The organism is Sphingomonas psychrolutea (assembly GCF_014636175.1).
In the GTDB taxonomy this organism is placed as follows: domain Bacteria; phylum Pseudomonadota; class Alphaproteobacteria; order Sphingomonadales; family Sphingomonadaceae; genus Sphingomonas; species Sphingomonas psychrolutea.
On the sequence record NZ_BMDW01000005.1, the window covers coordinates 1 to 57,671 of the forward strand.

Consider the following 57,671-nt stretch of genomic DNA (forward strand, 5'->3'; position numbering starts at 1 on the left):
GAATAGGCTCGCACCGTATCCTCCCTGCTCAGCCCGCAGAGTGAATCACAAACGCAGCCCAATGGGAATCCTCACGATTCAAGACGGGCGAGTCAGACTCTAGGGACCAGCCTCCCCCGCTTTATCCACCCCGGCGAAGGCCGGGGCCCAGTTACAGAGGTCGTGGTGATGGAGCGCAGCGCTCCTTCCGCTTCGTCGCGCGACTGGACCCCGGCCTTCGCCGGGGAAGCGATATGGGGTTTCACCGATACTCCGGCTTATCGAACCACGGCGCGAAGGTATCCCACGCGTCGGCGACCGAATCGGGAAACACCGCCGCACGCTTCTCCAGGAACGCGGTGACGCCCTCCTTGGCATCGGCGCTCGCCCCCCGCGCCCAGATCGCGCGGCTCTCGATTTTGTGCGCGTCCATCGGGTGCGGCGCGCCCAACCCGGCATAGAGCATCTTGCGCATCAGCGCGATCGACACCGGTGCGCCCTCTGCGGTCAACCGTAGCGCCAGCGCGCGCGCCGCCGGGAGCAGATCGTCGGGGGCATGCACGCTCCGCACCAGCCCGCCACGCAGCGCCTCGGCCGCATCGAACACCGCGCCCGAATAGCAATATTCCAGCGCTTGCCCGATCCCGACGAGGCGCGGCAGGAACCAGCTCGAACACGCCTCGGGCACGATCCCGCGCCGCGCAAAGACAAAGCCGAAGCGCGCGGCGTCGCTCGCCAGGCGGAAGTCCATCGGCAGCGTCATCGTCGCACCAACGCCGACCGCCGCGCCGTTGATCGCCCCGATCACGGGCTTTTTCGAGGCGAAGATGCGCAAGCTCAGCAACCCGCCGCCATCGCGCACCGCGGGATGCGCATAATCGACGCTACCATCGGCGCGCACCGGCGATTCGGCGCCATTCCACCCGCCGCTCGCGTCATAATCGAAGGTCGCCGCTCCGCCCGACAGATCGGCCCCGGCGCAGAAACCACGTCCCGCGCCCGTGACGATCACCGCGCGCACGCCGTCATCGGCGTCGGTGGCATCGAACGCCGCGATCAGATCGGCGAGCATCGCGGCGTTGAACGCGTTGAGCTTGTCAGGCCGATCGAGCGTGATCGTCGCGATCTGGTCCGCAATGTCGAGCCGGATCGTGGTGAAAGCTGGCGTCACGCCGGGCACTTTGCGCCGCTATCGACCCATGCCTTGGTCAGCGCGCCGAACTGCGCCTGCGTGCCGGGTGCTGGCGTGCGGCCAAGCCCGGGGTGCCAGCCCCAGCCGACCAGCGCATCCTTGCCATTATGGTCGACGAGGTCAGCGAGCGACTTGCCGCCGTTGCGCGCGCGGTCCTTGATTTGCACGCAAATCGCGCCGAGCGACTTGCCCTCCCACGCCATCGACAGCGGGGCGAGCTGCCATTCCGGTGCGCCGGGCATGCTGCCGGTACCATTGGCAAAAGTGACGTTGGCAGTGCCGTGACAGGTCGCGCATTCGAGGCCCGCCGCACCATGCCCATTGGCACCGCGGATCACCGGCGGATTGTGCGGCAGCATCGCTTCGCCCTGATTGGGCCGGTCGCTGCGCGGGTGACAATTGAGGCAGCGTGGCGACTGGATCACTTTGCCCATCTCCCCGAACAACGCGACCGAGCGCTTCGCCGGATCGGCGATCGACGCGAACGCAGTCGGATCCTTGAGCGGGGTGGGCGCGGGCAGGACGGAGCGTGCGAGCAGCACGGTCGGCAGGATCGCCGTCGCAATCACCAAAGCAATCGTATTGCCGCGCATCATGCATTCTCCGAATGGGCGAAGGGCAGTCGCGTGACGACTTTGCCGGTCAGCTTGCGCCACGCATTGGCGACGGCGGGGGCGATCGGCGGCAAGCCGGGTTCGCCGATCCCGGTCGGGTTCGCGGTCGAGTTGATGATCGCGACCTCGACCTCGGGCATCTCCGCCATGCGGAGCGAGCGGTAGGTGTCGAAATTCGACTGTTGCACCACCCCCCCCTCGCCCAGCGTGATTTCGGCATAGAGCGCATGCCCGAGGCCAAAGCCGACCCCGCCCTCGATCTGCGCGCGGATCACGTTCGGGTTGATCGGCACGCCGCAATCGACTGCCGCCCACACCTTGTGGACGCGCGGCAGCTTGTCGGCGCCGACCGAGACTTCGGCGATCTGTGCGACGTACGACCCGAAGCTCTTGTGGAACGCGACACCGCGGGCGCGACCGGACTTGGCGGACAACCCGCCCGCCACTTCGGCAACGCGCTTCAGCACCGCCTTCGCGCGATCATCCTTCATCAGCGCGATCCGGCCCATGATCGGATCCTGCTTGCCGAGCTCGAACAGGCGATCGAGGAACGTCTCCATCACATAGGCCGTGTGGGTGTTGCCGACCGAGCGCCACCACAACGTCGGTACGCCATTTTTCAGTTCGTTCGCGCCGACACGCAACGCCGGAAAGGCGTAGGCGCTGCCGGTCAGCCCCTCGACCATCGCTTCGTCGAACTTGGCGCTGGGGTTGAAGAAGCCGGTGCCGCGCATGAACGACTGCCCGGCGACGACCGCGTCGAGCCCGACGATCTGGCCCTTGGCATCGACCCCGCCCTTGATCGTGTGGACGATCAGCGGGCGATAGCGTCCGCCGCGAATGTCATTCTCGCGCGTCCAGACATGCTTGACCGCGGTGGTGCCGCCAAACGCCTTGGTCGCCATCGCCGCCTCGACGGCATTGCCCATGTCGGGCGTCGCGCGCCGACCGAAGCTGCCACCGGCATATTGTTCGTGCAGCGTCATGCCAGCGAACGGCACGCCGAGCACCTTCGAGACTGCCGTGGTATCGCCGACCTGGAACTGGCTGCCCGCGTAGAAATCCGCGCCGCCGTCCTTCGGTTCGATCACTGCGTCCATCGTTTCCATCGGCGCATGCGCCAGGAACGGGAAGACATAGGTCGCCTCGATCCGCTTGGCGGCACTGGCGAGCGCTGTGGCGACATTGCCCTCGGCTTCGCACTCGACACCGGGCGTGGCGGCGGCGGCGATGTACTGCTTGATCATCGTGTCGGTCGAGCGCGTCTCGGCCTTGGACAAATCCCAATCGACTTTCAGCGCGGCGCGGCCCTTCATCGCCGCGAACGTGTCCTTGGCATAGACGACGACGCCCTGCGGGATCGTCTTGACCGCGACCACGCCGGGAATGGCGAGTGCGGCCGCATCATCGACCGATTTGACCGTCCCGCCAAAGGCTGGCGCATGTTCGATTACGCTCACGACCATGCCGGGCCGCTGCACGTCCATCGTGAATTGCGCGCTGCCATTGGTCTTGACCAGGCTGTCGAGCTTGGGTGTGTCGCGCCCGATCAGCGTCCATTGCGCCGGTGTCTTGAGCGTCGGCTTTTCGGGGATCGGCATCGTCGCGGCGGTCGCGGCGAGGTCTCCGAAGGTCGCGGTCTTCGCGCCATGGCTAACGACGCCCTTGGCGACCGTCACCTCGGCCGCCGGAACACCCCAGGTCCTGGCGGCAGCAGCAACGAGCATCGCGCGCGCCGAAGCCCCGGCATTACGCATCTGCATCCAGCTATTGGCCATCGCGGTCGATCCGCCGGTGCCCATCGTGCCGAAGGCGAGATTCTTGTAAAGTGGGTCGTTCGCGGGCGCGAAAGCGATTCGCATCTGGCCCCAATCGGCGTCGAGTTCGTCGGCGACGATCGTCGACAGGCCAGTCGCCGGACCTTGGCCGAATTCGACATGCTTGATGATAACGGTGACGGTGTTGTCGCCGGCGATCCGCACAAAGGCGTTGGGCGCGAACGGTGTCGCTTCTCCGGCAGGTGCCGCCTTCGCCGCCGCTTTGCCCATCGGCAAAGCCAGACCGATAACGAGGCCCGAACCAGCGAGGAAATCGCGGCGACTCGCCACGGGGATTTTGGTGGGGGCGTTCATGCTGCCGTCTCCACATGTTTGGCGGCGTCTTTAATCGCCTGACGGATGCGGACATACGTCGCGCAGCGGCAAATATTGCCCGCCATGCCGTGGTCAATATCGGCGTCGGTCGGGTTGGGTTTCGCCGCAAGCAGCCCGATCGCCGACATCACTTGCCCCGACTGGCAGAAGCCGCATTGCGGCACGTCGATTGCAACCCAGGCGGCCTTGACCGCTTCGGCGGTCTTGCCGGTGGCGCCCTCGATCGTCGTGACGCTGCGCCCGGCAACGCTCGCGATCGGCGTCACGCAGGACCGGCGATTCTTGCCGTCGAGGTGCACCGTGCACGCGCCGCATTGCGCGATTCCGCAGCCATATTTGGTGCCGGTGAGTTGGAGGTGATCTCGCAACACCCACAGAAGCGGCGTGTCGGGGTCTCCGTCGAACCGGGCGGCAGCCCCGTTGAGCGTAAATTCGGTCGCCATCGCGCGTCTCCTAGATATGCCCGGATACCGTGGACAGGGGCGTGCGCGCAACCGAAAGGTAGTGTATTGCAACGGATATAGCGAGCGTAACCGGATTTTAGGGGGCGGCGGGGCACACAGGACGCGTCATACTTCAGTCAGGCCCTTCGTCCGCATGCGTTATCCCTTGATTGCTCCCAATCCGCCGCGCCTCAGCGAACACGTCGCGGCGCTGCGCCGCGTCGAGGCATCAGGGGTGTTCAGCAACAACGGCCCCGAGGTGCGCGCGTTCGAAGCGGAGGCGACCGCGCAGCTGTTTGGCGGGCAGGGCGCGTGTCTCGCGGTCGGCAATGCGACGCTCGGGCTGATGATCGCGATCCGCGAGGCAGCGGGCGAGCATGTCGCGGGCCGCTTCGCGCTGATGCCCGCGCTCACCTTCGCCGCCACCGCGCAAGCGGCCTTGTGGGCGGGTCTCACCCCATTGATCTGCGACATCGACCCGGCCGACTGGACCGCAAGCGGCGCGGCCGAGGAACGGCTGCTGCGCGACTATGGCGATCGCGTCGCCGTGATACTGCCCTACGCGACCTTCGGCACCGCAATCGACCTCGACCGCTACGCCTGGCTGCAACGCGAACACGGCGTCGGCGTGGTGATCGACGCCGCCGCCTCGCTCGGGACACTCGACGAGGGCGGCGCTGGCTTCGGCACCGGTGCGCCGTTCGCCACCGTCTATTCGATGCACGCCACCAAGACCTTCGCGGTCGCCGAGGGCGGGCTGATCCATTCGGGCGACACCCGGCTGATCGATCGGCTGCGCGCGATGACCAATTTCGGGTTCGAAGCCGGACGCAGCGCCACGCTCCCCGGCATCAACGCCAAATTGCCCGAAGTGATCGCCGTGATGGCGCGCGCGAAACTCGCCGAGATCGATGCGGTATGCGATCATCGCGCCGCGCTCGAAGCGGCGTACCGCGCGCAATTGGAGGCCGTTTCGTTTCAGGCCGGACAGGGCCAACGCCGCGCGAGCCAGTTCATGCCCATATTATTGCCCGAAGGCCTCGCACACCGCCGCGACGCGATCGGTGCGGCGCTTGCGGCCGAGGGAATCGGATCGGGCCGCTATTTCAGCCCGCATCTGGGGGAGCAGCCGCTGTTCCGCCGCACCGCGACGATCCTGCCCACCCCGGTCGCCGATGCGGTCGCGGGGCGATCGCTTTCGCTGCCGATTACCGATGCGATGACGGTGGCCGATGTCACGGTGATCGCCACCGCATTCAACCGCATCCTCGCCGCCGAAGCCCGCGTCCCTGCGCGAGCGCGGACGAATCCGATCGCCTCGCTGCTGATCGTCGGCGGAGGCCCGGCTGGCACCGCGATGCTCACCGCCGCGAGCAAGCGTGGCCGGTTGGCCGAGCTCGCCGCCTCCGGCATCGTCATCGCTGAGCGCGACGATGCGCTCGGCGAGGGCCGGATCGGGCGCTATGCGATCACCTCGGATTCGACCGCCGAGACCTTCCTGAGTGCGGTGAAGGACAATCCCCACCCCGAACTCGCCGCGCTGGTCGATCATCCGGCAGGCCGCGCGGTCGGGCAGTATGTCGGTGCGCTCGGCGTGCCGTTGGTCGAGGCGGGGCCGTTTGTGCGTGCGACCGGCGAGCGCTTGCACGCGCTCGTCCGCCAGCATGGCGGCACGGTGCTGACCGGGCATGAGGTCCTCCACACCACCCGCACGACCGGCGGGCTCTGGTCGAGCCGCTTGCGCCGCCGTGCCGACGGCCAGGAATTCGACCAGCTTTCCAGCGCCGTGCTGGTCGCGACCGGGGGGCACCAACCGCTCGACCGGCTCGCCGCGCAGCGCGTCGGGGGTGTATCGCTGGTGCAGGAGGTCGGTGACCGGCTGATGCAATCGGACGAAGCACTAGCACTCGGCGGACCACAAAAGATCGTCGATTTGCTGTCAACCAAGCGCAACCCGAAGATCGTCGTGATCGGTGGATCGACCAGCGCGATCGCGACGATCGTGTTGCTGCTCAAAACACAGGCGATCCCGCTGGGTGCAGGCGCAATCACGCTGCTGCATCGCCGTCCGCTGCGGCCCTTTTACCCGACGCCCGAGGCGGCACTGGCCGAGGGTTTCACCGATTTCGGACCCGACGACATCTGCCCGGTCAGCGGCTTTGTCTATCGCCTGGCCGGCTTCCGGCTTGAAGCGCGCGATCTCGTGCTGCGCCAGCTCCGCGTCGATGGCCGCGTGCCCGATCCGCGCCTCACCGTGCATCAAGTGAGCGGGGACGACGATGCCATCGCCCGCGCGCACCTGGCTGGGGCCGACCTCGTCATTGCGGCATTGGGTTATCGCCCGCGCGCCCTCGCAATCCACGACAGCGACGGCCGCAATGTCGCGCTGGCCGCCCATCATGGCGCAGCGATGGTCGACCGCCATTGCCGCATTCTGGACGCCAGCGGCACGGCGATCCCCGGCCTGTACGGCATCGGCCTTGCCGCTGGGTTCGTGCCGTGGGGCAAGCTTGGCGGCGAGGCGAGCTTCTCGGGTCAGGCCAATGGCCTGTGGCAATGGCAGAACGATGTCGGCGCGATGATCGTCGACCAGGTGCTGGGCGACGCGGCGCGCGCCGTCGCATGAGTGCCCCCCAGACCCCCACGATCAGCGTGCTGATGGCGACCTATAATGGCGCGAGCCTCGTCGGCGAGACGATCGCGTCGTTGCAAGCACAAACCTTTACCGACTTCGAACTGATCGTGGTCGACGATTGCTCGACCGACGACACCGTCGCGGTGATCGAGGCGTTTGCCGATCCACGGATCCGCCTGATCCGCTCGCCGGTCAATCGGCGCGTCGTGCTGACCCGCAACGCCGCCTTTGCCGCGGCGCGCGGGCGCTACATCGCCGCGCTCGATCATGACGATCTGTGCCATCCCGATCGTTTCGCCCGCCAAGTCGCCTATCTCGACGCGCATGCCGAGATCGTGCTCGTCGGCACCGCCGCCAATGTGTTGTCGGACGGGACGATTCTCCCCTCCTCGCTCGCCCCGCTGTCCACGCCCGCTTTGATCGAATGGCTGCTGCGAATCGAAAATCCGTTGGTCTGGTCCTCGGTGATGCTGCGCGCCGATGCCGCGCGACGGCTCGATCCGTTCCAGCGGCCAGACCTCGTCTATGCCGAGGATTTCGACCTGTATCACCGCATCAGCGCTTCTGGCGGGATTGCGCGGCTCGACGACGAACTCATGACGTATCGCCGTCACGGCGGCGGTGCCTCGCAGACGCAGGCCGAGGCGATGCGCGGGCGCGCCGCAGACGTGCTCGCGGGGGTCTATGCCCCGCTGTTCGGCGATGCCGCCGCCGACACCGCGCGCCTGATCGTCACCCATGTGATGAGCCAGCAGCCCGTGCCCGACCGCGCGACGCTGGCGGCGGTCGGCGATGCGCTCGTCCGGCTGCAAGACGATTTTCTGGCGCAGCACAGCCCCGATTCTGAAAGCCGCAGCCTGATCCGCTGGGAAACCGCGCGGCGCTGGGCGCGGATCGGGCGGGCGGGTCTGCGTACCGGTGCCTTGAAGCTCGGCGACGCGACGTCGGTGCGGCCCGCGCATCTCGGGCTGGGCTATGCCGGCATCGAGGAACTCATCCTGTCGCGCCTCGTCGGCAGCGTACGCGTGGCGCAGCGCCGCCTGGCAAAGCGCGACGCCGCCTGAGCGGCACATAGACAGCGCCCCTTCGGCAGCGGTACAGCCTGCCCATTCATCATGATCCGGGGCTGATCCTTTGACCTATCCGCAGCGTAGCATCGGCCCGTTCACCGTTTCGGCGATTGGCTTGGGATGCATGAACCTCAACCATGCGTACGGCACCCCGCCCGACACCGCGACCGCGCTCGCATTGCTCAACACCGCGCTCGATCTCGGCTGCAGCTTGCTCGATACCGCCGCGCTGTATGGCAGCGGCAATAATGAACGGCTGCTCGCGCAGGGCGTGATGCACCGCCGCGCCGAGTTTACGCTCTCGAGCAAATGCGTGCTCGACATGATCGACGGCAAGCGCGGCCTCGACGGATCGCCCGCCGCCATCGCCAAGACGGTGGAGGGTTCGCTGTCGCGGCTCGGCACCGATCATATCGACCTGGTCTATCTCCACCGGCTCGACAAGCGCGTCGCGATCGAGGAGTCGGTCGGCGCGCTGGTGCGGCTGAAAGAGGCGGGCAAGATCGGCGCGATCGGCCTGTCCGAAATGTCGGCCGCGACGATCCGCCGCGCGCACGCGGTGCATCCGATCGCCGCGGTGCAAACCGAATATTCGCCCGCGGTGCGTAACCCCGAAGTCGCCGTGCTGGCGGCGTGCAACGAACTCGGCATCGGCTTCGTCGCGTTCTCGCCGGTGGCGCGCGGGCTGCTGGCCGGGGCGGTACGCGACGATACGTATGAGGCGGGCGATATCCGCGCGATGATGCCGCGCTTCGTCGCGCCGTTTCTGTCGCGCAACCTCGAAATCGTCGCGCGCTTCGAACGCATTGCGGCGGACGCCGGATTGACCCCGGCGCAATTGTCGCTTGGCTGGGTGCTGGCGCAGGGCGAGACGATCGTACCGATCCCGGGAACGCGCAGCATCGCGCATTTGACCGAGAATATGGCCGCCGCAACCAAGCCGCTGGGCAGCGACGTGCTCGCCGCTGTCGACGCGCTGTTCCCGCCCAACGCGCTCGACGGCGCGCGCTATCCGGCGATGATGCAGGCACAGATCGACACCGAGCTGTTAGCGGGCGAAACGCTCGCTTGAGAGGAAACACCGTGCGCGAGATCAATTTCGACGGCCTTGTCGGCCCGAGCCACAATTATGCCGGGCTGTCGTTCGGCAACCTCGCCGCGACCAGCAATGCCGGGTCGGTCTCGGCCCCGCGCGCGGCCGCGTTGCAGGGCATCGCCAAAATGCGGCGGATGCTCGACCTCGGCCTGTCGCAAGGGCTGCTGGTGCCGCACGACCGCCCCGCCGCGGCATGGCTGCGCGAACTGGGCTTTCCGGGCGACGACGATGCCGTGCTCGCCGCTGCCTGGGCGCAGGACCCCATTTTGCTCGGCAATGTCTGTTCGGCCTCGGCGATGTGGGCCGCCAATGCCGCGACCGTCTCGCCCGCGCCCGATTCTGGCGACGGTCGCTGCCACCTGTCGGTCGCGAACCTGTCGACGATGCTGCACCGGAGCATCGAACATCCACAGATCGCGCGGCAGTTACGTCTGGCCTTTGGCGATGCCGCGCATTTCACGGTGCACGATGCCCTGCCCGCCGCGCTAGGCGACGAAGGCGCTGCCAACCATATGCGCCTGACCAGACAGCACGGCGCGCGCGGGATCGAGCTGTTCGTCTATGGCGAGCGCAGCGCGGCAGGTTTTCCGGCGCGCCAGAACCGCACCGCCAGCGCCGCCGTCGTCCGGCGCCATGGGCTCGATCCCGCCGACGTGCTGCTCGTCCAGCAAAGCGTCGCGGCGATCGCGGCGGGGGCGTTCCACAATGATGTCGTCGCGGTTGCCAACGAAACCGTTTTGTTCGCACACGAACAGGCGTTCGAGGATCCGGCGGCGGTCCTCGCCTTTATCCGCGCGCGCCTGCCCGAAGCGGTGATCGTCGAAGTCCCGGCGGCGCGCGTATCGCTGGAAGCCGCGATCAAGTCATACCTGTTCAATTCGCAACTGGTGACCTTGCCCGACGGCACGATGGCGCTGATCGTACCGAGCGAATGCCAGGAGACCCCTGAGGTCTGGGCATGGCTGCAGGAATTGCTCGCAGGCAACGGGCCGATCCGCCGCGTCGAAGTGCTGACCTTGCGCGAATCGATGCGCAACGGCGGCGGTCCGGCGTGCTTGCGGCTGCGGGTAGTGGTGGACGAGGCCGCGCACGCCGCGATCGACCCGCGCTTCCTGCTCGATCCGGCACGGTGCGATCTGCTCGCGGCGCTGGTCGAACGGCATTGGCCCGAGACGATCGCGCCCGCCGATCTCGGCAATCCCGCTTTGTGGCAGCAATGCCGCACCGCGCGCGCCGCGTTGCTCGATACGCTCGGGTTTGCGCCCGGCGAGGTGTGAGCTTTATGCGGTCAGCGCATCAGTCCGGCTGAGCGCAGCGCCGCTTCGATCGTCGCCTGGACTGTCGTAATCGGCGAGGAAGGCGGCGAGGCAGGCGGGGCAGAGGATCGCGCCCGCTCCACGCCCTCCAGCAACCCCCAGCCATGCGCGATCTGCCAAGTCGACGAAATGCCGACATCGAGCATATGCGGCATCGCGCAGCCGCACGCGGTTTCGCCGTGTGTGGCGACCGGCGTGCCATGCCCCATGCCCGCAATGCGGTGCTCCTCGATCAGCACCGTGCCATCGGGCGCATGCCATGCACGCGTGCGCAGCTTCCCGCTGACCGTCTCCATATCGGGTGCGGCTTGGGCACCGTGGAGCGCGCGCCACTGCCCTACGATACGATCAGCGTTAACCGCATTGACGGTATGATCGGACTCGCCCTGCCAGACGCTCACGCTCGGCCAGGGACCACGATGCGGCGATGCCGCGCGCACCGCCGCCGCATAGGCCGCGTCATCGCCATGCCCCTGCCCACGCATCCGATCGAGCGCCTGCGCCATCGTGGCCGCCGCACCGTACGGCAGCCCGGCGATGATCGCGCCGCCGCGAAACAGCTCGGGATAGGTCGCGAGCATCACCGACGTCATCGCGCCGCCCGCCGATAGCCCAGTGACAAAGACCCGCGCCGGATCGATCGGAAAGCGTGCCAGCATCGCTGCGATCATGTGGCGGATCGATGCCGCCTCACCGGCATCGCGACGCGTGTCGCCGGGAACGAACCAGTTGAAGCACCCGTTCGGATTGTTCGCGCGCGCCTGTTCGGCGAACAGCACAGCGAAGCCGAACCGCGCGGCAAGGTCGGACCAGCCCGACCCCCGATCGTAGGATGCCGCATCCTGCGTACAGCCATGCAGGACCACGACCAATGGCATCGCATCGGCGCCTTCGGTAACATGGTACCAGCCGCTTAACCCGCCCGGATTCGCGCCGAAGTCGCCGAGCGCGCGCAAATGGCGGTGCTCGGTGCCGCTCACACCAGCCAACCCGGGCACTCTGGCGCGCGCGAGACGCTCGATCGTATCGTTGATGGATCGCATATGAAGACTCCGACAGCGGCAATTTCTATGCTGCACCGCAACATGTGACACCGTGCGACCGCGGTTTCAAGCGGTCGCCAGACATTTACCAGCCACACGCTTTTCGCAGCGTCTATCCCTGCGCATCCAGATCAACGGCGGTTTCGCGCGGCCAAAATCGCAGCGCGCGACACGTCACGACAAACCCGCGTACGTCCTTCGGCTTAGCCAATTGTACGAAGCCCGCGTCCGTTTCCGGAATGCGTGCCGCGTCGAACAAGGCGGCTGCACTGGCCGAAAAGCCGATATATTTGCAATGCGCGAAGGCGTCGGCGCAGAAATCCTTTGCCGCCGCGTCCTTTGCCAGCAACGCCGCGCCTGCCGCCGATGGCAGCACCGCCACCGCGTCGTACAGCACCGATGGCCCGCCATCGATCTTCTGCTTCGCGGCGACCGCCGTCCCGTTATCAAGCGTCACGCCGCCGATCTTCGGCGCAACGACCTCCCATACCGCACCTTCGGCCTCCAATGCATCGATGAGCGCATCGAACAGCGTTGCATTGGAGCCGTCGGTCAGCACGATCCCCATCTTGCGGCCCTTGAAATCCTTGGGACCGTTGGCGAGGATGCTGAGTTTGTCCGACGTCGGCAAATCGATCGTCGGTTTGGCTGCCACCGCCGCCTCCGGCAGCGCCATGCCGAGCCCGTCGGCCACCGTCGCCGCCAGATCGGCGTCAATGTTGAGCAAATGCGACACCGCACGCGCGCGGATGTCGACGCGCGTCACCTTCGACAGCTCGAACGTCAGCGCATCGCCGATATGCTTCTGCTCGATCGGCTGCTGGCTGCGCAGGAACTGCCGTGCCTGGCTATAATGGTCCGAGAAGCTCTCGGAGCGGACGCGCTGCTTGGGGCCGTCGAACCCCGCTGCGAAGCTCGTCGTGCCGCGCGCCGGATTTTCGCGCGGGCCGGCCTCGGCGCCCCAGCTATTGGGCTCGTAATTCACGCGACCCTTGGGGTTGGTCATCGCCATGTGACCATCCTGCTGGAAGTTCATGACGGGGCAGCGCGGCGCATTGACCGGGATATGCGTGAAGTTCGGCCCGCCAAGCCGCTTCAACTGCGTATCGAGATACGAGAAATTGCGCCCGTGCAGCAGCGGATCGTCGCTGAAATCGATCCCTGGCGGCATGTTCGACGTGCAGAACGCGACCTGTTCGGTGCTCGCGAAGAAGTTCTCGACGTTGCGGTTTAGCGTGAGGTTGCCGATGATCCGCACCGGGATCAGCTCTTCGGGAATCAGCTTGGTCGAATCGAGATGGTCGAACGGCAGCTTGGCGGCGTCTTCTTCCGAGAAAAGCTGCACGCCCAGATCCCACACCGGGAAATCGCCCGATTCGATCGCGTCCCACATGTCGCGGCGATGAAAATCAGGATCGGCACCGTTGATCTTGACCGCCTCGTTCCACAGCACCGATTGCAAGCCCTGGCGCGGCTTCCAGTGGAACTTCACAAAGGTCGAGTTACCGTCCTGATCGAGCAGACGGAAACTGTGGATGCCGAACCCCTCCATCGTCCGCAGCGAGCGCGGGATGGTCCGGTCGGACATCTGCCACATCACCATATGCCACGCCTCGGGCATCAGGCTAGCGAAATCCCAGAAATTGTCGTGCGCGCTTTGCGCCTGCGGGAAGGCGCGGTCGGGCTCTTCCTTTACCGCGTGGATCAGGTCGGGGAATTTGATCGCGTCCTGGATGAAGAACACGGGAATGTTGTTGCCGACGAGGTCCCAATTGCCTTCGCGCGTGTACATCTTCACCGCGAACCCGCGCACGTCGCGCGCCAGATCGGGGGAACCCTTGCTGCCCGCAACGGTCGAGAAACGAACAAAGGCCTCGGTCTGCTGCCCGACCTCGCCCAGCACATTGGCGCGGCAGATGTCGGAGAGGCTGTCGGTCAGTTCGAACACGCCGTGCGCGCCGTAACCGCGCGCATGGACGACGCGCTCGGGGATGCGCTCATGGTCGAAGTGAAAGATCTTTTCGCGCAGCTGGAAATCTTCGAGCAGCGTCGGACCGCGCGGGCCTGCCCGCAGACTGTTTTGCGCGTCGCCGACCGGGATGCCCTGCTGGCTGGTAAGCGTCATCGTCGCATCGGATGTCGTCTGGTGCGTCTCGCCGCCTTGCCCCTGCGCTTCAGCATAAGAGGTCGGCGCGTCTGCACCGGCTGGGGCCCGCGGGGCCTTCTTGACGCTCTCGCCCTTGCGTTTACCCGTGTCGCCCTTGGCGGTGCTGCGTGCCATTGATCCATCCTCCGCCGCGGCGCGCGGCAGCATCCCAAACGCGCGGACCGAAAAAAGGGACCGGCGAAATCGTCTAGATTTGGATCAACCATCGACGCCGCGCTCAGCGCGCTTCGAGCACCGCCCGGATCTTTGCGGCAAGCGCCTCCAGGCTGAACGGTTTGCCGATCAAATCGACCCCCTCGTCGAGCTTGCCGTTATGGACGACGGCGTTGCGGGTATAGCCGGTGGTGAACAAAATCTTCAGCGCCGGCCGCAACGCCCGCGACGCCTCCGCAAGCTTTGCCCCGTTCATCTCGGGCATCACGACATCGGTGAACATCAGCACGATCTCGGGATGCTCTTCCAGCAGCCGCAGCGCTTTGGCGGCGCAATCCGCTTCCAGCACATGATAGCCAAGCTCGGTCAGCGCATCGACGCTGAACTGGCGGACGCCGGGTTCGTCCTCGACGACCAGGATGACCTCGCGATCGTCGCCACGCGGCATTTCCGGCACTTCAGCGGCAGCCGGGTCGGCCTGCGCTGCGCCGCGCAGCCGCGGCAGATAGAGCTTGATCGTAGTGCCGAGCCCTTGCTCGGTGTAGATCTTTACATGCCCGCCCGATTGCTTGATGAAGCTGTAGACCTGGCTCAGACCCAGCCCCGTCCCCTTACCCACCGGCTTGGTGGTGAAGAACGGATCAAACGCCTTTTCGACCACTTCCGGGGGCATCCCGCTTCCCGTATCGGTCACCGCAATCAGGACATATTGGCCTGCGCTGATGCCAAGATTGGCAGCGGCGTAGCGTTCATCGAGATGCGCGTTCTGCGTTTCGATCGTCAAATGCCCGCCATCGGGCATCGCATCGCGCGCGTTGACCGCGAGGTTGAGCAGGATGTTCTCGAGCTGATTGGGGTCGGCATGCGTGCGCCACAGCCCGCCTGCCAACACGGTTTCAAGCTGGACATCGGCACCGAGCGAATGCCGCAGCAGATCCGACATGCCGGACACGAGTTTGTTGGCGTCGATCGCCTCGGGTTGCAGCGGTTGCTGGCGCGAAAAGGCGAGCAGGCGCTGCGTCAGCAACGCCGCGCGGCGGGCGGCGTCGGTCGCCGCGTCAATATAGCGTTGCGCGCGCGCATCCCCGTCCGCCAAGCGCCGACCCAGCAATTCGAGCGACCCCATCACGACCGCCAGCATATTGTTGAAATCGTGCGCGATGCCGCCAGTCAACTGCCCGACGGCTTCCATCTTCTGGCTCTGTCGCAAGGCCTCTTGCGCCCTGGCAAGATCGGCCGCCGCGGCCTTTTCGGCGGTCACGTCGCGTCCGGTCGCATAGATCAAACCATCCTCTGCGGTCGCGACCCAGGACAACCAGCGGACGCTCCCATCGCTGTGACGGTAGCGATTCTCGAAACCTTGCAAGGCCTGCTCGGCGAGATGGTGTAAGGCGCTGCGCGTGCCTTGTGTGTCATCGGGCATGACAAAGTCGAACAGCGACCGGCCCAGCCACTCCTCCGGTGCCCAGCCGAGGATCGTCGTAACCGATGGGCTGACGGCGCGAAACACCCCGTCGCCGTCGACGATGACGATCAGATCCTGCGAATTGCGCCACACCCGGTCGCGATCGGCGGTGCGGCGCGCGACCTCCTGCTCAAGCGTCGCATTGAGCTTGACCAGCGCTGCGGCCGATGACTTTTGCTCCTCAATGTCGGTGTTGGTGCCAATCCAGCGCGCGATGATGCCCTCGCCGTTCCAGATCGGCAAAGCCCGCGCGATGTGCCAGCGATACCCCCCGTCCGCGCGGCGCAGGCGGAATTCGGTATCGTAATGCTCCCCGGATGCCAGCGACGCACGCCACCGTTCGGTTGCACGCGCGGCATCGTCGGGATGGACCATCGCCGCCCAGCCATCGCCGTGAAGCGCCCCTTCGGCGAACCCGCTATAATCATAGACGCGCTGATTGAACCAATCGAGCAAGCCATCGGGTTGCGCCGCCCAGACTTGGTTGGGCATCGCCTGGGCGAAGGTGCGGAACTCGGCCTCGCTCGCCGCCAGCGCCGCTTCGGCCTTGTGCTGCGCGGTGACATCGGTGTTGGTGCCAAACCACCGCACGACCCGATCGTGCTGATCCTTGAGCGGCGTGATCCGGGTTAAAAAGGGACGGAAAACGCCATCCGCGCCCTTCAGCGGGAAGGTCATTTCAAACGCTTCCCCGGTCGCGATCGAGGCGGTCCAGCGCTCCATTACCGTCGGCAGGATGGCAGGGTCGTGGACCACTTGCCAACCCCAGCCCGACATCGCCTCGGGCGTGCTGCCACAATAATCGTGCCAGCGCCGGTTGTACCAGCCGATCGCACCAGCGCCGTCCGCGATCCAGCACAACGCCGGCAGATTTTCGGCAAGCAAGCGCAGCTCGGGCTCGTCGGGCTGCGCCGCCACCACTGCCGCCAGCGCAAGTTCGGTCGGCGCAACGTGGCGCCAATATGAATCCGCAAAGTCTACGCCGACCAAATCCCCAAATGGCAACGTCTCACTCCATTTCCCGAAGGCGTGTCGCTGGCCCGAGGATTTACATGGAGTGGCGGCCAACGCAATCCGCGCGAACGGCATTCAAAGCTTTGCAGAGGCTGGCCTGTATCAAGCGCGCACGCGGTCGGTCGCGCGGACATGCTTGCCATAGACGAATTCGAACAAAGGCGTCGCCATCACCGTGGTAACGATCGCCATCAGCACGAGCATCGCGAACAGCGTCGGCCCGATAATCCCTTTTTGCAGCCCGATATTGATGATGATCAGCTCCATCAGCCCGCGCGAATTCATCAGCGCCCCAATGCCGAGCGCAGTGCGATTATCCTCCCCCGACAGCCGCGCCGCGAGATAGCAAGCGCCGCCCTTGGCGAGGATCGAGGCGAGCAGGATCAGCAGCGCGGCCAGCAACAGTGGCGCTGAATTGACCATATCCAGCCGGGTGTTGAGCCCCGAATAGGTGAAGAACATCGGCAGCAGCAGGACCACCGCGAGCGGTTCGACCGTGCGTTTGATCTCGCTGCTGAGCAGCCCGCGCGGCATCGCGACGCCCATGATGAAACCGCCGAAGATCGCGTGGATGCCGACCGCGTCCATCAGAAATGCCGATGTGCAGAACGCCGCAAGCACGACCGCGAGCGCGAAATGGCTCATGCTGCCCTCACGCTCGACCCGGCGCCCGAGCGGTGCAAGCAAGCGCGGCGCGAACAGCAGCACCAGCGCCGCCCACACTATCCCGCCCCCGATCGCCAGAATCGCAACGCCCGCGCCGCCGCCGAACGTCGCCAGCACGACCGCGAGCACGCACCACGACACCGCGTCGTCGAACGCGCCCGCGGTCAGCGCCAGCGTGCCGAGCGCACTGTCGCCAAGCCCGCGCTCGGTGATGATTCGCGCCAGCATCGGAAATGCGGTCAGCGCGATGCAGGCACCGAGGAAGAGCGTGGCGTTTGCCTGAGTGATGCCGGGCGCGAACAGTCCGGGGACTCCGAGCAACAGCGGCGTGATCAGCACCGCGATCCCGAACGGTGCGGCGATGCCTGCGAACGATACCGCTGAGGCGCTCTTCGCCTTGGCGCGGAAATGGTCGAGCCGCAGCGTCGTGCCGACGAGGAACATGTAGAGACCGACCCCAAGCTGCGACCCGGCATAGAGCACGTTACGGGTTTCCTTGGGGAAGATCGCGCCCTGCAGATCGGGGAAGAACAGCCCGAGCAAGGACGGGCCGAGCACCACGCCCGCGATCATTTCCCCGACGACTTGCGGCTGACCCAGAAAGCGTTTGCCGAGCCATCCGACGATCCGGCACGCAATCAGAATAACGGCGAGTTGCAGAAAGAAGTGGATGCTGACATCGCCGGGGGAATAGGTCGTGGCGGTGGCGGGTACCGCTGGGCCGTGCGCGTTGAGCACCCCGCCCGCCGTCTTGCCCAAACTGTCGATCCAGCCGTGCATCCTACCTCTGCCCCATGCGACCAATGTGGAGGTCCGCTTTATGCGCATAAGGCGGCTGGCCTGCTACCGATAACCGAAACGGTGCATCGCGCTTTCATGATCGGCCGCGCGCGCGGCATCACGCATCATCCGGGATATCGTGCCGGTGCTGGCTTTGAAGTGTATCATCGCCCTCAACGGCGTTACTTCGGTCACAGAATTGAGCGGTCGGGACAAAGCACATGCCTACCCCATCTATCGGCGAAACTCGCCCCCTCGGCTTCAACCGCGCGCCGCGAAGCGGGATGTTGGGCCGCGGGCAATTTCTCGCAATCTCATCGAACACGACTTTGATTTCAATTATCAGCACCAACTGCGATGGCAACGGGGCGAGCACCTTCGCGCTCGCAAACGTGCAGTGGGGCATCGCCGTCGGGATGGAGACCGGCGCCGATCTGTTGATCTTTGTAATCGGTGGGGAGGCAGGCGTGCCCGCGCAACGCCACGCGCCCTACGCCAGGTTGAACGGGGGCATCGCTGACGAGTGCCGCGTACCGGGAGCAGGGAATAGCCACGCGCCTCCCCATAGCCATGCGATCCTTGCGGTAAATTCCTGCATTTGGGCGGTACGAACCTTCATGGCGCGCAACTGATATGGCGGCACTGACGATCCGGCCCGAGGTGGCGGAAGACGATCCATTCCTTCGGCGTTTGACGATCGAGGGACGCTGGGCCGAATTCGCGCCGCTGCCGCTCGCCGACGCACACAAGCGCATGCTGCTCGAACAGCAAGATCAGGCGCGGCGGCACCATTACCGCACCTTTTACGCCGGGGCCGATTTCAGTGTGCTCGAATTGGACGGGGTGGCCGTAGGTCGCCTGTGCCTGTTACGCGGCCCGCACGACCATAAGCTTGTCGATATCGCGTTACTGCCCGAACAGTGCGGCAGCGGGCTTGGCGGCACGTTGCTGGATTCGATCCTGGCCGAGGCCGCGACGCTCGGTCGCAGTGTTTCACTACGCGTCGAACATACCAACCCGGCGCGACGACTGTACGAGCGCAAGGGGTTTCGCGAGACCGAACGTAGCGAGATCGACGCGGAAATGGAGTGGCACGCTCCCTTGAACAGCGCCTCATAGTGAAACGCGCGCTCAGGGGGACGCGCGATCGGGGACAGGCCGATCTCAAACGGTTCGCGCGCGGGATGCGCGATCTCGATCAGATGGGCGATTACGCAATCGGGGCACCGACCCAAAAAGAATCAAACTGAAGGCGGCGTGCTGGCGGCTTCAATCCACACGATATCCTGCCGGTCCTCACAACGAACGACAAATTCGGTATCGACCAAGCGCAGAAATGTTTCGCCGGGGGGGGGGGCGCTGTCACCGTTGGTGTTTTCTGCGCGGTGAAGAAGCTGTCGTCATTCAGCCACCGGTCCGTTGCATTTCCAGTCGCCGGTACGGCGCATCGAGATAGCGCGCCACCGCCGCACGCACCGCGGCGCTCGCTTCGCGTCTTTTGGCGTCCGTGTCGGGCGCGAAGGTGGTGTACGGCGCCTTTGCATCGCGCGCCGTCGCCTCCGCTAGCGCCGGACGCGCCGCCGGATTCAGCGCAATCCCGAAATGCGGCAAAATTCGGTGCTCGACCGCGCCTGGCAGCTCGGCATAATTGATCAGCATGCCGCTTGGACCGTTGATCGCGTCGAGAATCGGCGCGCAGGTCCGCTCCAGCAGGCAAGCACAATACTCCTCTTCGGAAAGCCCCGCCTCGTCGATCCCGAACACGCTTTGCCCGATCCCGCCACGGATCGTCTGGAACCCGCGCTGGCGAAATTGCGAAGCCATGATTTCGAGTGGATCGCGGTACAGAAAGATCCATCGCGTTTGCGGAAATGCCTGTGCCAGCAGCGGCAACGCCCGGGTGTGCCAGGAATCGAGCTTGATGACGAAGCCGTGTCCGCCAATGGTGTGACGGCCCAGCACTGCGGCCATCGCGCGGATCAGCGCAAGCCGCTGCGCGATTGGCTGCCCGGTCGCATTGTGCGCATATTGCAGCACCCAGTCGAACGGCTGCGGCTCCGACACGACGACCGCTCCCGGCAACGCCGCGAGCATTTGCGCAACCAAGGTCGATCCGCAGCGCGAGAGATGGAAGATCAACCCGTCGGGCACTGCCCCCGCCGCTGCCACCGATTCGGGCAGGGTGACGAGCGGTGTCCGGTGCCGGATGAACCGACTAATCGGCAGACTCCGCCCGCGGCGAATCGAATCCTCGAAGAACGGACCGCTCAATCCGCTCGCGCCGAGATAGAACCAGTCGATCGCGGGCCCGGTTGGCGCTTCGACGATCGCGGCGGGAAGCCACGCCGGCCCCGGCATCGCGTCGCCGGTGATCGGTTCCAGCCGAAAACGGTCGAGCCCGAGCGGATCGGGCGAGAGGGTGCGTTCGACCACGATGGGATCGAGCGTGATCCCGCGTGCGGCTGCTTCCGCGGCGACCACGCCGATGAATTCCATCATTTCGACAATTCCGCCGAGACGCTGCTCAAGCGCCGGCTCGGCGCAGACCGCTGCGCGAAACTGGTCAAGCGCGACGCTATCGGTCGGGATCATTGCGGCGGCACCGTGCTTGGCAAAGAGGGGACCCCGGCGCTATGTAACGAAGGATGGAGACGAGCGCAGAGCCTACCGTGTTCATCGCCACACAACAATCACACGCCTATCCCGATCGGCTCCGCTTGCCGCTGAACTTCGATCCGGTCCGCTTGCGCGCCGATCTCGACGCGCTGATCGATACGCCGTGGACCGAGCATTTCGTCCGGCAGAATTACGAAGGCGACTGGAGCGTCCTGCCGTTGCGCTGCACCAAGGGCGCGACCCACCCGATCATGCAAATCTATTCGGACCCGACCGCCACCGACTTTGTGGATACGGCCTTGCTGGCGCGCTCCCGCTATTTTCAGGAGGTGCTCGGGGCGTTGCGCTGTCCGCTTCAGGCAGTGCGACTGATGCGACTGACGCCGGGATCGATCATCAAGGACCATCGCGACAATGATCTCGAGGCCGAAAGCGGTGAGGCGCGGCTCCACATCCCGATCGTCACTAACCCCGAGGTCGATTTCCGCCTGAATGGCGCGCGTGTGATCCTCGATCCCGGCACCGTCTGGTATTTACGGCTGTCCGATCCGCACAGCGTCGCCAATCGCGGCCGCGCCGACCGCGTCCATCTGGTGGTGAATTGCGTCGTCAATGCGTGGCTGACCGATCTGCTCGCCGCGGCGCTTTGATTCCTCCAACTTGCGCTAAAACGTGATGACCAAGTCTGGCGCGGGGCAGATTGAACCGATGACGGCCAAAGGCTGGCCAGTTCCAGAAGCATGGAATTTGCGTCCAAAAAGGAGGGGGGAGCCCTGTTGCACGACGCGATCACGGGCTCGAGTCGGTCGGTCGCGCGATCTGGTGCACGCTCGAAACGTCGATCCGGGTCGACGTGCTGTGCGCGCCGATGGTCGCGCACGTTCCGGGCGACGCCGCGACGATCACGCGAGAAACACGGAACTTCGTCGTGCGTCTGGTGTGGTGCTACCGCGCGACGGCGGTGGATTGATGCGTCCGTCGGTTGCGAAGATCGCGGGCGAAGTCCCGTTTGACGCCATGCCATCGACACAGCATGAAGAGGGCAACGCCGGCGCGCGTCGGTGCGCTCCGATCAGGGGATTTCCATGCATATTCTCACTTTGGCCTTATTGACCTCGATCGCCATGCCGGTCGCCGCCGCCGCCGCCCAAACCCCAGAAGACCCCTATCTCTGGCTTGAGGACGTCTCCTCGCCGCGCGCGATGGAGTGGGTCAACGCGCGCAACGCGTACAGCACCAAGCTGCTCGAGGCCGATGCCCGCTACGCAACGCTGTATGAAGAGGCGCTGACGATCGCATCGGCCAAGGACCGCATCCCCGGCCCCAGCTTCACCCACGGCGAGATCTACAATTTCTGGCAGGATGCACAGCATCTGCGCGGGATTTGGCGCAAGACCAGCCTGGCCGATTACAAGACCGCCGAACCGAAGTGGGCGACGGTGCTGGATATCGATGCGCTCGGCAAGGCCGAGGGCAAGAGCTGGGTGTTGAAGGGCACGCAATGCCTGCGCCCCGAAGAACGCCTGTGCCTCGTCTCGCTGTCGGACGGGGGCGAGGATGCGGTCGAAGTGCGCGAGTTCGATCTCGCGACCGGCCAGTTCGTCACCGGCGGCTTCCACTTGCCGCGCGGCAAGCACCGCATCGCGTGGGAGGATAAGGACCATCTGCTCGTCGCGACCGACTGGAATCCGGGTGAGCTAACGCAGTCGGGCTATCCCTATATCGTCAAGCGGCTCGCGCGCGGACAGGCGATGACGGCGGCGGTCGAAGTGTATCGTGGCGCGCAGACCGATGGCGGCTATGGCGTTTCGCCCGGCGTGCTACGCGACGGGCAAGGCCGCATGCTCGCTTATGTCGAACGCCCGCTCGACACCTTCCACCAGCAGACCTTCATCATCACCCCCGCGGGCGCGAAGCGTCTGGCGATTCCGGAAAAGGCCAATCTCGAAGAGCTGATCGACGGCCGCGTGATCGTCCGCCTCAACGAGGCCTGGCCGTCGGCGGGTGCGGCGTTCACCGCCGGTTCGGTCGCTGAAATGGCACTGGCGCAGGTTAAAGCCGCGCCCGACAGCCCCAAGGCGAAGCTCGTCTGGGCGCCCGGCCTGCGCGATTCGCTGAGCGGGATCAGTTCGACGCGCGACAAATTGCTGATCAGCACGCTCAGCAACGTCCAGGGCCGCGCCTACGTCTACACTGCGAAACCCGGCGGCGGCTGGACCAGCGCGCGGCTGAAGCTGCCCGACAATCTGACGGTAGGCTTTGCCGCGACCGATGACGCGTCGAACCGCGCCTTTGTCGGCACCAGCGGCTTCCTGACGCCCTCGACGCTCTACCTGACCGATACCGCGACGGGTGCGCTCGAACAGGTCAAGGCGATCGCGCCGAAATTCGATGCGTCGCAGGATGTTGTCGAACAGCTTGAGGCAACCTCGAGCGACGGCACGAAAATCCCGTATTTCGTCGTGCATCGCAAGGACATCGCCTATGATGGCACGACCCCGACGCTGATGACCGCCTATGGCGGTTTTCAGGTCAGCCAGACGCCAAACTATTCGGGCACGATGGGCAAGCTCTGGCTTGAACGCGGCGGCGCGTATGTGCTCGCCAATATCCGTGGCGGCGGCGAATTCGGGCCGGCCTGGCACGAGGCCGGGCTCGGCACCAAGCGCCAGATCATCTATGACGATTTCGCCGCGGTCGCGAAGGATCTGATGGCGCGCAAGATTACCTCGCCCAAGAAGCTCGGCATTCAGGGCGGGTCGAATGGCGGGCTGCTGATGGGAGTCGAATTCACGCAGCACCCCGAATTGTGGGGTGCCGTCGTCATCCAGGTGCCGTTGCTCGACATGATCCGCATTTCGAAGATCGCGGCGGGCGCATCGTGGCAAGGCGAATATGGCGATGTGAATGCCGATCCGAAGGTGATGGCATTCTGGCAGAAGCTGTCGCCGTATCACAATCTCAAGCCGGGCGTTGCCTATCCCGAACCGTTCATCTTCACGACGACCAAGGATGACCGCGTCGGCCCGCAACATGCGCGCAAATTCGCCGCGCGGATGGAGGAAATGGGCCTGCACTTCCTTTATTATGAGAATACCGAGGGCGGGCACGGCGCGGGCGCGGATCTGAAACAGGCCGCGCGCACCACCGCGCTGACCATGACCTATCTCCAACGCAAATTGATGAGCGAGCCCAAACCCTGACCGGCGCGCCGATCGGACCGGATCGGTGATAATCCCGATGCGCAACGCGGCGATCCATGCTATGGCGGAACCGCGTCGGCACGTCGCGCCGATCGGTCGTCCGGGGGGATCGTCATGCGCCGTTTGTTCGTCTTGCTTGCCATCGGTATCGCCGTCACGCTCGGACTTTGGCAGCCGCAAAAGGCGCAAGCCTGGGGCAAACTCGGCCATTTGTCGGTGTGTGATCTCGCCTATCGCAACCTCACCCCGGCGTCGCGCGAGACGCTGAAGGATTTGCTGCAAAGTCGGCGCGGCGGCATCACCGTCCCCGGCAAAGGCCAACTGCCCGATCGGCATTATACGTCGTTCAACGTCGGTTGCCTTGAAGAGGATGAACTGCCGCGGCGCCACGCCGATAACCATTTCATCAACGTCGCGCGCACGGTTACCGTGATCGTCGATGAGACCTGCCCCGGCACCGGCGAATGCATCCTGGCCGGAATCAAGCGCGACCTTGCCATTTTAAAGGACACCAGCCGATCGCGAGAGGACCGCGTCTTCGCTTTGATGGCGATCGGCCATTGGGTCGGCGACATCCACCAGCCGCTGCACGTTTCGTTCGCCGACGACAAAGGCGGCAACGGCATCGACGCCAAGCTGACCGGCAAATGCGGTACATCGACCTATCGCCCCGACAATCTCCACGGCGTCTGGGACAATTGCCTGCTCGAGGCGGGGCTGTTCGAGCGCGTCCGCAAGCGCGCCGATTACAAAAAGAGCTGGAGCCGTTTCACGATCACCTATCGCGCGGTCGATACGTTGCAGGCCAATACCACGCTGGCCGAGGAGCTGTCGTTCGTCGGGACCGATCCCGTGCCATGGGCCAATGAATCGTACCAGATCACGCTCGATCCGTCGGTGCTGTATTGCACCAAGGTCGGCTCGACGTGCCAATATTCGCCGACGGCTGCGACCAAGACCAATCCGCCGCGGCTGCAACCGATCGGACAGCCCTATCTGCAAAGCTTTGAGGGCAAGGCGCAGGATCGCATTCGCCGCGCCGGGTTCCGCCTGGCGCATCTGATCAATCTCGCGCTCGACCCGGCTTATACCGGCCCCGTGCGCGATTCGACGCAGCCCCTGTAAACCCGTACTTTACGCGCGCTTTACGCCGCTCGGCGAAATCCCCCGCGCGCCATAACGCGGCCTGAGCGCACAGCACTCACCTGAACCATTACAGGTGGGCTTTTGCATGTCGTTCGACCTCCTACTGGGCGGCCTCGTCGCCCTCATCGTCCTGATCTATCTGCTCGCCGTGCTCGCACGGCCCGAGCGGTATTGAAGGGGCGCCGTCATGACCCTCTCTGGCTGGAGCATGATCCTGCTCTTCCTCGTCCTGATCGTGGTGCTGGCGAAGCCAGCGGGCGACTGGATGCACGCCCTTTATGCCCGCGAAAAGATGCCGCTCGGCTTTATTGAGGCGGGCTTCTACAAACTTGCGGGCATTGACCCAAAGGCCGAACAAAGCTGGGTTGGTTACGCCGTCTCGCTAATGGTGTTCAACCTGGGCGGCATCGCCTTGCTGTTCGCGATCCTGAAATTGCAGGGCGTGCTGCCGCTGAACCCGCAAGGCTATTCGGGCATGGAAACGCTGCTCGCGTTCAACACCGCGGTCAGCTTCGTCACCAACACCAATTGGCAGAATTACGGCGGCGAATCGTCGCTGTCGAACCTCAGCCAAATGGCTGGCCTCACCGTGCAGAACTTCCTGTCGGCGGCGGTCGGCATGGCGGTGGCGTTCGCCTTCATCCGCGGCTTCGCGCGGCGTCAGGCGAACACGATCGGCAATTTCTGGGTCGATGTGACGCGCGCCACGCTGTACTTGCTGCTCCCAATTTCGATCGTGCTCGCCCTGGCTTATGTCGTGATGGGCGTTCCGCAGACCTTCGGCCCTTCCGTCGTCGCGACGACGCTGGAGGGGGCGAAGCAGACGATCGCGGTCGGACCCGTAGCGTCGCAGCTCGCCATCAAAATGCTCGGCACCAATGGCGGCGGCTTCTTCAACGCCAATTCCGCGCATCCGTTCGAAAACCCCACCGCACTGAGCAACTTCGTCCAGATGCTCTCGATCTTCGTGCTCGGCGCAGGCCTCACTCTCACTTTCGGCAAGGCGGTCGGCAACCTCCGCCAGGGCTGGGCGATCCTCGCCGCGATGCTACTGCTCTTTATCGCCGGTGTTGCGGTTGCATACGGGGCGGAAGCGGCAGGCAACCCGATCCACCACGCACTCGGTGTCGCCGGCGGCAACATGGAGGGCAAGGAAGTGCGCTTCGGCGTGGCTGCCACCGCACTCTTCGCCGTCGTCACCACCGCCACGTCGTGCGGTGCCGTCATCGGCATGCACGACAGCTTCACCGCGATCGGGGGACTCGTGCCCCTGTTCAACATGCAGCTTGGCGAACTCGTCATCGGCGGCGTCGGATCGGGACTCTACGCGGTGCTGATCTATTGCATCCTCGCGGTGTTCATCGCCGGGCTGATGGTCGGCCGCACCCCCGAATATATCGGCAAGAAGATCGAAAGCCGCGAGATGAAACTCGCTGTGATCGCGATCATCGTACCGCCACTGATGATCCTCGGCTTGACCGCGATTGCCTGCATCACCGGCGCAGGTCTCGCCGGGCCACTCGCCAAGGGGCCGCACGGCTTCAGCGAGATCCTCTACGCCTTCACCTCGGCTGCGGCGAACAACGGATCGGCCTTTGGCGGGCTCAGCGGCAATACCCCCTTCTACAATCTGCTGCTCGCGCTCGACATGTTCGTTGGTCGTTTCGGGGTGATCCTGCCCGTACTCGCGATTGCCGGTGGCCTCGCCGCCAAGCGCCGCGTGCCCGAGGGACCTGGGTCGTTCCCGACCACCGGGCCGCTTTGGATCGGCTTGCTCGCGGCGGTCATCGTGATCGTCGGCGGCCTCACCTTCCTCCCGTCGCTGGCACTCGGCCCGATCGCCGATCAGGCGCAAGTCGCCGCCGGCACCGTGCTCTAAAAGGTCATATCCAATGGCAAATCAGAACGCTTCGCTCTTCACCGGCCCCCTGCTCGCTGCCGCCGTCCGGGACGCCTTCCTCAAACTGAACCCCGCCAAGCTGATCAAGACGCCGGTGATGTTCGTGACGGCGATCGTCGCAAGCCTGTCGACGATCCTGTTCGTGAAAGGCATCGTCACCGGCACTGGCCATCCGGTGTTCGAGGGCCAGCTCGTGTTCTGGTTGTGGCTGACCGTCCTGTTCGGCAATGTCGCCGAGGCGCTCGCCGAGGGACGCGGCAAGGCGCAGGCCGCTGCTTTGCGCGCCACCGCAGCTGATCTGCGCGCCAAAAAATTGATCGGCGTGGCAGGCGCGTGGGAGTTGATCGACGCGACCCGGCTGCAAGTCGGCGACGAGGTGCTGGTCGAAACGGGTGATCTGATCCCGGCCGACGGCGAAGTCATCGCGGGTGTCGCCTCGGTCAACGAAGCCGCGATTACCGGCGAAAGCGCGCCGGTGATCCGCGAAGGCGGTGGCGACCGTTCGGCGGTCACCGCAGGCACGCGCGTCATCGCCGATTCGATCACGGTGCGGGTGACCGCAGGCGCGGGCCAGGGCTTTCTCGATCGTATGATCGCGCTCGTCGAAGGCGCGCAACGCCAGAAGACCCCCAACGAAATCGCACTGACGATCCTGCTCGCGGGGCTCACCCTCATCTTCCTGATCGCGGTCGGCACGCTGCCGGCTTTTGCCGCCTATGCAGGTGGCGGGATTGCGGTGCCGGTGCTGGTCGCCTTGTTCGTCACGCTCATCCCGACGACGATTTCGGCGCTGCTGTCCGCGATCGGCATTGCCGGGATGGACCGGCTCGTCCGCTTCAACGTGCTCGCCAAATCAGGCCGCGCGGTCGAGGCTGCGGGCGACATCGACACGCTGCTGCTCGATAAGACCGGCACGATCACGATCGGCGATCGTCAGGCGACCGCCTTTCTGCCCGTCCCCGGCGTCACGCTCGCCGAGTTGATCGCCGCTGCGCGCCTCGCCAGCCTGTCGGATGAAACGCCCGAAGGCCGCTCGATCGTCGTGCTGGCGAACCAGGACGGTAGCGCCGCGGTGGCGATACCCGCGGGTGCCGAGGAGATCAAATTCACCTCGCAAACGCGCGTGTCGGGTCTCCAGATTGGTGACCGCTCGCTGGTCAAAGGAGCGGTAGACGCGATCCTGAAGCGGCTCCCCGATGCGCCCAATGCGGACGCGCTGCGGAAAATCGCCGACGAGATTGCGCGCGGCGGTGCCACCCCGCTCGCGGTCGCCGATGGCAACCGCTTGCTCGGAATCGTCCAGCTCAAGGACATCGTCAAGGCCGGCATCCGCGAGCGCTTCGGCGAACTCCGCCGGATGGGCATCCGCACGGTGATGATCACCGGCGACAATCCGCTCACCGCCGCCAGCATCGCCGCCGAAAGCGGGGTCGATGACTTCCTCGCCGAGGCCACGCCCGAGGACAAGCTCGCCTTGATCCGCAAGGAACAGGAAGGCGGCAAGCTCGTCGCGATGTGCGGCGACGGCACCAACGACGCGCCCGCGCTCGCGCAAAGCGACGTCGGTGTCGCCATGAACACCGGCACGCAGGCCGCGCGCGAGGCCGGCAACATGGTCGATCTCGACAGCGATCCGACCAAGCTGATCGAGATCGTGGGCTTGGGCAAACAATTGCTGATGACGCGTGGCGCGCTGACCACCTTCTCGATCTCGAACGATGTCGCCAAATATTTCGCGATCCTCCCCGCGATTTTCGTCGTGCTCTATCCGGGATTGGGCGGACTCAACGTCATGCGGCTGGCCAGCCCGGAAAGCGCGATCCTGTCGGCGATCATCTTCAACGCGCTGATCATCCCGGCGCTTGTCCCGCTCGCGCTGAAGGGCGTGAAGTATCGCCCCGCCCCGGCCGGCACGCTGCTCGCGCGTAACCTCGCCGTTTACGGCGTCGGCGGGCTGATCGCGCCGTTCATAGGCATCAAGGCGATCGACCTCGTCGTCGCCGGCCTCCATCTTGCTTGAGGATCCTTCCATGCTCACCGAACTCATCCGCGCTGTACGCCCGACCGTCGTCCTCCTCTTCCTCGTGACGCTCGTCACCGGCCTGCTCTACCCCGCCACCATCACCGGAATCGCGCAAGTCGCGCTGCCGGTGCAAGCGAATGGCAGCCTGATCAGCGACACCAAGGGCAATCCGATCGGCTCCGCGCTGATCGCCCAGAATTTCACGAGCCCGACCTACTTTCATCCGCGTCCCTCTGCCGCCGGCAAGGATGGGTACGATGCGAGTGCGTCGGCCGCGACCAACCTTGCGCCAGGGTCGAAAGACCTGCGCGACGCCATCGCCAAGCGCGTTTCCGACGCGCGGGCGGAAGGGATGACCGGGGATATACCCGCCGACCTGGTCACCACTAGCGCCTCGGGGCTCGATCCCGATCTGAGCCCCGAGGCGGCTTTTTTACAGACGTCGCGCGTGGCCAAGGCGCGCGGCCTCGATGTCGCCAAGGTCAGGTCGCTGATCACCGCGCAAACCGAGGAGCCGATTCTCGGCATCATCGGGGAGCGCCACGTGAACGTCCTGCTGCTTAATCGACAGCTCGATACGCTTTCCGCTACCACGCGCGGTAAATGATCCCGCCGCGCATCCCATCCCTCCGTCACCCCGGGCTTGTCCCGGGGTCCACCGTGCCGCACGCCAACCGGCTTCAGCATGGGCGCAGCGGTGGACCCCGGGACGAGCCCGGGGTGACGAATGGGGCGATGGGCGCGCAATGAACGACTCGCGAGCCTCGCCCGAAGCTTTGCTGAAAGCAGCCCAGCGCGAGGGGCGCGGGCGCCTCAAGATTTTCCTCGGTGCCGCCCCCGGTGTTGGCAAAACCTTCGAGATGCTGCGCGAGGGTGCCGAGCTGCTGCGCAGCGGCACCGATGTCGTCGCCGGAATCATCGAGACGCACGGTCGCGCCGAAACCGTCCGCCTGACCGAACCGTTCGAAATGCTGCCGCGTGCCGTGATCGTGCACGGCGCGCACCGGCTCGAAGAATTCGATCTCGACGCGATGCTCGCGCGACATCCGCAAGTCGCGTTGATCGACGAATTCGCGCACACCAACGCCCCCGGCAGCCGCCACCCCAAACGCTGGCAGGATATCGAGGAGCTGCGCGCGGCGGGCATCGATGTGCTCAGCACGCTCAACATCCAGCATGTCGAAAGCCTCAACGATGTGGTCGCCGGCTTCACCCGCGTCCGCGTGCGCGAGACGGTGCCCGATGCGATCCTCGACGATGCCGAGATCGAAGTGGTTGACGTACCCCCCGACGAGCTGATCGAGCGGTTGAAGGCGGGCAAGGTCTATATCCCGGCCGAGGCGACGCGCGCGCTCGGCCATTTCTTTTCCAAATCGAATCTTTCGGCGTTGCGCGAACTCGCGCTGCGTCGCGCCGCGCAGAGCGTTGACCGGCATCTGCTCGACCATGTCGCGAGCCTTGGCGAAAGCGGCACCTGGGCTGGCGGCGAGCGCGTCGTCGTCGCGGTCGGCGACCAGCCGGGCAGCGACGCCTTGATCCGATCGGCGAAGCGGCTGGCTGACGCGTTGCGTGCGAGCTGGACCGCGGTGGTCGTCGAAACGCCGCGCACCGCGACGCTCTCCGCCGCGGCGCGCGCGCGGATGGCTGATGCGCTCGACCTCGCCACTGGCCTTGGCGCGACGATTGCCACCGTCCCGGCGCGTAATGTCCTGGAGGGCCTTGTCGCACATATCCGCGAAGCGCGCGCTACTGCCGTCGTGATCGGCAAATCGCGCCGGTCGTGGTGGTTCGAGCTGCGCCACGGATCGGTGGTCGATCGCTTGGTGCGCGCGCTCGACGGCGTGGCGATCCACGTCGTTCCCGTCGCCGAACCGAACGAGAAGGTCCGCGAAACGCCGACGACGCGTCCGATCTTTGCGCGCGGCAGCGTGATCGGCCTCGGCTTCGTCGCAGCCAACACCGCCTTTGCGACGCTCATGCAGCCGCTCGTCGGACCCAATGCGATCGATCTGCTCTATCTGTTGCCGGTCATCGCCACTGCGACACTTTACGGTCTGCGCTCGTCCTTGATCGCGAGCCTCGGCGCGGCGCTCGCGTATAATTTCTTCTTCCTGCCACCGCTCTACACGCTGACGATCACCGATCCGCAAAATGTCGTGACGCTGCTGGTGTTCATCATTGTCGCCGTGGTCGCGAGCCAATTGGCCGGACAAGTGCGGCACGAAGCCAATATCGGTGCGCGCACCGCGACCGAAAACGCCGCGCTCGCTGCCTTCGGCCAGCGCCTCGCCGCGGTCTCGGACGAGACCGGCACTGCGACCGCCACGTGCGAGGAAATCGCGGCGCTGCTCGGCGTTGCAACCGTCCTGCTCGGCCAACGAAACGGGCGCCATGTGGTGATCGCCAGCGCACCCGACATTCCCGAGCTTGGCCCGATCGACATTGCCGCGGCCGATTGGGCGTTCGATCGTGGCGAAATGGCGGGGCGCGACAGCGGGACGCTTACCGCAAGCGAATGGCAATTCCACCCGCTCAAGACCGCTTTGGGCGTGCTCGGCGTGCTCGGCGTCGCGCGCGAGGGCGAGGGCGACGCGATTCCGCCGGACAAGCGCATGCTGTTCGCAACGTTGGTTGGCCAGGCCGCACTTGCGCACGAACGCCTCCAGCTCGAAGCGCAAGCGCGCGAGGTCAGCGCGTTGAAACAACGCGACGATTTGCGCGCGACCCTGCTCTCCTCGATCGGCCATGATCTCAAGACCCCGCTCACCGCCGTCGTTGCCGCCGCCGACGAACTCGCGGTCGAACATGGTGCCTCCCCCGCCACCGCCACGCTCAAGAGCGAAGCGCGCCGCTTGCGCCGCGTGTTCGACGATCTGGTCGAGATGACGCGAATCGAGGCGGGCGCGCTGGTCGTCAAACGTGAGGCGACCGATCTGACCGACGCGGTCGCCGCCGCCGCGCACGATTTGCGCGCCGAACTCGCGCGGCACCGGCTGGTGCTCGACGTGCCGCCGACGCTGCCCTTGGTCGAGGCGGACCCGCGGATGTTGCACCATGTGCTGATCAACTTGCTCGGCAATGCCGCGAAGTTCGCACCGCCCGACACCGATATCGTGATCGAGGGGCGGAGACTCCCCGACGGTCTGACGCTCGGCGTGCTCGATCACGGCCCCGGCTTGCCGATCGGGCGCGAGGCGCATTTGTTCGATCGCTTCACCCGCGTCGATGGCGATGATCGCAGCGGCGGGACCGGCCTCGGCCTCGCGATCGTCAAGGGCTTTGCCGATGCGATGGGGCTGAGCGTCACCGCGTCGAACCGCGAGGATGGCGGCTCGGCCTTTTGCGTGACATGGCCCGAGGCGCTGCTCCGGCGTATGGGCGTGGAATGACCGCGCAGATCCTGATCGTCGATGACGAACCCGCAATCCGCCGGCTCGTGCGCGGCGCGGTCGAGCGCGCTGGCCTCAGCGTCGAGGAAGCCGCCACCGCGGCCGAGGCGCTCACCGCCGCGCGGCGACCGGGATGCGAGCTGGTGCTGCTCGATCTCGGCCTGCCCGACCGCGATGGGATCGAACTCGTGCCGCTGCTCAAAGCGATCGACCGCGCGGTGATCGTGCTGACCGCGCGCGACGCGACGGCAGAAAAGGTCGCGGCGCTCGATCTTGGGGCCGACGATTATGTCGTCAAACCGTTCGATACCGAGGAACTGCTCGCGCGCATCCGCGGCGCGTTGCGTCGGCACAATGCCGTTTCGCCCGGCCAGGACCGGCTGAAGGCGGGGCCGGTCGAGATCGACCTCGCCGCGCATCAGGTGTGGCGCGACGGCTTACCGGTAAAACTGACGCGCAAGGAGTTCGCCTTGCTCGCCGAACTGACGCGCCATGCGGGCAAATTGCTGACGCACGCGCATTTGCTGAAAATCGTGTGGGGCGACGGGCATCTCGACGACGTCGAATATCTGCGTGTTGCGATGCGCGCGCTGCGGTTGAAGCTGGAGTCCGACCCGGCGGCCCCGGCCTTGCTGCTCAACGAGCCGGGAATCGGGTATCGGCTCGCGGTATGACGCTTATTTCCCCCTCCCTGGAAGGGAGGGGAGAACCCTATTCCGCCGGCGCGACAATCGCCGTCCGCTGCTGCCGTCCCCAGCTTTCGCGGCCCGTCAGGAACGCATGCCAGCCCCACACCGCCCCGGCATGGCGCAGCAGCTGGAAGCTAAACGGCTCGAGCACCGCTGCGATCAACGCCGGAAACAGCGCGAGTCCTGCACGCTGCCCGGTCCATTTCTTGTAAATGCCGAGCGACCAAAGGTGAAAACTGAGATCGATCGCGATCTTGACCAGCATCACGATCAGGATCGGGAAAGCGACGGTGAAGCGCCCGGTCACCACCAAAACGATCAGGATCGCGAATGCCGCCAGGCCGTAGAGCGGCTGGAGCGTATCGAGCGCCTTGACCGGGAGCATCGCGGTGCCGAGCCAGCCGTACCGCCGCGCGCCGACCATATCGCGGTTCCAATGTTGCGTTTGCAGGAAGCCGCCGAACCAGCGCCGCCGCTGTCGCAGGAACGCCATCGGGCTGGCCGGAGCATCGGTCCGCGCCAACGCCCCGCCGACGACGCGCACGGTCCAGTCGCGCTGGTGATCGACCGCGTGGCGGTGCAGCCGGTGGATCAGCTCATAATCCTCGACCATGCTTGTCGGATCGAACCCGCCGACCTCGACCACGGCATCGCGCCGGAACGCGGCGAACGCACCCGAAATCAGCAACAGGCTGCCCAGCCGCTCCCACGCATGGCGCGACAGGAAGTTGCGGACATATTCGTAGGTCTGAAACCATTCGAAGAAGCGCCCTTGCAGATCCGGGCCGCAAATCGGCGCGAGCACACCCGTCGCCGCGACGAGCGCGGGCTCGGCGGCAAACGCCGCGCGCATCGCCGCGATCGCGCCGGGTTCGAGCAACGTGTCGGCATCGACCGTCAGCACGACTTCGGTATCGACCAGCAGCATCGCGGCATTGAGCGCGCGCGCCTTGCCGCCATGCCGCAACCGCAGCCAGCGCAGCGACGGCAGCACCGACGACGGATCGCTGATCGTCCCGAGCGGCGGCGGAAGCAGCCCATAGCGCCGCGCCATCACCTCGGGCGTCGCATCGCTCGATCCGTCATCGGCAATCAGGATCAAATCAGGCGGCGTCGCCTGTCCGCTCAGCCGGTCGATCGCGGCGGCAATCACGCCAGCTTCGTTATGCGCCGCGACGATAACGCCGAAGCGCGGCGATGCGTGCGGCGCGGGCGGTGGCGCCAACCGCAGATCGCGGATGTTCCACGCGGTAAACAGCAGCAGCGCCGTGTCGTAAAGAATATAGGCGATCCCGATCGACCACACCGCCAGCCCCTGGCGCTGAAACGCCTGCACGATCAGCGCGAGGAACAGGATCGGCGCGAACGCGCCGATCAATCGGCTGGCGAGGGGCACGCGCCGAGGGGTGAGCCGCGGGGATTCCGCGACGAGCGTGTCGGCGAGCGATGTCATTACGCGGGCGATACCGATCCAGGATGAACGTGCGATGACGCGCCTAGCGCGGGCGGACCGGCGCCGCTAGGGTGACAGCAACGAAATCGAGCAGGAGCGAACCCGTGGTTCAACGCTACACCGGAATCGCGATCGCGCTGCACTGGATCGTCGCGTTGCTGATCGTCACCAATGTTGCGCTCGCGCTGACGTGGGACTTCTATCCCGATGCGCAGGTTCGCCCGGCGATCGATCTGCACAAATCGATCGGCATCACCATCCTCGGCCTCGCCATCCTGCGGATCCTGTGGCGCTTTACCCACCGCCCGCCGTCGCTACCGGCGGGTTATGCCCGGTGGGAAGTGACGGCGTCGCACGTCGTCCATTGGGGCCTCTACGCGATCCTGTTCGCGATGCCGCTGACCGGCTGGATCATGGATTCGGCCTATGAGAAAGCCGCGACGACGCCGATGTATCTTTATGGCCTGGTGCAATGGCCGCGGATCGGCTTCATCCTCGCGCTCGATCCGGCGACCAAGAAAGCCGTGCATGACGGCTTTGGCGCAGCGCATGAAATCATCGCCTACGCCGTCTACGCGCTGTTCGCGCTGCACATTGCGGGCGCGTTGAAGCATCAATGGGTCGACGGGGTGAAAGAATTGCAGCGGATGTGGCCGGGACGGCGGTAACTCAGCGCCCGGCGAGGATCGCGTCGATCGCCTCGGCGACGCCGTCCGCCTCGTTGCTTGCCACCACATGTGTCGCCTTGGCACGCACCGCTTCGGGTCCCTGCCCCATCGCGTACGACACGCCGGCGCGCCCAAACATCGGCACGTCGTTGAACTGGTCGCCAATTGCCGCCGTTTCCGTCAGTGGCACGCCGATCGCGTTCGACAAGGCGGCGATGCCGTCGCCCTTATTGCCGGCCAGTGGCGTCACATCGAGATAATAGGTTTGCGATTGCAGGATCGTCGCGCGGTCGGCGAACGCCTTGGCTTGTTCGGCTAGGCCAGCCAGCAATGCGGGGTCGTCGCTGACAAACGTGATCTTGTCGGCGCGGTCATACAGATCGCTGAAATCCTGCCGCACGATCGGTGGCTGGTTCGAGGCACGCCGTTCGCTCCCGACATGCGCACCGGTGTCGTTGCTGGCATACCAGAGATCGTCGGCGAATACCCAGGTATCGACAGCGGTGCCTGCGGTCAGCGCGAACACCCCCTCCGCCACCGCGCGATCGATCCTGTGGTGGCACAGCACGGTTCCGTCGCGGGTGAACACGATCCCGCCATTGAACGCCCCCATCGGCGAATCGATTTCCAGCGTCTCGGCGATCGGCATCATCCCCGAACGCGGGCGCGCGCTGATGATCGTGAAGCCAAGCCCCGCCGCGCGCAATCGCTCGACCGCCGCGATCACGCCCGGCGTGAGCTGCTTCTGCTTGTCGACCAGCGTGCCATCGACATCCGACACGACCAGACCGATCGTCACAGCGTGAAGCTCATTGCGGCATCTCGACATGCCCGCCGAAGCCAAAGCGCATCGCCGACAGCAATTTGTCGCCAAAGGTATGGTCGACGCGGCTGCGATAGCGCGCGAACAACGCCGCGGTCAGCACGTTGGCGGGCACCTTCTCTTCCATCGCGGCATCGATCGTCCACTGGCCTTCGCCCGAATCAGCGACGCTGCCGGTGAACTGCGCGAGGTCCTGATCCTTGGCGAGGCCGATCGCGGTCAAATCGAGCAGCCACGACGAGATCACGCTGCCGCGCCGCCATACTTCCGCGATGTCGGTTAAATTGAGGTCGAAACGCTCGTCTTCGGGCAGCTTGTCCGACGCTTTGCCCTTCAGAATGTCGAAGCCCTCGGCATAGGCCTGCATCAGGCCATATTCGATGCCGTTATGGACCATCTTGACGAAATGCCCGGCGCCGGCTGGCCCGGCATGGATATAGCCCTGCTCGGCGCGCGGATCCTCATTGTCGGCGGCTTCGCGGCCCGGCGTGCGCGGGATCGTGCCGATGCCGGGGGCGAGCGCGGCGAGGATCGGATCGATATGGTCGACCGCCGCCTTGTCGCCACCAACCATCATGCAAAAACCGCGTTCGAGTCCCCACACGCCGCCCGACGTGCCGACATCGACGTAGCGCGCGCCCTTTTCGGCCAACGCCTTGGCGCGACGAATATCGTCCTTGTAGAAGCTGTTGCCGCCATCGATGACGATATCGCCCGTGCCGCAGAATGCGCCGATCGCGGTGACGGTCTGCTCGGTCGGGTCGCCCGCCGGGAGCATCACCCAGTAAATCCCCGGCGTGCCCAGCTTCGCGCGCATGTCGTCCAGCCCGCTCGCCGCTACCGCGCCGTCGCTCGCCAGTGCCGCCACCGCCTGTTCGTCGCGGTCGAACGCTACCACTTCATGGCCCGCACGCATCAGGCGGCGCGCAATGCCCGCTCCCATTCGGCCTAGGCCGATGATCCCGATCTTCATGGGTACGATCCTTCAGGCGTGCGCGGGATGCTTGGCGGCGATTGCGCCGAGCAGATCGTCGAACGCCTTGGAGAAGGACGCGACGCCTTCCTCGACCAGCGTATCGGTCACGCCGTCGAGGTCGAGCCCGAGCCGCTCGGCCTCCGACAGGATATGCCGCGCGCCCGCGACATCTTGGCCCAGCGTCGCCGCCGCCGTGCCATGATCTCGGAAGGCGTCGAGCGTCTTGGGCGGCACCGTGTTGACCGTGTCCTTGCCGATCAGCGTGTCGAGATACAGCGTGTCGGGATAATCGGGGTTCTTGGTCCCGGTCGACGCCCACAGCAACCGCTGCGGCTGAGCGCCCTTGGCGGCAAGCGCTTGCCAGCGCGCCGAGGTGATGAATTCCTCATACCAGGCGTAGGCGAGCTTGGCATTGGCGATCGCGACCTTGCCCTTCAGCGCCTTGGCGGCGTCGCCACCAACGCCCGCGTCAATCTTGTCGTCGATCTCCGAATCGATCCGGCTGACGAAGAAACTCGCGACGCTGGCGATGCGGTCGATCGGATCGCCACGTTCGGCGCGCTTTTCAAGGCCCTCGACATACGCTTCGGCCACCGCCTGATACGCGCTTTGCGAAAACAGCAAGGTCACGTTGACGTTGATCCCGGCATCGATCGTCGCGGCAATCGCGGGAACACCGGCGGGAGTGCCGGGGATCTTGATCATCACATTGGGCCGGTCGACCGCCGCCCATAATTTGCGCGCTTCGGCAATCGTGCCATCGGTATCGTTCGCCAGATAAGGCGACACTTCAAGGCTGACATAGCCGTCCTTGGCGTCGAGCCGGTCGTATACCGGCTTCAGCGTGTCGGCGGCGGCCTGGATGTCGAGGATCGCGAGATGCTCGTAACGGTCCATCGTCGGCGCATCGGAGTTCTTCGCGTCATAGGCGGCGAGTTCTGCGTCATAGGCATCGCCATGCCCCATCGCTTTCTCGAAGATCGACGGGTTGGAGGTCACGCCGGTCAGCGCATCCTCGTCCACCAACTTCTGCAAACCGCCCTCGGCGAGGAATTTGCGGTCGACGAAATCGAGCCAGACCGCCTGCCCCAGGCTTGCGAGATCGTTTAGATGGCCCATCACTTCGTCTCCAGCATTTCGGTTGCGATCTTGACCACATTGTCGACGGTGAAGCCGAACTTGTCCTGCAATTTGGCGAGCGGGGCGGACGCGCCGAAGGTGCTCATCGTGATCGTGCGTCCGGCGGTGCCGACATAACGATCCCAACCGATTTCGCTGCCCATCTCGATCGCCAAACGCGCGGTGATCGCTTTTGGCAGCACCGATTCGCAATACGCCGCGTCCTGGCATTCGAAACGATGCCAGCTCGGCAGCGACACCACGCGCGACGCGACGCCCTGCGCCACAAGCCGTTCATGCGCCGCGAGCGCAAGCGACACTTCCGAACCGGTTGCGATCAGGATGACGTGCGGATTTTCGCTGTCGGCGAGGACATAGCCGCCCTTGATCAGCCCCTCGGCGCTGGCATAGGTCGACCGGTCGATCGTCGGCAAAGCCTGGCGCGAGAGGATCAGCGCGGTCGGATGATTACCCGCCTGCATCGCCGCCCGCCATGCGACGGCGGTCTCGTTCGCATCAGCCGGGCGGATCGTATCGAGCCCCGGAATCGCGCGCAGCGACAGGATCTGTTCGATCGGTTGATGCGTCGGGCCGTCCTCGCCCACGCCAATCGAATCGTGCGTGAAGACGAAGGTCACGCCAATTTCCATCAACGCGGCAAGCCGGATCGGCGGGCGCATATAGTCCGAAAAGACCAGGAAGGTCCCCGAATAGGCGCGCAGCTTCGACAGCCCCATGCCGTTGACGATCGCGCCCATCGCATGTTCGCGCACGCCGAAATGCAGGTTGCGCGCGCCATAACTGTCCGCCTGGAACGAGCCGCCATTGTCGAGCAGCGTCTTGTTCGACGGCGCGAGATCGGCCGATCCACCGATCAGCCAAGGCACGTGCGGCGCGATCGCGTTCATCACCTTGCCGCCGGCATCACGCGACGCCATGCCCTTGGCATCGGGATCGAACACCGGAATATCGGCGTCCCAACCCTCGGGCAACTGGCTGGCAAGCAGGCAGTCGAGTTCCTGCGACAGATCGGGATAGGCTTCGGCATAGCGCACGCGCATCGCGTCCCATGCTTCACGCAGCGGCCCGCCACGATCGGCCACCGCCTTGTGAAAGCCTTCCTTCACGCCGTCGGGGACGAGGAACTTAGCCTCGGGATCCCAGCCATAAGCACGCTTGGTCCCGGCAATGTCATCGGCGGTCATCGCCTCGCCATGCGCCTTGGCGGTGCCCTGGATCGAGCTGCCATAACCGATGATGCTGTGGACGACGATGAAGGTCGGCTTGTCGGTGCACGCCTTGAAGCCGTCGAGCGCCGCCGCCATCGCGGCGCAATCATTGGCATCGGCGACGTGCAGGACATTCCAGCCATAGGCCTCGAAGCGCTTGGCAACATCCTCGTCGAAGGCGAGATCGGTACCGCCCTCGATCGAGATATGGTTCGAATCATACATCCAGCACAAATTGCTGAGCTTGAGATGCCCGGCGAGGCTCGCCGCCTCGCTCGCGACGCCCTCCATCATGTCGCCGTCACCGGCGAGCACATAAATATCGTGATCGAGCAGCGGGAAACCGTCGCGGTTGAAATGCGCCGCGAGCCAGCGCTCGGCAATCGCCATCCCGACCGAATTGCCGCAGCCAGCACCAAGCGGACCCGTGGTCGTCTCGACCCCGGTTGTATGGCGATATTCCGGGTGGCCCGGCGTCTTCGAGCCGAGCTGGCGAAACGCCTTGAGATCATCGAGGCTGACCGCGGGCCCGCCGCTCTTCTTGCCGTCGGCATCGATTTCCTCGACACCCGCCAGGTGTAGCAATGCGTAGAGCAGCATCGAGGCGTGGCCGACCGAGAGCACGAAGCGATCGCGATTGGGCCAGTCGGGGGTCGCCGGATCGGTGCGCAGGAATTTGGTCCACAGCGTGTGGCCGACCGGGGCCAGCGCCATCGGCGTGCCGATATGTCCCGATTTGGCCGCGGCCACCGCATCCATCGCCAGCGTGCGAATCGTGTCGATCTGCAGCCGCGCGGGGCTGCCGTCTTCGTGCAGACCGGTTGCACCAGCTTGGGTCAGGGTATCGGACATGAAAGGGGTTCGCCTCGCTCTTGTGGGTCTGAACGCACGCGCGAGCGCCCGGTTGCGGCCCAGTGACAGTTTGCGCGCGCCTTATCGTGTCCTTGCCCCGCGTTCCAGTCGCGTAACGACGCCGTCCGACGCGATATACGCGGCGTCCACCTCGGAGAGGAACAAGCCATGTCCCAAAGCGCCCGGAATTCCGGCAATTTCGGCGGCGAGCGCGCGCATGTCGGTGTCGACGGGAAAACGACAATCGAGGATTCGATTGCCCTGATCGGTGACAAATCCGGCGCGCAGGACCGGCGCACCGCCCAGGTCTGCGAGTCGCGCCGCCACGAAGGCTTCCGCGAAGGGCAGAACTTCGACCGGGATTTTCGCCGCGCCAATCCGGGCGACGCGCTTCGATCCGTCGGCGATCACCAGCATCCGCGCGCTGGCGGCGGCGACGATCTTCTCGCGCAACATCGCCCCGCCCGCGCCCTTGATCGCGTGGCAAGCGTCGTCGATTTCGTCGGCACCGTCGATCGTGAGGTCGATCGTGGCGGGCAGGTCGATCAGCGGAATGCCGACCGCACGCGCGTGGCGCTCGGTCGCCAGACTGGTGGCGACGGCGCTGATCATAAGGCCAGCGCGGACCTGCTCGCCCAGCGCGTCGATCGCAAAGGCGGCGGTCGAGCCGGTGCCGAGGCCGACGATCATGCCTGCGCGCACCTCCGCGACGGCGGCGAGAGCGGCGAGGCGTTTGTCGGTTTCGATCATTTTTCCATTCTACACCAATTACCCCCCCGGCGAAGGCCGGGGCCCAGTAACGCACGCTTAGCAAGGCAAGCTCGGCATTTGCCCCATTCCGCTCGCGACTGGGCCCCGGCTTTCGCCGGGGAGGCGGAGAATGAAGAAAGCGGTGACGCACGCGTCCGCACCACATTTCCCTTTGCCCCTCGTCCCATCCCGCGCCAAAGCACGTGCCCATGATCGAAAAAATCTTGGGCATCCTTGCCACCTTCATTATCGGCGTCATTTCGGCGGGCGGCTATCTCGGCATTGTTTTGCTGATGGCGATCGAATCGGCGTGCATCCCGCTGCCGTCCGAAATCATCATGCCGTTTGCGGGCTATCTCGTCTCGACCGGGCGGTTCGACCTGTATCTGGCGGCAACCGCCGGGGCGATCGGCTGCAATCTCGGCTCGATCGTCGCGTATGAAGTGGGCAAGCGCGGCGGGCGGCCGCTCGCCGAGAAATGGGGCCGTTACGTCCTGATCGGCCCGGGCGAACTCGACGCCGCCGACCGTTTCTTCGCGCGCTTTGGGAGCGCGGCGGTGCTGATCGGGCGGCTGTTGCCGGTGATCCGGTCGTTCATCGCCTTTCCGGCGGGCGTCGCGCGGATGCCGCTGGTGCCGTTCCACATCTACACCTTTATCGGATCGTGGCCGTGGTGTTTCGGCCTTGCCTGGGTCGGCATGAAGCTCGGCGATCAATGGAACAATAGCCCAGCGATGAAGGCTGCGTTTCACAGCGCAGATGCGCTGATCGCTATCGTGCTGATTGGGCTGATCGGATTCTATGTCTGGCATAAACTGCACGGCTTGAAGCGGCGCTAAGGGCTACCACATCCTTTTTGTACGGGGTCGCGTAACTGTCTGCGTTGATGCCCCGTATCATGGGGATCATCCCTGAAAGAGGCTGTCCATGTTAAAACCCCTTCTGATCACTGCCGGAATCGCTGGTGTCGCGCTGTTCGCGCTTGGCGGCGGTGCCGCGCAGGCCGAACGCGCCGTGCCGATCCCTGCCGCCAAGGTCGACGTCACTGCCAAGGGCAGCCAAGTCGCGGTGTTCGCGGGCGGCTGTTTCTGGGGCATGGAAGCGGTGTTCGAACATGTGAAGGGCGTGACCGGGGTGACCGCAGGCTATGCCGGCGGTACCAAGGCGACCGCCAGCTATGATGCGGTGTCGAGCGAGACGACGCAGCATGCCGAGGCGATCCGCGTGATCTATGATCCGGCCAAGGTCAGCTATGCGACGCTGCTGCGCGTCTATTTCTCGGTCGCGCACAACCCGACCGAGCTGAACCGCCAGGGCCCCGACAGCGGCTACAGCTATCGCTCGGCGATCTTCCCGCAAAGCGCGGCGCAACGCGGCGTGGCCGCGGCGTATATCGCGCAGCTGCAGCAAGCGCATGTCTTCGCCAAGCCGATCGTGACCAAGATCGAAACCGGCGCGTTCTTCCCGGCCGAGGACTATCACCAGAACTTTTTCGACCGGAACCCAAACCACCCGTACATCGTGACCTTCGACAAGCCCAAGGTCGCGGCGTTCAAGGTCGGATTCCCGCAACTGGCGACGGCGGCAAGCTGAGCCTTGTAAGCCCCTCCCCTTCAGGGGCGGGGCAAGACTTTAAGCTGCCAGCCGAAACCGCAGCATCCGGTCCGCGACCGGCACCAGCGCCTCAGCCCCGGGCCCGACCGCGCGGACGATTTCGGGGTGATCGGCATCGAGCCCGCCGGTCAGCGCGCCGAACGCAGGGAGGATCAGCTTGGTCGGGGTCGCCACGAAACAGCGCCGCGCGACGCTCCGCCCGCGCACGCGGACGCGCAATTTCGGGTGGAAATGCCCCGACAATTCCGGGCGCAGCTCGTCCGGCGCGGCCTCGTGGCGTAGCACCAACCCATCGACCACCGCTTCGGGCATCACCGTTCCGCCGCACCGATCGACCAGCCCCGCGCCGCTCCCGGCATCATGGTTGCCGGTGATCCAGGTCCACGCCGTCGCCGTGGTGAGCGCGCGCAACCGCGCCTGCGCTTCTGCGGGCAAGCGGTCGCACCCGGCATCATCATGAAAACTGTCGCCGAGGCACCACATCTCGCGCGCGTCGGTCGCCGCGACCACCGCCGCGAGATCGGCCAGCGTTGCCAGCGAATCATAGGGGGGCAACATCTGCCCGGCGCGCGCGAACCAGCTCGCTTTCTCAAAATGCAGGTCCGCCACCAGCAGCGCGCGCCGCGCCGGCCAGAACAGCGCACCGTTGCCCAGCGCGAGCAAATCATGACCAGCGAACGAAAAGGGAACCATGTGCTTGCCTATGTCGTACCGCTCGCGCCGGCGCAACTGCGACAAAGCGCTTGCGGAAAGCCGCCACGGGCGTAAAGCGCGCCGTCCGTCCCGGCGAGCCATGCCAACCTTATGAACTCTGCCCCAGTGACACCGACAGCGACGACAGCGGCACGACCGACGCATCCCGCGCCGCATCCGGCGATGATCGCGCTGACGATCGGTGCGATCGGCGTGGTGTTCGGCGATATCGGCACCAGCCCGCTTTATGCCTTTCGCGAGGCGCTCAATCAGACCGCTGCCGGCGGCATCGGTGCGAGCGAGATTCTCGGCGTGCTCAGTCTGGCGATCTGGTCGCTGATCCTGGTTGTTACCGTCAAATACGTCCTGTTCCTGATGCGCGCCGACAATCAGGGCGAGGGCGGCGTGCTGGCGCTGACCGCGCTAGCGCGCCGCGCGCTCGGGCGGCGCTCGTTGATCGCGCTCATCCTCGGCGCGGCGGGTGCATCGCTTTTCTATGGCGATGCGATCATCACCCCGGCGCTCTCGGTATTGTCGGCGGTCGAGGGCCTCAAGACGATCCCCGGCCTTGGCGGCATGTTCAGCGAAGAGGTCATCCTCGGGCTGACGATCGTGATCCTGATCGCCTTGTTCTTCATCCAGAGCCGCGGAACCGCCAGCGTGTCCGCGCTGTTCGGCCCGGTCTGCATCCTGTGGTTCCTCGCGATCGGCGGACTCGGCATCTGGCACATCACCGACGAACCCTCGATTCTGCGCGTCGTCTCGCCGCATTACGGGGTGATGTTGCTGGCAACGCATGGCGTGACCGGGCTGTTCGTACTCGGCGCGGTCTTCCTGACCGTGACCGGGGCCGAGGCGCTGACCGCCGACATGGGGCATTTCGGGATCAAGCCGATCCGGCTCGGCTGGTTCTTGCTGGCCTTTCCCTGCCTCGTCCTCAATTATCTCGGGCAAGGCGCGTTTGCACTCAATGCGCTTGAGGCGGCGACGGCGGCGGGCACGCCATTCGTCAATCAGGACTGGTTCTTCCTGATGGCACCCGATGCGGTGCGGCCGTGGCTCATCGTGCTGGCGATGCTGGCAACGGTGATTGCGAGCCAGGCGGTCATCACCGGCGCCTTTTCGCTTACACAACAGGCGATCCAGCTCGGCCTCTTGCCCCGGCTGCGCATCCGCCAGACCTCGGCAACGCAGGCCGGGCAAATCTATCTGCCCACCATCAACTGGCTGCTGCTGGTCGGCGTGCTGGTGCTGGTGATCCAGTTCCGCACTTCGTCTGCGATGGCCGCCGCGTACGGCATCGCGGTGACCGGTACGATGGTGGTGACCACCTGCCTCGCCTATATCGTGGTGCGGCATAACTGGAACTGGGGGCGCCCGCTCGCGCTCGCGGTGATCGTGCCGTTCCTGACGCTCGACTTGATCTTTTTCGGTGCGAACATTCTACGCGTGGTCGAAGGCGGTTGGGTGCCGCTGGCCGTTGCGGGGTGTATCGGCTTGATCATCTACACCTGGAATCGCGGGCGCAGCATCGTGCGCGAATTCGAGCAGCGGCAAAGCATCCCCTTGGTCGATCTGGCCGCCGCGCTCGCCAAACGCCCGCCCGAGCGCGTCGAGGGAACTGCCGTGTTCCTGACCGCCAACCCCGACAGCGCGCCGGGCGCTTTGCTCCACAATCTCAAGCACAACAAAGTGCTGCACGAAAAGAATTTGATCGTCAGCATCCGCACCGCCGACCGTCCAGCGGTCGAGCCGGAGGACCGCGCCGAAATCCGCCCGGTCGACGATAATTTCACGATCGTCGTGTTGCATTACGGCTTCATGGAATCGCCCGATTGCCCGCGCGACTTGGGGTTCGAGGCAATAGCCCACAAAAAGGTGCTCAACCCCGCCAAGACCAGCTACTTCATCGGCCGCAACACACTGAAGCCGACGGCGGACCAAGGCATGCCGCTGTGGCAGGATCGCATCTTCATGTTCTTGCAGCGCAACGCCAGCGACCCGACCGACTTCCTGAAGATCCCACCGGGCAAGGTGCTCGAGCTGGGCGAGCAGGTCACCGTTTAGCGCGGCGATATAGACCCGTGGGCATTTTTTGAAAAAATAGCACCGACTTGGTCCGAATCGTGTACGGAAATCGCTCTCCGGCAACGTCTTCTCATTATGTCGGACTGGGGAATAGGTGTGCGCAGGCGAAACGCAAAGAAAGCCTGTGTGGGCTTCGCGCCACACCGAAGGTGCAGGCGTTGAGCAGTTTTGCCCTGTCCACGGCGTTGCTCCTGATCGGCCCACCAACCCCGCTAACGCTCACGCTCACCCAACCTGCTCCGGTCGCGCTCGTCGCAACCGACGCTGCGACGATCGCGCAGCCGTCACCGCCGGCCGAGCCGCAAACGACACCCGTCTTTCCCGCGGAGCAGGACATCGTCGTCACCGGCAGTCGCCGCACCCCAACCGACCCGCTCCAAAGCGTCAACGTCGAAAGTTTCGCGGTAACCCAGGCGATCGATCTCGCGGTGATCCGCCCGGTCGCACGGGGCTATCAAAAGATCTTGCCGGCCCCAGCGCGCGATGGAATTCGCAATATTCTCAACAATCTGCGCGAACCCGTTGCGTTCTTGAACTTCCTTCTGCAGCACAAAATCGGCAAGGCTGCGAAAACGCTCGGTCGGTTCGCGGTCAATTCGACGCTCGGCGTCGCCGGGCTGATCGACATCGCGCGGCGCAAACCCTTCAAGCTGCGATATCACCCCAATGGCTTTGCCAACACGCTGGGGTTTTACGGCGTGAAGACAGGCGCCTTCCTGTTCGTGCCGCTGGTCGGCCCGACAACGGTGCGCGATCTGATCGGATCGACCGTCGATCGCTTCATGCTGCCGTTCGTCGTCGGCGGTCCGTTCAAGAACCCCGCGGTCACGATCCCGCTTGGCGTGTTCGGCACGCTCGACCACCGCGCACAATTTGACGAGACGCTCGAAGCGCTGCGGCAGGACAAACGCAAGGCGTATCAGGCCACGCGCGAATTCTATCTCGCGCGGCGCCAGGCCGAGATCGACGAACTGCACGGCATGGGGCGTCACATCGTGCGCCCCAACCCCGGATCGGTCAAACCGCTGATCCTGGACGCGCCGGAACAGAAATAGCGCGCCCTTCCTTGCCGCTTACCCGGCAAACGCCTTGACCAGATCGAACAGATAGTCGCGCCCTTGATACAGCGAATCCTTGCGGATCCGCTCGTTCAACCCGTGCGTCCCGTTGCCGTCGGCATCGGTGAAAAAGCCGGGCACGCCGTACACCGGGATCCCGACCGCTTCGAGAAACACCCCGTCGGTCGCGCCGGTCGACATGAGCGGCAGCAGGGGGAGGCCGGGGTAGTGCTTGGCCGCCACCGCCTTCACCGGGCCGGTGATCTTCGGGTCGAGCGCGGGCGGGATGGCGGTCGGCCGGATCGGCGCATTGGCGCTGACCTTGACCTTCGGCCCCGCCAGTTCCTGCAATTTGACGAGCGTATCCGGCACCGTCTCGCCCGGAAAGATGCGGCAATTGACGTTGGCGGTGGCGCGCTGCGGCAGCGCATTCTCGGCGTGTCCGGCGGTAACGATCGTCGCGACGCAAGTGGTACGCAGCGTCGAATGCATCATCTTGTCAGTGCTGACGATTGTGTTGGCGGCGGCATCGCTCGGGTCGGCGAGCAGCTTTGTAATCGCGTCGCGCAGCGCAGGCGGCGATTTAACCGCCGTCATGCCGAAGAATGCACGCGTCGTTTCGCTGAACTTCACCGGGAATTCATAATCATGCACTGCCTTCAGTGCGTCGGCGAGGTCATAGATCGCATTGGCTGGCACGGGTTGCGAGCTGTGTCCGCCCTTATTAGTCGCCTCGAACGTGTAATTCTGCGCGGCTTTTTCACCGACTTGTAGTGCCAGCAATTGCGGCTTGCCATCAGGACCGTAACGCCCGCCGCCGCCCTCGTTCAGGGCGAATTCGGCATCGATCAGGTCGCGCTTGTTCTTGGCAAGCCACTCCGCGCCGTTGAAGGCAAAGGTCGTCTCCTCACCACAGGTCAGCGCGAGCTTGATCGTGCGTTTGGGTTTATACCCCTCCTGCTTGAGCCGGATCAGCGTATCCGCCCAGACCGAGGCCATCGCCTTGTCGTCGACCGTCCCGCGCGCATAATAATAGCCGCCTTCATCGATCAGCGTGAACGGATCGCGCACCCAATCGGCACGTTTGGCCTCGACCACGTCGAGATGGCCGAGCAGCAGCATCGGCTTGGCTTTCGCATCGCTGCCCTTCAGCACCGCAACGATGCCGCCTTCCTTGGCGCGATCGGGCACCGAAAACAGCGTGATGTCGCTATCGGCATAGCCCGCCGCCGTTAGGCGCGCGCCGATCTGCGCCGCAGCTTGCGTGCAACTGCCGGTCGACAGCGTCGTATTGGTCTCGACCAATTGCTTATACAGCCCGAAATAGGCTTTCTGGTCAGGTCGCTCCTGCGCCGATGCGGCGCTGGCAATCGCCGCCAGGCCAAGGATCGTTGCTGTGGTCAGTGCGCGCATGTGAAAGGCCCCTTTGGTGTGGGGCGGAAGCTAGCGCGATGGGCCATGAACGCAACACTTAGCGGGAACGTCAGAGCGGCGCGAAATCCTTCGGCTGTGCGAGGCGCAGTTCGCGATTGGCGAAATCGATCCGCACGCGCCCGAACAGGCGCAGCGCATCGATCCCGAGCAGCAAGGCGGGGACCTCGCGCAAACCGAGCCGTGCAAAAGGTGCCGCATCCGAAAATGCCACGGGCAAATTCGCAAAAGCGATCCTGCCGAGCTGAATCTTTTCGACCTGCGTATAATCGGCTTCCAGCACGCCGCCGGTAACGCTTGTTAGTTTGACCGGGCTCATCATGCCCGAATCGCGCGCAACCAGTCGCCGCAAGGCAAGATTGCCCATGCTGACGACCGATCCGGTGTCGATCACCACCCGGATGCGGCGTCCGCGATAGCTGGCGTCGGTCACGACGAGCTGACCGAACAAGCTCTTCGCGCGGATGACGATGTCGTCGGGGCCGAAATGCTCGACCCGGATCCGTTTGAAGGACGGCGTAACTGTCATGATCTGCCGTCCGAAATCGATCGTCACGGCATGGTCCTTCAACGTGTCGATCCCGACCAGACCCTGCGCGCCAAGATGGCGCTGCACCAGGCCGGGGGCCTCGATTTGTGTCCCTGTGATCCGCGCCCCGCGCCCGGCGGTGCCGACGCCAAGATCGGGGATCAGGAAGGTGCCGACGCTTGCCGACCCCGCCATCGCGGTGATCCGCACCGTGCGCCCCTGCGCCAAGCCCAATGATTCGGCCAGTTCGCGCGCGATCACGGTGCGTTCGGACCCGGTATCGACCACAAAGCGATACGGACCCGCCGCGCCGATCGTCACCGGTACCGTCATGCGCGTATCGTCAGTGCCGAAATCGAGCTGATCGAGCGGAATTTGCTGCGCGTTTTGCTGCGCAGCAGGATCGGGCGCAGGTTGCGTCGGACTCAGCAAAGCGAGCAACGGAGAGGCGAGGAGCAACGCCGGGTTCATATTGCCAAGGTACGCCCGTTTCGGACCTTCGACAAGCGCGCTCAGTTCAGTCGCCCCCTTAATCCAAACGCATCGCCTCCGCCGCCAGCACTTCGGCCTCGATCAGCAACGCATCGTCGGCCAGCCCTTGCGCGACATGCTCACGCCCGATCAGCGTCAGCACCGGCACCGCGAGCGGCGAGATCCGATCGAGCGACACATGCAGCATCGTGTCGGCCGCGCGATCAAGCAGATCGGCGAGCCGCCCGACATCGGTCATCCGCGCGCGCGCATCGGCCCAGGCGGCTTGCAGCAGCAAATGCCCCGGCTCGTATTTGCGCAGCACGTCATAGATCAGGTCGGTCGAAAAACTCACTTGCTTGCCGGTCTTGCGCTTGCCCGGAATTTGCCGCTCGACCAGCCCGCCAATCACCGCGACTTCGCGGAAAGCGCGTTTCAGCAGCGACGATTGCTGGACCCAATCGACGAATTCATCCTCCAGAATATCGCGCGAGAACAAGCCCGCCGGATCGGTGATCGGCTCCAGCCCATAACAGGCCAGCGCATAATCGTTCGCGACGAAGCCGATCGGCTTCAGCCCCTGCGTCTCCATCCGCCGCGTCACCAGCATGCCGAGCGACTGATGCGCGTTCCACCCTTCGAAACTGTAGGCAACCATGTAATGCCGCCCTTCGCGCGGGAAGGTTTCGACGAGCAGCTGGCCGGGGCGCGGCATGACCGAACGCACGCGCTGCACCTCGAGCCATTCGCGCACGTCATCGGGGAAGCGCTGCCATTGCTCGGGCGCGGCGAGGAAAGCGCGCACGCGATCGGCAAGGTTGGTCGACAGCGGCATCCGCGCCCCGCCATAACTCGGGATGCGCGCGGGCCGTGCGGTCGCGCGTACCACGATCGCTTCGGTATCGATCCGCTCGACCTCAAGGCTCAACCCGGCGAAAAAGAAGGTGTCGCGCGGCGAAAGCGTCGCGGCAAACCCCTCCTCGACTCGCCCCAAGGTGCGCCCATTGCCGAAACGCACGCTCAGCATCGTCGCCTCGACGATAATCCCCGCGTTCAGCCGATGCTGCGCAACAAATTTTGGCAGACTCACTCGCCAGGTGCCGTCCGGCGCGCGCGTCAACCGCTTGAATTTGTCATAGGCTTTCAGCGCATAGCCCCCGTCGCTAACGAACCCCAGCACTTGCTCGAACGTCTCGGTCGGCAGCGCCGAATAGGGGAGTGCCGAGCGGATTTCGTCGAGCAACGCTGCCTGTTCGAACGGTGCCGCGCACGCACATGCCATCACGTGCTGCGCCAGCACGTCGAGCGCCCCCATGCGGAACACGTCAGGGTCGAGCTCCCCCACCTCGACCGCATCAAGCGCCGCACGCGCCTCAAGATATTCGAAACGATTGCCCGGCACGACGATCGCTTCGGACGGTTCGTCGAGGCGGTGATTGCTGCGCCCGATCCGCTGCAGCAACCGCGAGGATCCTTTCGGCGCGCCCATCTGGATCACGCAATCGACATCGCCCCAATCGACCCCGAGGTCGAGGCTCGCCGTCGCCACCAGTCCACGCAGCTTACCCGCAGCCATCGCCCCCTCGACCTTGCGCCGTGCCTCCAAGCTGAGCGAGCCGTGATGCACCCCCAGCGGCAAGTTCATCGCGTTGACCTTCCACAGATCCTGAAAGATCAATTCGGCGAGCGCGCGGGTGTTGCAGAACACGATCGTCGTCTTGTGCAGCTCGATCTCGGCGATCACCTGCGCGGCGGCATAGCGCCCCGAATGACCCGACCACGGCACGCGCCCCTGCGGCAGCAGGATCGTCACGTTGGGCGCCGCGCCGGGCTCGCCCTGCACCAGCGTGACCGTATCGATATCGCCATCGGGCGCGAGCCACGCGCGATAGCCATCGGGGTCCGCCACCGTCGCCGACAGCGCGACGCGGCGCAAACTGGGCGCGATTCGTTGCAATCGTGCCATGCACAGGCTCAGCAAATCGCCGCGCTTGCCGGTCGCAAAGGCATGAACCTCGTCGACGACGATCGTCTTCAGCCCTTCGAACATCGTGAAGCTGTCGGGATAGCTCAGCAGCAAGCTGAGCGACTCTGGCGTTGTCAGCAGGATCTGCGGCGGGCGAATCCGCTGCCGCGCCTTCCGGTCCGACGGGGTGTCGCCGGTGCGCGTCTCGACCCGGATATCAAGCCCCATCTCTTCGATTGGCGTGAGCAGATTGCGCTGCACATCGACCGCCAGCGCTTTCAGCGGCGAGACGTAGAGCGTGTGCAGCCCCTCGGTCGGATGGTCGACCAATTCGGCCAGCGTCGGCAAAAACCCGGCGAGCGTCTTACCAGCGCCCGTCGTCGCGACCAGCAGCCCATGGCGGCCCCCGCGCGCGACATCGAGCATCGCCAGCTGATGCTGCCGCGGTGCCCAGCCCTTCGCGGCGAACCACTCGGTAATGGGTACGGGTAGGCAAGGCGCGGTCATTATTGGGCATATGGGGCGCGGCATTGGGCGCGGCTAGCGCATCCTCACCGTCGCTTGCACGGAAAGGCCTTGTGCAGCGCGTCGCGGACGATGAACGACGGTGCGCTGCTCCAGCGTTCGGGGCGGGAGCGCAGCACTTTGCGCACGGCGGCGATCGCGTCGCCGGTCGAGGCCTTGGCGGGCGCGGGGCAGATTTCGTGCGCCAGCGACAGCGCATCGAAGACGCCGAGGATGTAGCCGGTGCAGAAGCTCGGACGCGGATCGCGGTCCTTGCCCTGACACGCCCGCGCGAGCTGCTCGCTTTCGAGCGCGCTGACGACGACCGGGGCGGGCGTCGCGGCGGCGAGTGCGACCGCGAGCAGGATCATGACGATCGCCCGTCCGCCGCGCCGAGATAGGGCAGCAAGCGCACGCGCGGGAACACCGTGTCGAACGGCGTGGTGTCGGGCAGGATATAGACGATTCCGCCGGCCTTACCGAACAACGCGCCGATTTTTTGCGTGTAGAAACGCGTGCCGACATTGATGCAGCCGAAGCTGATACGGTTGTCGTCCGGTGTGGGCGACAGCAGCCGCGCGACGCGGCGCTCCTTCTTGTTGGTGGTGATCACCGCATGGAGCGCAACCGAATTGGCATAATCGACCCACAGCACGCGCTGCCCGCCGAATGCGCGGCCGAATTTCGACACGAAGCGGCCGGCCGGCGTCGTCCGCTCCGCCGGGCCGATGTCCGCGAGCTTCTTGGCACCGATGCCGGGCGACGAATCATCGCCGACGCCAATGCCGAGCAGCACCGGTGTCTCCCCGACGAACGTCCCGTCGGCGCGGAACAGCGACAGCGATGCGGCGTGCTTGTCGATGACGAGATAGGGCCGCGTGCCATTGTCGCGCGCCGAAGCGATCCACGCGATCAGCCGACTGGCGTCTGCGGAGCGGACGGGTGGTGACACCGCCAGCGTTGCGACGACAGGCGGGGGTTTTACGGCTTTGCGTTTGACCGGGCGCTTGACCGGCGGCTTTGCCGCGAGCGCGGGCTTGGCCGGCGCAGCCGCGGCGGCGGGGGGCACGGGGAGCAGCACCACCCCGATGGCGGTGCAGAGGCACGCGAACGGCCCGGTGAACGCGCTTGCGCGCATCACCGGGCCGTCCATCGCTGCGAAATGATGGTGCGCAGGGCTCAGCCGCGTGGCCGGCGCTTCTGCGCTTGCATTTTCTGGTCAAGTCCATCGACACGGCCGTTGATTTGATCGATTCGCTGTGCGTTCTGCTGCGCTTGCCCGCTGGCGGCTTGCGCTTGCGCAAGAGCTTGACCGGACGTGCCTTCGACCGTGCGCACGCGCCCGTCAATGCCGTCGATTCTTTCATTCACGGTGGCGATCTGGCTGCGGACGAAGCCCTTGGTGGCGCAGCCGCCGAGCGCAATCGAGCCGACCAGGACCGTTGCCAAAGCCGCAGATTTCGTAAAGTTGGGACGCATACACTCACCTCTTCATACTGTCGGGGTGTTCGCACCAAGGGCGGGGCGGGCTGGCTTGGCAATCACAATCCGCCGGGCTGTGCGACTTATGCGGCGGGGGGAACGCTCCCGGCGGTTACGCGAACCGTTTCAATTCCAAAGGGTTCGGGCAAGTGTAGCGGGTGGCGGCGCGGCGATTGCCGGTCCCGGCTTGCGCCCCCATATCGAAGCGATGAGCAAACTCGGCGACTGGATCGATCCCCAAGCCCACGGCATTTACGTGAAGCCCGCCAATGTGTGGATCGACCCGTCGCGCCCCACCGCGCGCGCGCTCGTCACGCATGGCCATGCCGATCATGCGCGCAGTGGCCACGACGCGGTGTGGGCCACGCCCGAGACGCTCGCGATCATGGATGCGCGGTACGGCGCACAGGCGGGCAACCCTGTGGCCTATGGCGAGAGCCGCAGCTTCGGTGACGTTACTGCGACCTTTGTCCCCGCTGGCCACGTGCTGGGCTCGGCGCAAATTTTGCTCGAATATCGCGGCGAGCGGATCGTCGTGTCGGGCGATTACAAGCGTCGCGCCGACCCCACTTGCGCAGCCTTCCAGCCGGTCAAATGCGACGTCTTCATTACCGAGGCCACCTTCGGCCTCCCCGTCTTCCGCCACCCCGAAACCGGCAACGAGATCGACAAACTGACCGCCGCACTCCACGCCAATCCGACACGCTGCGTGCTCGTCGGTGCCTATGCGCTGGGCAAGGCGCAGCGCGTCATCGCCGAACTCCGCGCCCGCGGGCATGACGCACCGATCTATATCCACGGCGCGCTCGAAAAGCTGTGCGCTTTGTATCAGGCGCATGGCGTCGACCTTGGCGCGCTGCGCCCCGCCACGGTCGCGAACAAGGCCGAGATGATGGGCCATATCGTCATCGCCCCGCCCGGCGCGCTGGCGGATCGCTGGTCGCGCCGCTTGCCCGATCCGATCACCGCAATGGCATCGGGCTGGATGCGTGTACGGCAACGCGCGGTACAGCGCGGCGTCGAACTCCCGCTGATCCTCAGCGATCATGCCGATTGGGATGAACTCACCGACACGCTCACCGAAATCGCGCCGAAAGAAGTGTGGGTCACCCACGGGCGTGAGGATGCGTTGGTGCACTGGTGCCAGACGCGCCAGATCAAGGCGCGGCCGCTGCATCTGTCGGGGTTCGAGGATGAGGATGACTGACATGGTGCCCACCCCGCGGCCATAGGTAGAATCCCGAGGTTAGTCACAAAAGTGAAATTACTGCTTCACATATCTGCAACATGCGTCATCATTCTGTAACAGATCAAACAGGAGCCTGATGATGACCATGAAATTCGCTATCGCCATCCTTGTCGCAGCAGCGGCCGTCGCTCCGGCCGCAGCCGCGCCTGCACGCAATATCGCCGCCGATGTGCGCGCGCTTGAGGCCGTGTCGCGGATTTCGCCGAGCGATGGCGGCGTCGCGATCGAGCTCGCTGCGGCCTATCAGCGCGCGGGCCGCGTTGCCGATGCCAATACCGCGCTGCGCCGCGCGCTCACGCTCGACAATGCGATGCTCGAAACGCCAACCGGCGATTCGGTCTGGTCGCATAACGTGGCGAAACGCGCTTTGTCGCAGGGTGCCGCGCTCGCCGCGCGCTGATCGCCGCCGGGCCCGGGCGGATACGCGCCCGGGTCACGCCCCCTCCAACGCCCGCGCGCGGCGGCGCTGCACCGACGATCCGATCCCCAGCGCCTCGCGATATTTCGCGACCGTCCGCCGCGCGATGTCGAAGCCTTTGGCATTGAGCAGTTCGACCAGCGTATCGTCCGACAGGATTTTGTCGCCCTCCGCGCCGATCAGCGCGCGGATTGCCGATTTCACCGCTTGCGCCGACACCGCATCGCCGCCGTCGGACGATTGAATTGCGCTGGTGAAGAAGTATTTGAGCTCATACAGCCCGCGCGCGCACGACAGATATTTGTTGCTGGTGACGCGGCTCACCGTCGATTCGTGCATCTCGATCGCATCGGCCACCTGGCGCAGCGTCATCGGCTTCAGATGCGCCACACCGTGGAGGAAGAACGCCTCTTGCTGCTTCACAATCTCGGTCGCGACCTTGATGATCGTGCGCTGGCGCTGGTCGAGCGCCTTGACCAGCCAGTTTGCGCTGGCGAGCATTTCGCCGAGCCACGCCTTGCTCGCCTTGTCGCCGCGCGCGGTCGACAGTTTGGTATAATAACTGCGGTTGACTAACACGCGCGGCAGCGTCGCCGCGTTGATCTCGATACCCCAGCCATCCTTGCGTTTCGCGACGAACAGATCGGGCACCACCGCTTGCGCCGCCTCGCCACCAAAACGGCAGCCGGGCTTGGGATCATAGCCGCGTAATTCGCGGATCATGTCGGCCAGATCCTCGTCATCGACATCGCACAACCGCCGCAACCGCGACAAATCGCCGCGCGCGACGAGATCGAGATTGTCGATCAACCGCGCCATGCACGGGTCGTAGCGATCGGCCTCTTTGGCTTGCAGCGCGAGGCATTCGGCGAGGTCGCGCGCGCCGACGCCGGTCGGATCGAAGGTCTGGATGATGCCAAGGACGTGTTCCACCCGCACCAGCGGCACACCGAGCCGCGTCGCCATGTCGCGCAGCGACGCGGTGAGATACCCGCACTCGTCGATCTGATCGATCAAATGCGCCGCGATGAACAGGTCGGGTCCGTCGACCGCGGTTCCGGCTTGCGCCAGCAGATGATCGGAGAGGCTGAGGCCCGTGTCGGCGATTTGCGCGAAGTCGGGGCCGTCTTCGCCCATTCCCCCGCCGCTGCTCGCGCCATTGAGGCCGAGCGCACCGTCCATCCCGGCGCTACCCGGCTGATCGGCGACCGAATCGTGGTGGAAGCTCTCCGCCGTAAAATCGACGTCGAGCGAAGCCTCACCCGCATCGCCGCCGCCCATCACGAGTTCGTCGGCGGTCGCGGGGGAATCGCGTAAAGGTGCCTCGATCTCGCGCTCCTGCGTCGGGCCGTCGTCGTCCGGCGCGCTGGCTTCGAGCAACGGGTTGCGCTCGATCTCCTCGGCGAGAAAGCCTTCGACCTCAAGATTGGACAGCGCGAGCAGCCGGATCGCCTGCTGCAATTGCGGCGTCATCACCAGCGATTGCGACTGCCGCAGATCGAGGCGCGGGGCGAGGCTCATGCGATTTCAGAGGGCGAACGCACGCCCATTTTCGTCACCCCGGCCTCGTGCCGGGGTCCACCGTGCCGCACACGAAGCACCAGAACGTCTCGGGACAGTCCAAGCCGCTTGGTGGACCCCGGCACAAGGCCGGGGTGACGGCTTTGGGGTCGAGAAGATGCCCCGCGTCCCATACCTAAAGCGAGAAGCCCTCGCCCAGATACAGCCGCCGCACATTGGCATCGGCGACCAGTTCGTCGGGCGACCCGCTGAACAGCACGCGCCCGTCATAAATGATGTACGCGCGGTCGCAGATGCTGAGCGTCTCGCGCACATTGTGATCGGTGATCAGCACGCCGATGCCGCGCTGTTTCAACTGGCAGATCAAATCGCGAATGTCCGAAATCGACAGCGGGTCGATCCCGGCAAACGGTTCGTCGAGCAGCATGATCGACGGGTCGGCGGCGAGTGCGCGGGCGATTTCGGCGCGGCGCCGTTCGCCGCCCGACAGCGCCATCGCCGGGGACGCGCGCAACCGCGTCAGCCCGAATTCCTCAAGCAGCGTCTCGAGCCGGACCTTGCGCGCGTCCTTGTCGGGCACCGCCAGTTCGAGCACGCTCAGGATATTCTGCTCAACCGTCATCCCGCGAAAGATCGAGGTTTCCTGCGGCAAATAACCGAGTCCCAAAATCGCGCGGCGGTACATCGGCAGCCCCGTGATATCGTCGCCGTCGAGCATGATGCGGCCCGAGTCGGGCTTCACCAGGCCCATCACCGAATAGAAACACGTCGTCTTGCCCGCGCCATTGGGCCCGAGCAGCCCGATCACTTCGCCCTTGCCGACGGTGAGCGACACGTCGGTCAGCACGGTGCGCTTGTCGTATGACTTGGCGATCGACACGACCGAAAGGCCGTCCGCAACAGGTGCCTCGGTGATCGGCGGTGCGGCGTCTAAGGTCAGGCTATCGGTCATCGCAGGTTCCGTGCTCGCATTTAAGAGTTACCGAAACGTTGACGCCCGGCATCTGGCAGGTTTGTTGCATGTATAAGCGAAACCCGCTGCTCGCGAAAGGGCCGGGCGGCAAAGCGCCCGGTGCCCAGGTCAGTTGCGCTTGGGGACCGAGAAGGTGCCGCTGACGCGCCCGCCGCTATTGGTCGTCGTGCCCGCGCCGCCACCGCCGACCGAAGATCCATCGATAATCGCGCGACCGGTATCGAGGTTGATCGTCAGCCGCCCGCCGTTCACGGTATTCCCCGCCTGGATCAGCGTCACCGCGCCCAGCATCGTCACCACACGCTTGTTGAGATCGTACACTGCGAAATTGCTGCGCGCGGTCTGGTCGGGCCGAGTCACGGTGACCCCGCCTGACGCATCGAGGCGCGACACTTGCGGGCTGCCATCGACCACTTGGCCGGTATAGCTCACCGTCATTCGCGCTGCATTCAGCGTCATTTCGGCCTGCTTGACCGAAACCTTGCCCGACAGCACCGCGCGATTGGCCTTGTCCTGCAATTCGATATGGTCCGCGCCAAAATTGATCGGCGCGTTCGAATTGTGCGCTTGCTGCGCGGATGCCGAACCCGAAAACGCAAGCATGACGGCGGCGAAGAGGAAGAGGGTGCGCATCGCCGCTATTTCGTCCTTCGCGGCACGATCCGCAAGCGGGCATTGCCGTCGAGCGTTACAACGTGGCTTTCCAGATCGGCGCTCATCTGGTTCGCGCTGAACGTCCCCTGCGGCACCGTGCCGCTTACGGCACCGCCGCTCTTCAGCGTCTTGGTCTTGAGATCGACCGTCGAATTCTGTGTCTCCAGCCGATATCCGCCGCTGCTATCGACGCGCACCGGTCCGTCGATCGACACTTGCTGCTTGTCCATATCGTAATGGCCATGGTCGGCGACGATGCTGGCCGGCCCATCGCGCAGCCCGATTCGCGCCGACAATTGCTCCAGCTTCACGATCGGTTCGGCCGCGCTTTTCTGCACGGCGGAGCCTGCACTGAGCGCAAACGCTTGTCCCTTGTCATCCTCGCCGCGGTACGTCGC

The 57,671-nt window shown here is 65.2% G+C and carries 48 protein-coding genes (1 of these 48 running past the window's edge); 22 read left to right on the forward strand and 26 right to left on the reverse strand.

Annotation, left to right across the window (positions count from 1 at the left end):
• Nucleotides 1-241: 241 nt before the first annotated feature.
• From IEV62_RS05235 to IEV62_RS05250, 4 genes are read right to left on the reverse strand one after another with little or no spacing between them, the layout of a single operon-like run.
• Nucleotides 242-1,150 (reverse strand): crotonase/enoyl-CoA hydratase family protein, encoded by a 909-nt coding sequence (locus tag IEV62_RS05235; protein ID WP_229732833.1) that lies wholly within the window; start codon nt 1,148-1,150, stop codon nt 242-244.
• On the reverse strand, nt 1,147-1,767 hold the full coding sequence (locus IEV62_RS05240) for an Isoquinoline 1-oxidoreductase subunit (RefSeq protein WP_229732834.1): 621 nt from the start codon (nt 1,765-1,767) through the stop codon (nt 1,147-1,149). The genes IEV62_RS05235 and IEV62_RS05240 overlap by 4 nt, the downstream gene beginning before the upstream one ends.
• Entirely contained in the window at nt 1,764-3,917 is a 2,154-nt protein-coding gene (locus IEV62_RS05245; protein ID WP_188445820.1) for a xanthine dehydrogenase family protein molybdopterin-binding subunit, read from the reverse strand. The genes IEV62_RS05240 and IEV62_RS05245 overlap by 4 nt, the downstream gene beginning before the upstream one ends.
• Nucleotides 3,914-4,381, reverse strand: coding sequence for a (2Fe-2S)-binding protein (locus IEV62_RS05250; RefSeq protein ID WP_188445821.1), 468 nt, complete (start codon nt 4,379-4,381; stop codon nt 3,914-3,916). Before IEV62_RS05250 ends, IEV62_RS05245 begins: the two co-directional genes overlap by 4 nt.
• Before the next feature lie 154 nt (nt 4,382-4,535).
• Here IEV62_RS05250 and IEV62_RS05255 point away from each other — a divergent pair, with 154 nt between their 5' ends.
• From IEV62_RS05255 to IEV62_RS05270, 4 genes are all read left to right on the forward strand, one after another.
• On the forward strand, nt 4,536-7,007 hold the full coding sequence (locus tag IEV62_RS05255) for a DegT/DnrJ/EryC1/StrS family aminotransferase (RefSeq protein WP_188445822.1): 2,472 nt from the start codon (nt 4,536-4,538) through the stop codon (nt 7,005-7,007).
• The gene (locus IEV62_RS05260) at nt 7,004-8,080 is read left to right on the forward strand and encodes a glycosyltransferase family 2 protein (RefSeq protein ID WP_188445823.1); all 1,077 of its coding nucleotides are present in this window, start codon (nt 7,004-7,006) and stop codon (nt 8,078-8,080) included. Before IEV62_RS05255 ends, IEV62_RS05260 begins: the two co-directional genes overlap by 4 nt.
• Before the next feature lie 70 nt (nt 8,081-8,150).
• Entirely contained in the window at nt 8,151-9,158 is a 1,008-nt protein-coding gene (locus IEV62_RS05265) for an aldo/keto reductase (RefSeq protein ID WP_268234229.1), read from the forward strand.
• 11 nt (nt 9,159-9,169) lie between these two features.
• Entirely contained in the window at nt 9,170-10,459 is a 1,290-nt protein-coding gene (locus IEV62_RS05270) for an N-succinylarginine dihydrolase (protein WP_188445825.1), read from the forward strand.
• Nucleotides 10,460-10,470: 11 nt separating this feature from the next.
• On the opposite strand, the gene IEV62_RS05275 is transcribed toward IEV62_RS05270, so the two are convergent.
• The 4 genes from IEV62_RS05275 to IEV62_RS05290 all read right to left on the reverse strand — a co-directional run bounded on the left by IEV62_RS05275 (nt 10,471) and on the right by IEV62_RS05290 (nt 17,786).
• Nucleotides 10,471-11,541 carry an extracellular catalytic domain type 1 short-chain-length polyhydroxyalkanoate depolymerase gene (locus IEV62_RS05275; protein ID WP_188445826.1) on the reverse strand — a complete coding sequence of 357 codons (1,071 nt, stop codon included), beginning with the start codon at nt 11,539-11,541 and terminating at the stop codon, nt 10,471-10,473.
• Nucleotides 11,542-11,653: 112 nt separating this feature from the next.
• Nucleotides 11,654-13,822 (reverse strand): catalase, encoded by a 2,169-nt coding sequence (locus IEV62_RS05280; protein WP_188445827.1) that lies wholly within the window; start codon nt 13,820-13,822, stop codon nt 11,654-11,656.
• Between the two features lie 103 nt (nt 13,823-13,925).
• Nucleotides 13,926-16,331, reverse strand: a complete 2,406-nt coding sequence (locus tag IEV62_RS05285; RefSeq protein WP_229732835.1) for a hybrid sensor histidine kinase/response regulator — start codon at nt 16,329-16,331, stop codon at nt 13,926-13,928.
• A gap of 111 nt (nt 16,332-16,442) precedes the next feature.
• Nucleotides 16,443-17,786 carry a cation:proton antiporter gene (locus IEV62_RS05290; RefSeq protein WP_188445829.1) on the reverse strand — a complete coding sequence of 448 codons (1,344 nt, stop codon included), beginning with the start codon at nt 17,784-17,786 and terminating at the stop codon, nt 16,443-16,445.
• A 221-nt stretch (nt 17,787-18,007) separates the two neighbouring features.
• Here IEV62_RS05290 and IEV62_RS18410 point away from each other — a divergent pair, with 221 nt between their 5' ends.
• A complete protein-coding gene (locus IEV62_RS18410; RefSeq protein WP_373868551.1) occupies nt 18,008-18,418 on the forward strand; it encodes a tail fiber protein in 411 nt (136 codons plus the stop codon).
• Nucleotide 18,419: 1 nt separating this feature from the next.
• Complete coding sequence (locus tag IEV62_RS05295; protein ID WP_188445830.1) at nt 18,420-18,905, forward strand: GNAT family N-acetyltransferase; 486 nt, start codon at nt 18,420-18,422, stop codon at nt 18,903-18,905.
• Between the two features lie 285 nt (nt 18,906-19,190).
• On the opposite strand, the gene IEV62_RS05300 is transcribed toward IEV62_RS05295, so the two are convergent.
• Entirely contained in the window at nt 19,191-20,378 is a 1,188-nt protein-coding gene (locus IEV62_RS05300; RefSeq protein WP_188445831.1) for a sulfotransferase, read from the reverse strand.
• 53 nt (nt 20,379-20,431) lie between these two features.
• On the opposite strand from IEV62_RS05300, the gene IEV62_RS05305 reads away from it, so the two are divergent.
• From IEV62_RS05305 to IEV62_RS05345, 9 genes are all read left to right on the forward strand, one after another.
• The gene (locus IEV62_RS05305; protein WP_188445832.1) at nt 20,432-21,052 is read left to right on the forward strand and encodes an aspartyl/asparaginyl beta-hydroxylase domain-containing protein; all 621 of its coding nucleotides are present in this window, start codon (nt 20,432-20,434) and stop codon (nt 21,050-21,052) included.
• A 435-nt stretch (nt 21,053-21,487) separates the two neighbouring features.
• Complete coding sequence (locus IEV62_RS05310; RefSeq protein WP_188445833.1) at nt 21,488-23,605, forward strand: prolyl oligopeptidase family serine peptidase; 2,118 nt, start codon at nt 21,488-21,490, stop codon at nt 23,603-23,605.
• Nucleotides 23,606-23,719: 114 nt separating this feature from the next.
• Complete coding sequence (locus IEV62_RS05315; RefSeq protein ID WP_188445834.1) at nt 23,720-24,730, forward strand: S1/P1 nuclease; 1,011 nt, start codon at nt 23,720-23,722, stop codon at nt 24,728-24,730.
• A gap of 106 nt (nt 24,731-24,836) precedes the next feature.
• Complete coding sequence (locus IEV62_RS05320) at nt 24,837-24,926, forward strand: potassium-transporting ATPase subunit F (RefSeq protein ID WP_188445835.1); 90 nt, start codon at nt 24,837-24,839, stop codon at nt 24,924-24,926.
• A gap of 12 nt (nt 24,927-24,938) precedes the next feature.
• Complete coding sequence (gene kdpA / locus IEV62_RS05325) at nt 24,939-26,630, forward strand: potassium-transporting ATPase subunit KdpA (protein ID WP_188445836.1); 1,692 nt, start codon at nt 24,939-24,941, stop codon at nt 26,628-26,630.
• 13 nt (nt 26,631-26,643) lie between these two features.
• The gene (kdpB, locus tag IEV62_RS05330; RefSeq protein WP_188445837.1) at nt 26,644-28,671 is read left to right on the forward strand and encodes a potassium-transporting ATPase subunit KdpB; all 2,028 of its coding nucleotides are present in this window, start codon (nt 26,644-26,646) and stop codon (nt 28,669-28,671) included.
• Between the two features lie 10 nt (nt 28,672-28,681).
• Nucleotides 28,682-29,281, forward strand: coding sequence for a potassium-transporting ATPase subunit KdpC (gene kdpC / locus IEV62_RS05335; RefSeq protein WP_188445838.1), 600 nt, complete (start codon nt 28,682-28,684; stop codon nt 29,279-29,281).
• A 139-nt stretch (nt 29,282-29,420) separates the two neighbouring features.
• Nucleotides 29,421-32,063, forward strand: a complete 2,643-nt coding sequence (locus tag IEV62_RS05340; RefSeq protein WP_188445839.1) for a DUF4118 domain-containing protein — start codon at nt 29,421-29,423, stop codon at nt 32,061-32,063.
• A complete protein-coding gene (locus IEV62_RS05345) occupies nt 32,060-32,737 on the forward strand; it encodes a response regulator (protein WP_188445840.1) in 678 nt (225 codons plus the stop codon). The genes IEV62_RS05340 and IEV62_RS05345 overlap by 4 nt, the downstream gene beginning before the upstream one ends.
• 37 nt (nt 32,738-32,774) lie before the next feature.
• Here the strand turns inward: IEV62_RS05345 and IEV62_RS05350 are convergent, their stop codons facing one another.
• Nucleotides 32,775-34,205: a glycosyltransferase family 2 protein gene (locus tag IEV62_RS05350; protein ID WP_188445841.1), complete on the reverse strand. Its 1,431-nt coding sequence runs from the start codon at nt 34,203-34,205 to the stop codon at nt 32,775-32,777.
• Between the two features lie 104 nt (nt 34,206-34,309).
• On the opposite strand from IEV62_RS05350, the gene IEV62_RS05355 reads away from it, so the two are divergent.
• Nucleotides 34,310-34,873: a cytochrome b gene (locus tag IEV62_RS05355; RefSeq protein WP_188445842.1), complete on the forward strand. Its 564-nt coding sequence runs from the start codon at nt 34,310-34,312 to the stop codon at nt 34,871-34,873.
• Nucleotide 34,874: 1 nt separating this feature from the next.
• Here IEV62_RS05355 and IEV62_RS05360 read toward each other — a convergent pair whose 3' ends face one another.
• From IEV62_RS05360 to rpiA, 5 genes are all read right to left on the reverse strand, one after another.
• On the reverse strand, nt 34,875-35,702 hold the full coding sequence (locus IEV62_RS05360) for a Cof-type HAD-IIB family hydrolase (protein ID WP_188445843.1): 828 nt from the start codon (nt 35,700-35,702) through the stop codon (nt 34,875-34,877).
• Entirely contained in the window at nt 35,683-36,669 is a 987-nt protein-coding gene (gnd, locus tag IEV62_RS05365) for a phosphogluconate dehydrogenase (NAD(+)-dependent, decarboxylating) (protein WP_188445844.1), read from the reverse strand. Before gnd ends, IEV62_RS05360 begins: the two co-directional genes overlap by 20 nt.
• 12 nt (nt 36,670-36,681) lie before the next feature.
• Nucleotides 36,682-37,791, reverse strand: a complete 1,110-nt coding sequence (gene tal / locus IEV62_RS05370; protein ID WP_188445963.1) for a transaldolase — start codon at nt 37,789-37,791, stop codon at nt 36,682-36,684.
• Nucleotides 37,791-39,872, reverse strand: a complete 2,082-nt coding sequence (gene tkt / locus IEV62_RS05375; RefSeq protein ID WP_188445845.1) for a transketolase — start codon at nt 39,870-39,872, stop codon at nt 37,791-37,793. Before tkt ends, tal begins: the two co-directional genes overlap by 1 nt.
• Before the next feature lie 81 nt (nt 39,873-39,953).
• Complete coding sequence (rpiA, locus tag IEV62_RS05380) at nt 39,954-40,622, reverse strand: ribose-5-phosphate isomerase RpiA (RefSeq protein ID WP_188445846.1); 669 nt, start codon at nt 40,620-40,622, stop codon at nt 39,954-39,956.
• A 209-nt stretch (nt 40,623-40,831) separates the two neighbouring features.
• On the opposite strand from rpiA, the gene IEV62_RS05385 reads away from it, so the two are divergent.
• Both IEV62_RS05385 and msrA read left to right on the forward strand, forming a co-directional pair.
• The gene (locus tag IEV62_RS05385) at nt 40,832-41,461 is read left to right on the forward strand and encodes a DedA family protein (RefSeq protein WP_188445847.1); all 630 of its coding nucleotides are present in this window, start codon (nt 40,832-40,834) and stop codon (nt 41,459-41,461) included.
• An 88-nt stretch (nt 41,462-41,549) separates the two neighbouring features.
• Nucleotides 41,550-42,215, forward strand: coding sequence for a peptide-methionine (S)-S-oxide reductase MsrA (gene msrA / locus IEV62_RS05390; protein ID WP_188445848.1), 666 nt, complete (start codon nt 41,550-41,552; stop codon nt 42,213-42,215).
• 39 nt (nt 42,216-42,254) lie between these two features.
• Here the strand turns inward: msrA and pdeM are convergent, their stop codons facing one another.
• Nucleotides 42,255-42,929, reverse strand: a complete 675-nt coding sequence (pdeM, locus tag IEV62_RS05395) for a ligase-associated DNA damage response endonuclease PdeM (protein WP_188445849.1) — start codon at nt 42,927-42,929, stop codon at nt 42,255-42,257.
• 111 nt (nt 42,930-43,040) lie between these two features.
• On the opposite strand from pdeM, the gene IEV62_RS05400 reads away from it, so the two are divergent.
• A complete protein-coding gene (locus IEV62_RS05400; protein ID WP_188445850.1) occupies nt 43,041-44,996 on the forward strand; it encodes a potassium transporter Kup in 1,956 nt (651 codons plus the stop codon).
• A 179-nt stretch (nt 44,997-45,175) separates the two neighbouring features.
• Nucleotides 45,176-46,072, forward strand: a complete 897-nt coding sequence (locus tag IEV62_RS05405; protein WP_188445851.1) for an MlaA family lipoprotein — start codon at nt 45,176-45,178, stop codon at nt 46,070-46,072.
• 18 nt (nt 46,073-46,090) lie between these two features.
• Here the strand turns inward: IEV62_RS05405 and IEV62_RS05410 are convergent, their stop codons facing one another.
• The 6 genes from IEV62_RS05410 to IEV62_RS05435 all read right to left on the reverse strand — a co-directional run bounded on the left by IEV62_RS05410 (nt 46,091) and on the right by IEV62_RS05435 (nt 52,455).
• Entirely contained in the window at nt 46,091-47,488 is a 1,398-nt protein-coding gene (locus tag IEV62_RS05410; RefSeq protein WP_188445852.1) for a M20/M25/M40 family metallo-hydrolase, read from the reverse strand.
• A 70-nt stretch (nt 47,489-47,558) separates the two neighbouring features.
• Entirely contained in the window at nt 47,559-48,494 is a 936-nt protein-coding gene (locus tag IEV62_RS05415; protein ID WP_229732836.1) for a retropepsin-like aspartic protease, read from the reverse strand.
• Between the two features lie 70 nt (nt 48,495-48,564).
• Nucleotides 48,565-50,979: a ligase-associated DNA damage response DEXH box helicase gene (locus IEV62_RS05420; RefSeq protein WP_188445854.1), complete on the reverse strand. Its 2,415-nt coding sequence runs from the start codon at nt 50,977-50,979 to the stop codon at nt 48,565-48,567.
• Between the two features lie 44 nt (nt 50,980-51,023).
• A complete protein-coding gene (locus IEV62_RS05425; protein ID WP_188445855.1) occupies nt 51,024-51,347 on the reverse strand; it encodes a Rap1a/Tai family immunity protein in 324 nt (107 codons plus the stop codon).
• Nucleotides 51,344-52,114, reverse strand: coding sequence for a hypothetical protein (locus tag IEV62_RS05430; RefSeq protein WP_229732850.1), 771 nt, complete (start codon nt 52,112-52,114; stop codon nt 51,344-51,346). Before IEV62_RS05430 ends, IEV62_RS05425 begins: the two co-directional genes overlap by 4 nt.
• Before the next feature lie 41 nt (nt 52,115-52,155).
• Complete coding sequence (locus tag IEV62_RS05435) at nt 52,156-52,455, reverse strand: hypothetical protein (protein WP_188445856.1); 300 nt, start codon at nt 52,453-52,455, stop codon at nt 52,156-52,158.
• 211 nt (nt 52,456-52,666) lie between these two features.
• Between IEV62_RS05435 and IEV62_RS05440 the strand changes: the two genes are divergently transcribed.
• Nucleotides 52,667-53,665, forward strand: a complete 999-nt coding sequence (locus IEV62_RS05440; RefSeq protein WP_188445857.1) for a ligase-associated DNA damage response exonuclease — start codon at nt 52,667-52,669, stop codon at nt 53,663-53,665.
• A 118-nt stretch (nt 53,666-53,783) separates the two neighbouring features.
• A complete protein-coding gene (locus tag IEV62_RS05445) occupies nt 53,784-54,107 on the forward strand; it encodes a hypothetical protein (protein WP_188445858.1) in 324 nt (107 codons plus the stop codon).
• A 33-nt stretch (nt 54,108-54,140) separates the two neighbouring features.
• Here the strand turns inward: IEV62_RS05445 and rpoN are convergent, their stop codons facing one another.
• The 4 genes from rpoN to lptC form a co-directional block, all read right to left on the reverse strand.
• Nucleotides 54,141-55,646, reverse strand: a complete 1,506-nt coding sequence (rpoN, locus tag IEV62_RS05450; protein ID WP_188445859.1) for an RNA polymerase factor sigma-54 — start codon at nt 55,644-55,646, stop codon at nt 54,141-54,143.
• A gap of 175 nt (nt 55,647-55,821) precedes the next feature.
• Complete coding sequence (gene lptB / locus IEV62_RS05455; protein ID WP_188445860.1) at nt 55,822-56,598, reverse strand: LPS export ABC transporter ATP-binding protein; 777 nt, start codon at nt 56,596-56,598, stop codon at nt 55,822-55,824.
• Nucleotides 56,599-56,727: 129 nt separating this feature from the next.
• Nucleotides 56,728-57,252, reverse strand: a complete 525-nt coding sequence (locus tag IEV62_RS05460) for an LptA/OstA family protein (protein ID WP_188445861.1) — start codon at nt 57,250-57,252, stop codon at nt 56,728-56,730.
• A gap of 5 nt (nt 57,253-57,257) precedes the next feature.
• Nucleotides 57,258-57,671, reverse strand: the 3' portion of a protein-coding gene (lptC, locus tag IEV62_RS05465) for an LPS export ABC transporter periplasmic protein LptC (RefSeq protein ID WP_188445862.1). It continues 216 nt past the right edge of the window; the window shows 414 of its 630 coding nt (coding positions 217-630); its start codon lies beyond the right edge, outside the window — the gene reads right to left on this strand; it ends in the stop codon at nt 57,258-57,260.

What these genes read in the sequence shown, in the direction of transcription:
- IEV62_RS05240 (WP_229732834.1), bottom strand. Translation starts at nt 1,767, where the DNA reads ATGATGCGCGGCAATACGATTGCTTTGGTGATTGCGACGGCGATCCTG.
- IEV62_RS05245 (WP_188445820.1), bottom strand. Translation starts at nt 3,917, where the DNA reads ATGAACGCCCCCACCAAAATCCCCGTGGCGAGTCGCCGCGATTTCCTC.
- IEV62_RS05250 (WP_188445821.1), bottom strand. Translation starts at nt 4,381, where the DNA reads ATGGCGACCGAATTTACGCTCAACGGGGCTGCCGCCCGGTTCGACGGA.
- IEV62_RS05255 (WP_188445822.1), top strand. Translation starts at nt 4,536, where the DNA reads ATGCGTTATCCCTTGATTGCTCCCAATCCGCCGCGCCTCAGCGAACAC.
- IEV62_RS05260 (WP_188445823.1), top strand. Translation starts at nt 7,004, where the DNA reads ATGAGTGCCCCCCAGACCCCCACGATCAGCGTGCTGATGGCGACCTAT.
- IEV62_RS05275 (WP_188445826.1), bottom strand. Translation starts at nt 11,541, where the DNA reads ATGCGATCCATCAACGATACGATCGAGCGTCTCGCGCGCGCCAGAGTG.
- IEV62_RS05280 (WP_188445827.1), bottom strand. Translation starts at nt 13,822, where the DNA reads ATGGCACGCAGCACCGCCAAGGGCGACACGGGTAAACGCAAGGGCGAG.
- IEV62_RS05290 (WP_188445829.1), bottom strand. Translation starts at nt 17,786, where the DNA reads ATGCACGGCTGGATCGACAGTTTGGGCAAGACGGCGGGCGGGGTGCTC.
- IEV62_RS18410 (WP_373868551.1), top strand. Translation starts at nt 18,008, where the DNA reads ATGCCTACCCCATCTATCGGCGAAACTCGCCCCCTCGGCTTCAACCGC.
- IEV62_RS05295 (WP_188445830.1), top strand. Translation starts at nt 18,420, where the DNA reads ATGGCGGCACTGACGATCCGGCCCGAGGTGGCGGAAGACGATCCATTC.
- IEV62_RS05300 (WP_188445831.1), bottom strand. Translation starts at nt 20,378, where the DNA reads ATGATCCCGACCGATAGCGTCGCGCTTGACCAGTTTCGCGCAGCGGTC.
- IEV62_RS05305 (WP_188445832.1), top strand. Translation starts at nt 20,432, where the DNA reads ATGGAGACGAGCGCAGAGCCTACCGTGTTCATCGCCACACAACAATCA.
- IEV62_RS05310 (WP_188445833.1), top strand. Translation starts at nt 21,488, where the DNA reads ATGCATATTCTCACTTTGGCCTTATTGACCTCGATCGCCATGCCGGTC.
- IEV62_RS05315 (WP_188445834.1), top strand. Translation starts at nt 23,720, where the DNA reads ATGCGCCGTTTGTTCGTCTTGCTTGCCATCGGTATCGCCGTCACGCTC.
- IEV62_RS05320 (WP_188445835.1), top strand. Translation starts at nt 24,837, where the DNA reads ATGTCGTTCGACCTCCTACTGGGCGGCCTCGTCGCCCTCATCGTCCTG.
- kdpA (WP_188445836.1), top strand. Translation starts at nt 24,939, where the DNA reads ATGACCCTCTCTGGCTGGAGCATGATCCTGCTCTTCCTCGTCCTGATC.
- kdpB (WP_188445837.1), top strand. Translation starts at nt 26,644, where the DNA reads ATGGCAAATCAGAACGCTTCGCTCTTCACCGGCCCCCTGCTCGCTGCC.
- kdpC (WP_188445838.1), top strand. Translation starts at nt 28,682, where the DNA reads ATGCTCACCGAACTCATCCGCGCTGTACGCCCGACCGTCGTCCTCCTC.
- IEV62_RS05340 (WP_188445839.1), top strand. Translation starts at nt 29,421, where the DNA reads ATGAACGACTCGCGAGCCTCGCCCGAAGCTTTGCTGAAAGCAGCCCAG.
- IEV62_RS05345 (WP_188445840.1), top strand. Translation starts at nt 32,060, where the DNA reads ATGACCGCGCAGATCCTGATCGTCGATGACGAACCCGCAATCCGCCGG.
- IEV62_RS05350 (WP_188445841.1), bottom strand. Translation starts at nt 34,205, where the DNA reads ATGACATCGCTCGCCGACACGCTCGTCGCGGAATCCCCGCGGCTCACC.
- IEV62_RS05360 (WP_188445843.1), bottom strand. Translation starts at nt 35,702, where the DNA reads ATGTCGAGATGCCGCAATGAGCTTCACGCTGTGACGATCGGTCTGGTC.
- gnd (WP_188445844.1), bottom strand. Translation starts at nt 36,669, where the DNA reads ATGAAGATCGGGATCATCGGCCTAGGCCGAATGGGAGCGGGCATTGCG.
- tal (WP_188445963.1), bottom strand. Translation starts at nt 37,791, where the DNA reads ATGGGCCATCTAAACGATCTCGCAAGCCTGGGGCAGGCGGTCTGGCTC.
- tkt (WP_188445845.1), bottom strand. Translation starts at nt 39,872, where the DNA reads ATGTCCGATACCCTGACCCAAGCTGGTGCAACCGGTCTGCACGAAGAC.
- rpiA (WP_188445846.1), bottom strand. Translation starts at nt 40,622, where the DNA reads ATGATCGAAACCGACAAACGCCTCGCCGCTCTCGCCGCCGTCGCGGAG.
- IEV62_RS05385 (WP_188445847.1), top strand. Translation starts at nt 40,832, where the DNA reads ATGATCGAAAAAATCTTGGGCATCCTTGCCACCTTCATTATCGGCGTC.
- msrA (WP_188445848.1), top strand. Translation starts at nt 41,550, where the DNA reads ATGTTAAAACCCCTTCTGATCACTGCCGGAATCGCTGGTGTCGCGCTG.
- pdeM (WP_188445849.1), bottom strand. Translation starts at nt 42,929, where the DNA reads ATGGTTCCCTTTTCGTTCGCTGGTCATGATTTGCTCGCGCTGGGCAAC.
- IEV62_RS05400 (WP_188445850.1), top strand. Translation starts at nt 43,041, where the DNA reads ATGAACTCTGCCCCAGTGACACCGACAGCGACGACAGCGGCACGACCG.
- IEV62_RS05410 (WP_188445852.1), bottom strand. Translation starts at nt 47,488, where the DNA reads ATGCGCGCACTGACCACAGCAACGATCCTTGGCCTGGCGGCGATTGCC.
- IEV62_RS05420 (WP_188445854.1), bottom strand. Translation starts at nt 50,979, where the DNA reads ATGACCGCGCCTTGCCTACCCGTACCCATTACCGAGTGGTTCGCCGCG.
- IEV62_RS05425 (WP_188445855.1), bottom strand. Translation starts at nt 51,347, where the DNA reads ATGATCCTGCTCGCGGTCGCACTCGCCGCCGCGACGCCCGCCCCGGTC.
- IEV62_RS05430 (WP_229732850.1), bottom strand. Translation starts at nt 52,114, where the DNA reads ATGCGCGCAAGCGCGTTCACCGGGCCGTTCGCGTGCCTCTGCACCGCC.
- IEV62_RS05435 (WP_188445856.1), bottom strand. Translation starts at nt 52,455, where the DNA reads ATGCGTCCCAACTTTACGAAATCTGCGGCTTTGGCAACGGTCCTGGTC.
- IEV62_RS05440 (WP_188445857.1), top strand. Translation starts at nt 52,667, where the DNA reads ATGAGCAAACTCGGCGACTGGATCGATCCCCAAGCCCACGGCATTTAC.
- IEV62_RS05445 (WP_188445858.1), top strand. Translation starts at nt 53,784, where the DNA reads ATGATGACCATGAAATTCGCTATCGCCATCCTTGTCGCAGCAGCGGCC.
- rpoN (WP_188445859.1), bottom strand. Translation starts at nt 55,646, where the DNA reads ATGAGCCTCGCCCCGCGCCTCGATCTGCGGCAGTCGCAATCGCTGGTG.
- lptB (WP_188445860.1), bottom strand. Translation starts at nt 56,598, where the DNA reads ATGACCGATAGCCTGACCTTAGACGCCGCACCGCCGATCACCGAGGCA.
- IEV62_RS05460 (WP_188445861.1), bottom strand. Translation starts at nt 57,252, where the DNA reads ATGCGCACCCTCTTCCTCTTCGCCGCCGTCATGCTTGCGTTTTCGGGT.